The sequence below is a fragment of the Paenibacillus sp. FSL E2-8871 genome, assembly GCF_038000345.1.
In the GTDB taxonomy this organism is placed as follows: Bacteria; Bacillota; Bacilli; order Paenibacillales; family Paenibacillaceae; genus Paenibacillus_AQ.
This window is the reverse complement of record NZ_JBBOBV010000001.1, coordinates 2,941,243-2,998,913: the sequence shown is the minus strand read 5'-3', so window position 1 is coordinate 2,998,913 and position 57,671 is coordinate 2,941,243. Positions and strand designations below refer to the sequence as shown.

The 57,671-nt window shown below is 44.8% G+C and carries 51 protein-coding genes and 1 other annotated feature (2 of these 52 only partly in view); of the genes, 47 read left to right on the top strand and 4 right to left on the bottom strand.

Annotation, left to right across the window (positions count from 1 at the left end):
* From NYE25_RS13745 to thiI, 3 genes are all read left to right on the top strand, one after another.
* Positions 1 to 437, top strand: the 3' portion of a protein-coding gene (locus tag NYE25_RS13745; RefSeq protein ID WP_341146122.1) for a lytic transglycosylase domain-containing protein. 274 nt of this gene lie to the left of the window's left edge; only the last 437 of its 711 coding nucleotides appear in the window; the start codon falls outside the window, past its left edge; it ends in the stop codon at positions 435 to 437.
* A 127-nt stretch (positions 438 to 564) separates the two neighbouring features.
* Positions 565 to 1,716 carry a cysteine desulfurase family protein gene (locus NYE25_RS13740; RefSeq protein ID WP_341146121.1) on the top strand — a complete coding sequence of 384 codons (1,152 nt, stop codon included), beginning with the start codon at positions 565 to 567 and terminating at the stop codon, positions 1,714 to 1,716.
* Between the two features lie 3 nt (positions 1,717 to 1,719).
* Positions 1,720 to 3,006 carry a tRNA uracil 4-sulfurtransferase ThiI gene (thiI, locus tag NYE25_RS13735; RefSeq protein ID WP_341146120.1) on the top strand — a complete coding sequence of 429 codons (1,287 nt, stop codon included), beginning with the start codon at positions 1,720 to 1,722 and terminating at the stop codon, positions 3,004 to 3,006.
* Positions 3,007 to 3,043: 37 nt separating this feature from the next.
* Here the strand turns inward: thiI and NYE25_RS13730 are convergent, their stop codons facing one another.
* The gene (locus NYE25_RS13730) at positions 3,044 to 3,736 is read right to left on the bottom strand and encodes a TerC family protein (protein WP_042190906.1); all 693 of its coding nucleotides are present in this window, start codon (positions 3,734 to 3,736) and stop codon (positions 3,044 to 3,046) included.
* Positions 3,737 to 3,908: 172 nt separating this feature from the next.
* Here NYE25_RS13730 and NYE25_RS13725 point away from each other — a divergent pair, with 172 nt between their 5' ends.
* From NYE25_RS13725 to NYE25_RS13700, 6 genes are all read left to right on the top strand, one after another.
* A complete protein-coding gene (locus NYE25_RS13725; RefSeq protein WP_076284774.1) occupies positions 3,909 to 4,568 on the top strand; it encodes a TerC family protein in 660 nt (219 codons plus the stop codon).
* A gap of 269 nt (positions 4,569 to 4,837) precedes the next feature.
* Positions 4,838 to 5,347 (top strand): hypothetical protein, encoded by a 510-nt coding sequence (locus tag NYE25_RS13720; RefSeq protein WP_042190902.1) that lies wholly within the window; start codon positions 4,838 to 4,840, stop codon positions 5,345 to 5,347.
* Between the two features lie 206 nt (positions 5,348 to 5,553).
* Positions 5,554 to 7,395 carry a translational GTPase TypA gene (typA, locus tag NYE25_RS13715; protein ID WP_042190900.1) on the top strand — a complete coding sequence of 614 codons (1,842 nt, stop codon included), beginning with the start codon at positions 5,554 to 5,556 and terminating at the stop codon, positions 7,393 to 7,395.
* A gap of 125 nt (positions 7,396 to 7,520) precedes the next feature.
* Entirely contained in the window at positions 7,521 to 7,817 is a 297-nt protein-coding gene (locus tag NYE25_RS13710; protein ID WP_042190898.1) for a YlaH-like family protein, read from the top strand.
* An 83-nt stretch (positions 7,818 to 7,900) separates the two neighbouring features.
* Positions 7,901 to 8,998 (top strand): LCP family protein, encoded by a 1,098-nt coding sequence (locus tag NYE25_RS13705; protein ID WP_042190896.1) that lies wholly within the window; start codon positions 7,901 to 7,903, stop codon positions 8,996 to 8,998.
* 101 nt (positions 8,999 to 9,099) lie between these two features.
* Entirely contained in the window at positions 9,100 to 9,552 is a 453-nt protein-coding gene (locus NYE25_RS13700) for a pyridoxamine 5'-phosphate oxidase family protein (protein WP_076299659.1), read from the top strand.
* Between the two features lie 29 nt (positions 9,553 to 9,581).
* On the opposite strand, the gene NYE25_RS13695 is transcribed toward NYE25_RS13700, so the two are convergent.
* Complete coding sequence (locus NYE25_RS13695; protein WP_076299658.1) at positions 9,582 to 10,157, bottom strand: YhcN/YlaJ family sporulation lipoprotein; 576 nt, start codon at positions 10,155 to 10,157, stop codon at positions 9,582 to 9,584.
* Positions 10,158 to 10,262: 105 nt separating this feature from the next.
* Between NYE25_RS13695 and NYE25_RS13690 the strand changes: the two genes are divergently transcribed.
* Together NYE25_RS13690 and NYE25_RS13685 are read left to right on the top strand one after the other, a co-directional pair.
* Entirely contained in the window at positions 10,263 to 11,594 is a 1,332-nt protein-coding gene (locus NYE25_RS13690; protein WP_042190890.1) for a PhoH family protein, read from the top strand.
* A 390-nt stretch (positions 11,595 to 11,984) separates the two neighbouring features.
* The gene (locus NYE25_RS13685) at positions 11,985 to 13,211 is read left to right on the top strand and encodes an extracellular solute-binding protein (RefSeq protein ID WP_076299657.1); all 1,227 of its coding nucleotides are present in this window, start codon (positions 11,985 to 11,987) and stop codon (positions 13,209 to 13,211) included.
* Here the strand turns inward: NYE25_RS13685 and NYE25_RS13680 are convergent.
* Positions 13,203 to 14,330 (bottom strand): coiled-coil domain-containing protein, encoded by a 1,128-nt coding sequence (locus NYE25_RS13680; RefSeq protein ID WP_256716314.1) that lies wholly within the window; start codon positions 14,328 to 14,330, stop codon positions 13,203 to 13,205. The two genes, NYE25_RS13685 and NYE25_RS13680, sit on opposite strands and share 9 nt — an antisense overlap.
* A 327-nt stretch (positions 14,331 to 14,657) precedes the next feature.
* Complete coding sequence (locus NYE25_RS13675) at positions 14,658 to 14,894, bottom strand: DUF2626 family protein (protein ID WP_042130273.1); 237 nt, start codon at positions 14,892 to 14,894, stop codon at positions 14,658 to 14,660.
* A 345-nt stretch (positions 14,895 to 15,239) separates the two neighbouring features.
* On the opposite strand from NYE25_RS13675, the gene NYE25_RS13670 reads away from it, so the two are divergent.
* From NYE25_RS13670 to ileS, 36 genes are all read left to right on the top strand, one after another.
* The gene (locus NYE25_RS13670; RefSeq protein WP_042130271.1) at positions 15,240 to 15,890 is read left to right on the top strand and encodes an RsfA family transcriptional regulator; all 651 of its coding nucleotides are present in this window, start codon (positions 15,240 to 15,242) and stop codon (positions 15,888 to 15,890) included.
* A gap of 164 nt (positions 15,891 to 16,054) precedes the next feature.
* The gene (locus NYE25_RS13665; RefSeq protein WP_341146119.1) at positions 16,055 to 17,011 is read left to right on the top strand and encodes a ketopantoate reductase family protein; all 957 of its coding nucleotides are present in this window, start codon (positions 16,055 to 16,057) and stop codon (positions 17,009 to 17,011) included.
* A gap of 27 nt (positions 17,012 to 17,038) precedes the next feature.
* A complete protein-coding gene (locus tag NYE25_RS13660; RefSeq protein ID WP_042190883.1) occupies positions 17,039 to 17,425 on the top strand; it encodes a DUF3397 domain-containing protein in 387 nt (128 codons plus the stop codon).
* A 151-nt stretch (positions 17,426 to 17,576) separates the two neighbouring features.
* A complete protein-coding gene (locus tag NYE25_RS13655; protein WP_076284769.1) occupies positions 17,577 to 19,286 on the top strand; it encodes a peptide ABC transporter substrate-binding protein in 1,710 nt (569 codons plus the stop codon).
* A gap of 222 nt (positions 19,287 to 19,508) precedes the next feature.
* Entirely contained in the window at positions 19,509 to 20,441 is a 933-nt protein-coding gene (locus tag NYE25_RS13650; RefSeq protein ID WP_076284768.1) for an ABC transporter permease, read from the top strand.
* A gap of 33 nt (positions 20,442 to 20,474) precedes the next feature.
* Entirely contained in the window at positions 20,475 to 21,389 is a 915-nt protein-coding gene (locus NYE25_RS13645; RefSeq protein WP_042194363.1) for an ABC transporter permease, read from the top strand.
* A gap of 11 nt (positions 21,390 to 21,400) precedes the next feature.
* Entirely contained in the window at positions 21,401 to 22,396 is a 996-nt protein-coding gene (locus tag NYE25_RS13640; RefSeq protein ID WP_042190876.1) for an ABC transporter ATP-binding protein, read from the top strand.
* A complete protein-coding gene (locus tag NYE25_RS13635; RefSeq protein WP_042190873.1) occupies positions 22,393 to 23,313 on the top strand; it encodes an ABC transporter ATP-binding protein in 921 nt (306 codons plus the stop codon). Before NYE25_RS13640 ends, NYE25_RS13635 begins: the two co-directional genes overlap by 4 nt.
* A gap of 231 nt (positions 23,314 to 23,544) precedes the next feature.
* Positions 23,545 to 25,176: a bacillithiol biosynthesis cysteine-adding enzyme BshC gene (gene bshC / locus NYE25_RS13630; RefSeq protein WP_076284767.1), complete on the top strand. Its 1,632-nt coding sequence runs from the start codon at positions 23,545 to 23,547 to the stop codon at positions 25,174 to 25,176.
* Positions 25,177 to 25,362: 186 nt separating this feature from the next.
* The gene (locus tag NYE25_RS13625) at positions 25,363 to 26,634 is read left to right on the top strand and encodes an adenosylhomocysteinase (protein ID WP_179085783.1); all 1,272 of its coding nucleotides are present in this window, start codon (positions 25,363 to 25,365) and stop codon (positions 26,632 to 26,634) included.
* Positions 26,635 to 26,998: 364 nt separating this feature from the next.
* The gene (gene mraZ / locus NYE25_RS13620) at positions 26,999 to 27,436 is read left to right on the top strand and encodes a division/cell wall cluster transcriptional repressor MraZ (protein ID WP_036683674.1); all 438 of its coding nucleotides are present in this window, start codon (positions 26,999 to 27,001) and stop codon (positions 27,434 to 27,436) included.
* A 36-nt stretch (positions 27,437 to 27,472) separates the two neighbouring features.
* Positions 27,473 to 28,426 (top strand): 16S rRNA (cytosine(1402)-N(4))-methyltransferase RsmH, encoded by a 954-nt coding sequence (rsmH, locus tag NYE25_RS13615; protein ID WP_042190866.1) that lies wholly within the window; start codon positions 27,473 to 27,475, stop codon positions 28,424 to 28,426.
* Between the two features lie 23 nt (positions 28,427 to 28,449).
* The gene (locus NYE25_RS13610; protein WP_076284765.1) at positions 28,450 to 28,842 is read left to right on the top strand and encodes a septum formation initiator family protein; all 393 of its coding nucleotides are present in this window, start codon (positions 28,450 to 28,452) and stop codon (positions 28,840 to 28,842) included.
* A gap of 45 nt (positions 28,843 to 28,887) precedes the next feature.
* Entirely contained in the window at positions 28,888 to 31,119 is a 2,232-nt protein-coding gene (locus NYE25_RS13605; RefSeq protein WP_076299655.1) for a penicillin-binding transpeptidase domain-containing protein, read from the top strand.
* A gap of 80 nt (positions 31,120 to 31,199) precedes the next feature.
* Positions 31,200 to 33,125: a stage V sporulation protein D gene (locus tag NYE25_RS13600; protein WP_339797945.1), complete on the top strand. Its 1,926-nt coding sequence runs from the start codon at positions 31,200 to 31,202 to the stop codon at positions 33,123 to 33,125.
* A gap of 55 nt (positions 33,126 to 33,180) precedes the next feature.
* Positions 33,181 to 34,668, top strand: coding sequence for a UDP-N-acetylmuramoyl-L-alanyl-D-glutamate--2,6-diaminopimelate ligase (locus NYE25_RS13595; protein ID WP_339243128.1), 1,488 nt, complete (start codon positions 33,181 to 33,183; stop codon positions 34,666 to 34,668).
* Entirely contained in the window at positions 34,668 to 36,071 is a 1,404-nt protein-coding gene (locus NYE25_RS13590) for a UDP-N-acetylmuramoyl-tripeptide--D-alanyl-D-alanine ligase (RefSeq protein ID WP_341060295.1), read from the top strand. Before NYE25_RS13595 ends, NYE25_RS13590 begins: the two co-directional genes overlap by 1 nt.
* Positions 36,072 to 36,092: 21 nt before the next feature.
* Entirely contained in the window at positions 36,093 to 37,058 is a 966-nt protein-coding gene (gene mraY / locus NYE25_RS13585) for a phospho-N-acetylmuramoyl-pentapeptide-transferase (RefSeq protein ID WP_042190854.1), read from the top strand.
* Positions 37,059 to 37,061: 3 nt separating this feature from the next.
* On the top strand, positions 37,062 to 38,483 hold the full coding sequence (gene murD / locus NYE25_RS13580; protein WP_341146118.1) for a UDP-N-acetylmuramoyl-L-alanine--D-glutamate ligase: 1,422 nt from the start codon (positions 37,062 to 37,064) through the stop codon (positions 38,481 to 38,483).
* A gap of 54 nt (positions 38,484 to 38,537) precedes the next feature.
* The gene (gene spoVE, locus NYE25_RS13575; protein WP_042130238.1) at positions 38,538 to 39,635 is read left to right on the top strand and encodes a stage V sporulation protein E; all 1,098 of its coding nucleotides are present in this window, start codon (positions 38,538 to 38,540) and stop codon (positions 39,633 to 39,635) included.
* A gap of 5 nt (positions 39,636 to 39,640) precedes the next feature.
* Positions 39,641 to 40,753, top strand: a complete 1,113-nt coding sequence (murG, locus tag NYE25_RS13570; protein WP_042190850.1) for an undecaprenyldiphospho-muramoylpentapeptide beta-N-acetylglucosaminyltransferase — start codon at positions 39,641 to 39,643, stop codon at positions 40,751 to 40,753.
* Between the two features lie 308 nt (positions 40,754 to 41,061).
* Complete coding sequence (gene murA / locus NYE25_RS13565; protein ID WP_042190848.1) at positions 41,062 to 42,345, top strand: UDP-N-acetylglucosamine 1-carboxyvinyltransferase; 1,284 nt, start codon at positions 41,062 to 41,064, stop codon at positions 42,343 to 42,345.
* A 63-nt stretch (positions 42,346 to 42,408) separates the two neighbouring features.
* Positions 42,409 to 43,179: a cell division protein FtsQ/DivIB gene (locus tag NYE25_RS13560; RefSeq protein WP_042190846.1), complete on the top strand. Its 771-nt coding sequence runs from the start codon at positions 42,409 to 42,411 to the stop codon at positions 43,177 to 43,179.
* A 344-nt stretch (positions 43,180 to 43,523) separates the two neighbouring features.
* On the top strand, positions 43,524 to 44,786 hold the full coding sequence (gene ftsA / locus NYE25_RS13555) for a cell division protein FtsA (protein ID WP_042190844.1): 1,263 nt from the start codon (positions 43,524 to 43,526) through the stop codon (positions 44,784 to 44,786).
* 61 nt (positions 44,787 to 44,847) lie between these two features.
* A complete protein-coding gene (gene ftsZ, locus NYE25_RS13550; protein ID WP_042130228.1) occupies positions 44,848 to 45,969 on the top strand; it encodes a cell division protein FtsZ in 1,122 nt (373 codons plus the stop codon).
* Between the two features lie 634 nt (positions 45,970 to 46,603).
* The gene (gene spoIIGA / locus NYE25_RS13545) at positions 46,604 to 47,551 is read left to right on the top strand and encodes a sigma-E processing peptidase SpoIIGA (RefSeq protein WP_042194361.1); all 948 of its coding nucleotides are present in this window, start codon (positions 46,604 to 46,606) and stop codon (positions 47,549 to 47,551) included.
* A 91-nt stretch (positions 47,552 to 47,642) separates the two neighbouring features.
* On the top strand, positions 47,643 to 48,365 hold the full coding sequence (gene sigE / locus NYE25_RS13540) for an RNA polymerase sporulation sigma factor SigE (RefSeq protein WP_028530613.1): 723 nt from the start codon (positions 47,643 to 47,645) through the stop codon (positions 48,363 to 48,365).
* Between the two features lie 78 nt (positions 48,366 to 48,443).
* On the top strand, positions 48,444 to 49,226 hold the full coding sequence (sigG, locus tag NYE25_RS13535) for an RNA polymerase sporulation sigma factor SigG (RefSeq protein ID WP_036683631.1): 783 nt from the start codon (positions 48,444 to 48,446) through the stop codon (positions 49,224 to 49,226).
* Between the two features lie 209 nt (positions 49,227 to 49,435).
* Positions 49,436 to 49,780, top strand: coding sequence for a YlmC/YmxH family sporulation protein (locus NYE25_RS13530; protein WP_076284758.1), 345 nt, complete (start codon positions 49,436 to 49,438; stop codon positions 49,778 to 49,780).
* Positions 49,781 to 49,913: 133 nt separating this feature from the next.
* Entirely contained in the window at positions 49,914 to 50,771 is an 858-nt protein-coding gene (pgeF, locus tag NYE25_RS13525; protein ID WP_340972166.1) for a peptidoglycan editing factor PgeF, read from the top strand.
* 3 nt (positions 50,772 to 50,774) lie between these two features.
* Positions 50,775 to 51,461, top strand: coding sequence for a YggS family pyridoxal phosphate-dependent enzyme (locus tag NYE25_RS13520; protein WP_341146117.1), 687 nt, complete (start codon positions 50,775 to 50,777; stop codon positions 51,459 to 51,461).
* 11 nt (positions 51,462 to 51,472) lie between these two features.
* Positions 51,473 to 51,913, top strand: a complete 441-nt coding sequence (locus NYE25_RS13515; RefSeq protein ID WP_042190833.1) for a cell division protein SepF — start codon at positions 51,473 to 51,475, stop codon at positions 51,911 to 51,913.
* Between the two features lie 34 nt (positions 51,914 to 51,947).
* Positions 51,948 to 52,187, top strand: a complete 240-nt coding sequence (locus tag NYE25_RS13510) for a YggT family protein (protein WP_042194359.1) — start codon at positions 51,948 to 51,950, stop codon at positions 52,185 to 52,187.
* A gap of 9 nt (positions 52,188 to 52,196) precedes the next feature.
* Positions 52,197 to 52,979: a YlmH family RNA-binding protein gene (locus tag NYE25_RS13505; RefSeq protein WP_042190831.1), complete on the top strand. Its 783-nt coding sequence runs from the start codon at positions 52,197 to 52,199 to the stop codon at positions 52,977 to 52,979.
* Positions 52,980 to 53,206: 227 nt separating this feature from the next.
* Positions 53,207 to 53,719, top strand: a complete 513-nt coding sequence (locus tag NYE25_RS13500) for a DivIVA domain-containing protein (RefSeq protein WP_042130215.1) — start codon at positions 53,207 to 53,209, stop codon at positions 53,717 to 53,719.
* A gap of 241 nt (positions 53,720 to 53,960) precedes the next feature.
* Positions 53,961 to 54,235 (top strand) — a binding site (T-box leader).
* Positions 54,236 to 54,609: 374 nt separating this feature from the next.
* On the top strand, positions 54,610 to 57,671 hold the 5' portion of the coding sequence (gene ileS, locus NYE25_RS13495; RefSeq protein ID WP_341146116.1) for an isoleucine--tRNA ligase. The gene runs 31 nt beyond the window's last position; 3,062 of the gene's 3,093 nt are visible here — the first part of the coding sequence; the start codon lies at positions 54,610 to 54,612; its stop codon lies beyond the right edge, outside the window.

Here is a 57,671-nt window from a genome sequence, read left to right as displayed (position 1 = left end):
GGGAAATAACGGATACTAAACCAACAAGCTATGATGATCTGATTCAAACGGCGAGTGCTAAGTACGGGGTGCCAGTCGATTTGATAAAAGCTGTGATTGATACAGAATCTTCCTTTAATCCAAACGTTGTCTCTTCGGCTGGTGCTAAAGGATTAATGCAATTAATGGATGGAACAGCGCGTGGGTTAGGGGTTTCTGATTCATTCAATCCTGCTCAAAATATTGATGGTGGTGTACGCTATCTGTCTTATCAATTGAAACGCTTTGAGGGACAGGAAAAGATGGCATTAGCGGCTTACAATGCAGGGCCTGCAAGGGTAATTAACCTTGGGGTAAGCAATGATCAGGAATTATTGGAGAAACTTACACTGCTCCCTAAAGAGACGCAGTCTTATCTCACTAAAATAGAACGCGCTCGCGCGGAATACGCTGTATAATAAAAAGGATCAAACGGGTATTTCCCTTAAACCACATGCTGGTATTTGGGATCACCGTTTGATCCTTTTTCGAAATTTAAAAAAGAATGATTCTGTACTTTAAAGAAGTAAAGGAGACAATCGATATATGCTTTACTGGGATTATGCCGCCGCCACACCACCCTATGAAGACGTGGTGAAGACGATGGAACAAATTATGAAGCTGCATTATGCTAACCCGTCCTCCTTACACCGCGCCGGTAGTGAAGCGGCAAAGCTGATCAGGCGTTCACGAGAAGTATGTGCAGCTGCGTTATCTGTACAACCAAAGGAGATCCTATTTACATCTGGGGCTACGGAGAGTAACAATTTAGCCATTAAAGGTGCTGCTTTGCAATATCAATCAAGAGGACGTCATCTGATAACTACAGAAATAGAGCATCCCTCTGTGTATGAAAGTTGTCTGCAGCTGCAACAAAATGGCTGGGAGATTACTTTTGTAGCGCCTGACAGCACTGGAATGATTGATCCAGAGCGAGTGGCTGCTGCAGTACGGCGTGATACCGTACTCGTAAGTGTGATGCATGTAAATAATGAAATTGGAACAGTACAGCCGCTGATGGAGATTGGCAGGCTGATTAAATCCGTAAATCCACGAACCTTATTTCATGTGGATGGCGTTCAGGGATATGGTAAGCTTGCTGTTGACCTCAAAGGATGGAAAGCGGATCTTTACAGCTTGTCTCCTCACAAAATTCGAGGTCCTCGCGGAGCGGGGCTTCTCTATATTAAAGAAGGAATTCAACTGTTCCCCTTACTTTCAGGTGGTTCTCATGAAGAGGGACTACGTGCTGGAACTGAGAATGTACCTGCAATTGTTGCTTCTTCCAAAGCCGTGCGGATGGGTGTTGAGCAGCGCGAAACCTTCTATGCCCGATTGCTCCCACTTCGGGATCGGCTGTTACGCTTCTTGCACAGCGTTCCTGAATTTGTTATAAACAGCAGAGAGGATGGAGCCCCTCATATTGTGCATTTCTCATACCCTGGCATGAAAGGGGAAGTGTTCGCCCGTAAGCTGGAGGAACTAGGGATGGCTGTTTCTACTCGATCGGCTTGCTCCTCCCGACTGGCAGAACCTAGTCGTGTTCTATTATCTATGGGGAAAGATGTCTCTGTAGCTTCAGGAGGCATCCGCATCAGTTTCGGTGATAGTCACACTGAAGAAGATGTCGCAGCGCTTGAGAAAGCACTAATTACTGCGGTACGAGCTTTAAAGATTGCTGAAGGAGGTATGAAGTAACTAATGAGTGTGATGAATCAAGAATCTGCTAAAGGCAGTGCCAATAGTATTGATTATGCCGATATGCTGCTTTTGCGTTTCGGGGAGTTTACATTAAAGGGCAAAAACCGTGCCAGATTTGAGAAAACGGTACTACGTCATGTGAAAGAAATGATTAAGCCATATCCAAAGGTGGTTCTAACCAAAGAATTTGGAAGAATTTACGTGGAACTGAATGGAGAAACTGCTGCCCCATTGGTAGAAGCATTGAAGAATGTATTCGGAATCGCTTCTGTCAGTCCGGTAAAGGTGGCCAAGTCAGATCTCGAGGATATTGTGGCTGTCAGCCGTCATTTTTTGGAGATCATCGCACCTGCACTGGGAACTACATTTAAAGTTAATGCACGCCGGGTGTGGAAAGAGTTCCCATATGGCTCCATGGAGATGAATAAGCTAGTCTCGACACCACTGCTGCAAGGCTATTCCGGACTTACTGTGGATGTAAAGTCACCTCAATTGGAGCTGAAAGTCGAAATTCGTCAAGGTCATACTTTTATATTTTGTGAAAATATTGCTGGTGTTGGTGGATTTCCGCTTGGTACGAATGGAAAAGCGATGTTATTGCTGTCCGGAGGCATTGATAGTCCTGTAGCCGGTTGGTCATCCATGCGTCGTGGACTCGAAGTGGAGTGCGTACATTTCTATAGCTATCCTTATACGAGTGAGCTTGCCCGGCAAAAGGTGGTTGATCTTACGCGGGTATTGTCACGATATGCGGGAGTCATCAAGCTACACTTAGTACCTTTTACAGAGGTGCAGACATCTTTTACCGGAATAGGTCAGGATAATCTGATTATTACGTTGATGCGTCGAGCTATGCTGAGAATTACTACACAGCTTGCTGAACGTGAGGGTGCCCTCGCGATCGTAACCGGTGAAAGTCTTGGACAGGTTGCTAGCCAGACGTTACCAAGTATGAATGTGATCGGTCGTGCGACAGAACTTCCTCTTTTACGTCCGCTGGTAATGATGGACAAAAGTGATATTGTAGAGCTGTCTAAGAATATCGGCACCTATGACCTGTCAATTCTTCCTTATGAGGATTGCTGTACATTATTTGTACCTAAATCACCTACAACGAATCCGAATTTACGGATTGTAGATAAGATTGAAGCTACGCTCCCAGGTTACTCTGCATTACTGGACGCAGCGATTCAAGCCACGGAGACCGTGCTGATCACTCCGTATGGAGATGAGAAGCCTAAAGATGTAGTAAGTGCTCAGGCTGGATTACAGGAAGAATGGTTCTAATATTATAAACAAAAGGCTGTCTCATTCGTAGCAACATCTACGGTTGAGGCAGCTTTTTTGAATTATTATGGCTTGATTGGCGTCTCCAGTGTCCTCCAATTAAGATGCCAACAATGATCACAAATATAAACAGAGCTCTCAATAGTGGATGCTGCTCAAAAAATGGGGATAGCTGCTGCTCATCTGTAATCATGCTTGAGGCTGTAAACCCTAGGACTGCTGAGCCAATATAAATAATCCATGGATATTTGTTGATTAATTTAATAAAGAGAGTGCTTCCCCAGACCACAATTGGAACGCTGATTAACAGTCCTATGACAACTAGAGAGATATTGTGCTTAGCGACTCCCGCAATGGCGATGACATTATCCAGCCCCATCGCAGCATCGGCTAGAATGATTGTACCCACAGCGGCCCCTAAGCTTTGACCAGCCTTGATATTCGTTGAATTGTTCTCATCTGTTAACAGCTTATAGGCAATTAGAATAAGTAAAATCCCGCCTGCCAGCAGTAACCAAGGGATTTTTAATAACCATACGACCAGAACCGTTGCGAAAATCCGTAATACGACGGCACCTGCTGTTCCAAGCACAATTGCTTTTTTTTGAGTGCTGTTCGGCAAATTACGCGCAGCAAGTCCGATGACTATGGCATTGTCTCCCGCCAGAATGAGATCTAGAAAAATAATATTGAGCAGTGATAATACAAACTCCCATATGGATGTATTCAAGGCATAGTCACCCCTAAAGTTAGTTAAGATGAGCACGAAGATATGCTTAGTTTTGTATACGCAAAAAAAGGGGCATACATGCTTTCATCCTCAAAAAAAGTTGGACAGGAAGCATAGCTTGTCACTTCCGAACATACATGTAGTTACATGTGATTCGGGGAGGTAAAAGCGAATGGAATCATTATTGCTCCTTGGTGAAATATTGATGATCAATCTTGTGCTGAGTGGAGATAATGCTATGGTCATTGCGATGGCCAGTAAGGACCTTCCGGAGAAGCACCGGAAGATTGCGGTATGGTGGGGAGCTGCGGGAGCTGTTATTCTGCGCTGCTTGCTAACTTTTGCTGCGGTATTACTGTTGAAAATCCCTTATATCCAGGCTGGAGGAGGAATTCTGCTGCTATGGATTGCGTTCAAGCTGCTGCTGGAAGAAGAGGAGGACCTTAGAGTCGCGGAAACATCCTCCGTATGGAAATCCATCCGAACGATTCTCGTGGCTGATTTTATTATGAGTCTTGATAATGTCCTGGCAATTGCCGGTCTAGCCAAAGGGGATTTGGCTTTAATTGTCATCGGGATTGCGCTCAGCATTCCGATTGTAGTATGGGGAAGTGGCCTCATTGTGGGGTGGCTGCATAGATTTCCGATACTCGTATTTATCGGCGCTTATATTTTAGCCTTTACAGCAGGTGATATGATGCTTCAGGATGCAAAATTAGGGACAATGCTCTCCTTTTTGCTCCCATCCACGCATTCCATACTGCCGATCGCTTTAGGAATATTAGTAGTTGTTACTGGAGCAATTAAACGAAGAACAACATCAGTAGGTTAATAAATTGCAATAAAAGGCAATACTACAAGGACATCTCCATAAATTGGAATCGTCCTTTTTTGACGTATCAGAAAGTATATATTTGGGGCCCCCGCAAAGTACCTGAGTACGCATCGAAGCAAAGCGCCACTTTGTGGGGATATTTTGCATGGTCAGTGATGGCATTTTGTGTATGTTTCAGATAATATATGAATAAGAATCCTGTCGTTTTCTGGGTATGAGACGGCAAGGTAATGAGGTAGACGTGAATTTGAAGGGATGGGTGAAGGATGTCTTCCAAGAATGACATGAGACTAGGTATATTCATTGTAGCTGCGGGCGTCTTGATTTTATTCGGTAAGCTGGGGGTCTTCGGATTTTTGGGACGAGCCCTTTGGCCGCTAGTGATTTTACTTCCAGGATTGGTTCTACATATGTTATTTTTTAGCCGCCGCGCTTCGGCAACAGTATTGATTCCCGCGGGAATATTAACGGTATATGGTTTATTGTTTGGTCTTTGCAATATATGGGGATGGGGGCTTATGAAATATTTATGGCCTGTGCTTCTGCTCGGCATTGCCGTAGGTCTGTATGAATATTCCATAAATTCTCCAAGACGGTCAGGGGGACTATCTGCAATTGCTGTAATACTAGGCGTTCTAAGCATAGCGCTTTGTATTTTCAGTCTTATGGGTACGGGTGTGATCTATCTAATTGGTATTGTATTCATCGTGGCAGGAATTTGGCTGATTACAGGTCGGGGTAGAACTCGTGGCCGAAATAGATGGTATCGAAGTTAATTAATGTTGGATCTTGTGAAAAAAAACGGAATTTGCCAACTGTTTTTTTCATAAAAAGACTTGCTTTTCATAGTGCTTTCACTATAATATTAATGTTATGTTGAAGCGTCGGCTTTCTGCCTGGCGCTTCTTTTGTGAGACTGCCGTGACATGCTAAGAATTTTAACAGTTTTAATTTGATAAATGAGAGGATTTGGATACAAATCATGCATTCAAGAAAAGATATTCGCAACATTGCGATCATTGCCCACGTTGACCATGGCAAAACAACACTCGTCGATCAGCTTCTTCAGCAATCGGGGATCTTCAGCGCACACGAACACGTACAAGAACGCGCTATGGACTCTAACGATATCGAGCGGGAACGCGGAATTACAATCCTAGCTAAAAATACAGCAATTACTTATAAAGAGTTTTTGATCAATATTGTGGATACACCTGGACACGCTGACTTCGGTGGCGAAGTAGAACGGATTATGAAAATGGTTGACGGTGTATTGCTGGTTGTTGATGCTTATGAAGGCTGCATGCCGCAAACGAAATTCGTTCTGCGTAAAGCATTGGAACAAAAACTTACACCGATCGTTGTCGTGAACAAGATTGACCGTCCAGCTGCTCGACCTAAGGAAGTTATTGATGAAGTGCTCGATTTGTTCATCGAACTTGAAGCAAATGACGAACAATTGGAATTCCCGGTTGTCTATGCATCTGCTCTTAATGGTACATCAAGCATGGTTCCTGAGAAGCAAGATGAGACAATGCTTTCACTTTACGAAACAATCGTTGAGCATATCCCAGCTCCAACTGAAAGTGTAGAAGACCCGCTTCAATTCCTCGTAACGTTGATGGATTATAACGAATACTTGGGTCGTATTGCTATTGGCCGTGTAAACCGCGGTGTGATCAAACAAGGTCAATCTGTAACTGTAATTATGCGTGACGGTAAGAGTAAAACCGCACGTATTGAGAAATTGTTCGGCTTCCAAGGTTTAAAACGTATTGAAACAGAAGAAGCGGGCGCAGGGGATATCGTTGCTATCGCAGGGATCAAGGACATTAACATTGGTGAGACCATTGCTGATCCAGCGAATCCAGAAGCACTGCCTGTTCTTAAGATCGACGAGCCTACGATGCAAATGACTTTCCTTGTGAATAACAGTCCTTTTGCTGGTAAAGAAGGTAAATGGGTAACTTCCCGTAAACTGCGTGAGCGTCTCTTTAAAGAACTTGAGACAGATGTGAGTTTGCGTGTGGATGAAACGGATAGTCCTGATGCATTTATCGTTTCTGGACGCGGTGAGCTTCACCTTGGTATTCTGATCGAGAATATGCGTCGTGAAGGTTATGAAATGCAAGTTTCTAAACCACAAGTAATCATTAAAGAAATCGATGGTGTTAAATCGGAGCCACTTGAGCGTCTTATGATTGACATTCCTGAAGAAAGCATGGGCTCTGTTATGGAAAGTCTGGGCACTCGCAAAGCCGAAATGGTCAACATGATTAACAACGGTACGGGTCAAGTACGTCTGGAGTTCCTGATTCCTGCACGTGGTTTGATTGGTTACAACACTTACTTCTTGACTTTGACACGTGGTTACGGTGTTATGAACCATGCTTTTGACAGCTATGCTCCACTGGTTGCTGGTCAAGTTGGCGGACGTCATCAAGGTGTGCTTGTAGCCAGTGAGACTGGATCAACAACACAATATGGAATAGTGGGCGTTGAGGATCGTGGTATTCTCTTCTTGGATGCAGGTACAGAAATTTATGAAGGTATGATCGTAGGCGAGCATACCCGTGATAACGATATTATCGTTAACATCTGTAGAGAAAAAGCACTTACCAACATGCGTACCTCAGGTAAGGACGATACTGTAAAAATGAAGACACCACGTACCTTCTCTTTGGAAGGCGCACTTGAATATTTGAATGATGATGAATATTGTGAAATCACACCTAAATCCATTCGCTTGCGCAAAAAGATTCTGAACAAAGGCGAACGCGAACGTGTAGAGAAGCAACGTAAAATGGCACAAGCAAACGCGTAAGATCAGCTTATTATAGTAAAGAGCCGTCGGAGGTTTAACTTTCGGCGGTTTTTTTTATAACAAAAACTTCCCTTACTGATGATATAATGTAAACGTATCTTAAATTTGGGAGGAGTGCGGTATCTATGCAAGTCTGGTTTGCTGAGCATCCAATCGTCGCTTATATTGTTATTTTTATATTGCTTACATTTGTGTATAATCAGGTATTTCGTGTGAATCAAAAGTTATCGATTGGCAAAGAGATTATGCTGTACATAATGATGGCAATCGGCTCCGGCATGCTCCTCATTTTTCAACATGATAAGCTACCGATCATTCAGTGTCTGCTGGTCGCCGTCGGATTAATGCTGATGGTACGGATACGTTATATCGTAGAAGCTCGACAGAAGAGAAAGGCTGCAGCTGCAGCAAAAAGACAGTAATCGAAACTTTTACTGCTTATGCAACGTCTATTTAAGTGTAGCAATTTTAATTCCAAATGAAATGAAGAGGACTTTATTCTACTATGAGTACACGAAACAGCAGTTTACCTCCACGAGCAAGTGGTCAACAACCGAATAATAGAAAACAGCCTGTGAAGGGTGCTCCTAAGAAAAAAAAGAAGAAACCGCAAAAGAGAGGCTTTTTTGGCAGATTAGTTAGAATCCTGTTAACCTTACTCATTATTGCGATTCTTGGCGTATTGGGCTACGGGGGCTATCTGTATTGGAAACTTGAAAATGGGGTCTTTAATGCAGGTAGTAAAGGAACGGTTGCCCCAGGACATTCGGCTACAGAAAAACCACTGACGATGCTTATCCTGGGTACGGATAATAGACCAAAACATCAATCTAGATTGACAGATGTTATTATGGTTGCAGCGCTTAATCCTAAGACGAAATCAGCAACCATTGTCTCTCTTCCACGCGATACCTTAGTTGAGCTCAATGGATACAAGCAAACGAAGATTAACGAATTCTATGCTCGCTTTAAGGGGAAAGAAGATTCTTCTGGCATTTTGGCAGAAGATGAGATGAAGACAATGATGGGCAAATATCTAGATATTGACGTAGATTATACAACGATTCTGGATTTTCAAGGCTTCCGCGATGTGGTGGACGAGCTTGGTGGAGTCAAAGTCAACATTAGCGATAATATGTGTTATACAGACAGCGTTGACGGTACGAATATCAATTTGAAAAAAGGTCCGGCGGAGCTTGATGGAGATAAAGCGCTAGATTATGTGCGATACCGTAAATCTAATTGCAAGCCTAAGACTAAGGGTTCAGATGATTTTGATCGGAACAAACGTCAGAATGAGGTCCTTCATTCACTGGTGGATCAGATGCAATCGCTTGGTGGAGTATTAAAAATAGGCAAGGTACTTGACGCAGTGGATAGTAATATGAAGACTGATATCGAAAATTCGCAGATTAAAGATATGATTGCGACTTATTGGAAGATTTCCAAAGATGATATCGAATTCAAGCCCGTGACTGGAACGTGGCGAAGTCCGTATGTATATATTAATGATGAGGAGCTTGAGGCTGCCAAGAAAAGCTTGCAGGATCGATTAGCAGGAGTTTCTGCTAATTCCACTTCAGAATCCACTGAGGCGCCTTAAAGTCCTTAATAACACTTCGCCCTAAAATTGAATGCAAGTTTCAGCCTGTGCTATAATATAATAAATTGAATGAATTTACGCCGCATAGGGGGCCAGTACTTATGTCCGAAGCCGTTGCTCAGCTGAACGAAACCTTGTTATCGATGCTGCAATCGGAAACTTTTGTTCTTCTCAACACAGTTGATGCGGAATCAGGAGGTCCAACGTCCACGGCCATTTCGTGGATTTATGCAGTTAGTCCTAGTACTGTGCGTCTGGCTGTAGATCATCGTTCCAGACTCGTGAACAACATGAAGGTCAACCCGTTAGTAACCGTCACTGTGTTCGGTGAGGGTACTGTCTATGCTATTAACGGCAGTGCCGTTGTAAAGCAGGATCCACTTCAGGATGTACCTTTCAAGATGTGCTGCTTTGATGTTGAAATTATGGCGGTGCGTAACGCGCTTTTTTATGGAGCGCAGCTTGAATCCGCCCCAAGATATGCAAAGGTTTATGATGGACGTGCCGCTGAGAAGCTGGACGGACAAGTATTTGCTGCCATGAAAAAAGCCTAGTGAGAATATCACTGGGCTTTTTTTGTCCTCTACTGTGCATTTTTAATCGGCTTAGTATCTTCTGGCAGCTGCGGCATGATTCGACCGATGATATCAGCCAGTTCGGATGAGAATCCGGAAATTGGATGTCCCTGCGAGATATGACGGCTCATGTCCGCTAAGCGGCTGGAGAGATCCATATCGGCAGTGACAAGTGCACGTACACTTCTCGGGTCTTTGCGGATAGCTTCCGCTACAGAATATTTAATGCTTCCAACACGTGATCGGTCTAGAGAACCTTCTACGTCAAGACCTACAATGGCTACCTTGTTCATGACTACACAGTGTGCACCATTCACACCAGGAACTCTTTTGGCCAACTGTTCAAAATGGTCCTTAAGTGCAATTTCACTTTCGCCCTTAACACTGACGGTGTGACCAGCTTTTGAGGTGGCCTTAGGATTAGTTGCATCATCGTTGGCCAATTGCCGAACCTCATGGTTTCCCGTACCCTTTACAGCATTCGCAGATTGTTTATTCTGAGGAGAGGGTGATGTCTTTTTATTAGCGATACCGCAGCTTGTCAATAGCAGCAGTACCAGCAACAGACACATTGATTTTCTCATATGTGATTACTCCTTTCAGCCAAGATCGTTTCTGTACCTTATCTTTTCCCTTGGCGGAAAGAGTTATGTATGATCAATCAAACCAGGCGCTGTGGAGGGGATAATATGAACAAGATATTTGTGCTAGATACCAACGTGCTTTTGCACGACCCCAATTCGATTTTCTCTTTCAAGGAGCATGAGGTGGTTATTCCGGCGGTTGTGCTGGAAGAAATCGACTCCAAAAAGCGCAACGCTGACGAAATCGGTCGAAATGCCCGCACGGTTTCCCGATTGCTCGATGGACTTCGTGAGCTAGGTCATTTGCATAGTGGTGTGGAGCTGGAGCATGGAGGCAAGCTGAAGGTAGAACTTAACCATCGCAGTTTTGTGAAGGTACAGGAAATGTTTGGTGAGGTATCTAACGACAATCGGATTTTGGCTGTAGCTCTCAACTATTTAATCGAAGAGAAAGAGAAGCCTGATCCGCGTCCCGTAGTGCTTGTGAGTAAGGATGTGCTGGTCCGTATTAAAGCGGATGTGCTAGGAATTACGCCAGAGGATTACTTGTCAGATCGCACTGGAGATTTAAATGAACTTTACACTGGTTACCAATCTCTGCAGGTACATCCGGCATTGATTGATGAATATTACAGTCACCGCTCTTTAACGGTTAAACAGCTCGGGTTGTCGTATCCGTTGTACCCTCATGAATTTGTGATCCTCAAGGATGAGATAGGCACGGGCAAATCAGCTCTTCTCAAAGTGAATAGTGATGCGACCCGTCTGGAGCCGCTTTATCTGGGCAATGATTCAGTTTGGGGGATCAGCGCCCGAAATGCTCAGCAACGAATGGCATTGGAGCTGCTTCTCAATGATGAAATCCCGCTTGTAACCATTACGGGTAAGGCTGGTACAGGGAAGACATTATTGGCGCTTGCTGCCGGACTATTCAAAGTTGAAGATGAGCATAAATACAAAAAACTGCTTATTGCTCGTCCAGTAGTTCCTATGGGTAAAGACATTGGTTATTTACCCGGAGAGAAGGATGAGAAGCTCAGACCCTGGATGCAGCCTATTTATGATAATCTTGAGTTTCTGTTCGACACCAAAAAAGCTGGCGATATCGATAAAATCTTAATGGGCTTAGGCAGCATACAGGTAGAAGCCTTAACTTATATTCGTGGCCGTTCAATCCCTGCGCAGTTCATTATTATTGATGAAGCTCAGAACCTTTCCCGTCATGAGGTGAAGACAATCGTCTCCAGAGCGGGTGAAGGAAGTAAAGTGATTCTTATGGGTGATCCGGAGCAAATCGATCATCCGTATCTGGATGCTGCGAGTAACGGACTTAGTTATATTGTTGAGAAGTTTAAGCAGCAAGGGATTAGCGGACATATTACTTTGGAAAAAGGCGAGCGTTCCCGCCTAGCCCAATTGGCAGCGGATCTTCTCTAACCTATTCCTATCTTCAATCTCAGCCGGGAGAAGCATAACTCCCGGCTTTTTCCTGCCCGCCCAGAAACGGCGGAGGAATTTAGTAGGCTATGATACATAAATGGAGAGCGATTAGCGGAGGGAGAGGAATTGTTCTGGAGAAGCGACAGCGCTCGCCTTTGTCTTCAGATTTATACCGATAAGATATATAATCAATAAATCTGGGGACAACAGCGATCGGAAGAATAATCCGCACACGGAGCGCCCTTCGCACACCAAAGAATTATGCACGAATAAACTCCTCCGTCGTTTCCCCTATATAATAGAAAGAGAACGTTTTCACATTCTAAAGACAAGCAGCGGAGGGTTTGGTAAAATAGGGGTGACGAATCATGGGGAAGGTGGGGAATTGTGCTGAAACGCAAAAATTATTGGCTGCTTTTTGCAATTTTACTACTATCGCTGACAAGCTTGTCACCCAGTATGGAATTGAGTACCAATAACGACCCACATCCTATGAAAAAACCACAAAGTCAGTCGACAAACCCCTCTTCAGGGGAAGAGGGAACTATAGATAGCCTGCGCATAACAGTATCGTTAAATAGTGAGGAATTCAATGAACTGGAGCTTTTAAGCAATCGTTATACTTTAGAAAGTGGAGTAAAGGTAATATTAAGAAATATTGATAGCGAGGATGCAGACGAAGTTTTGAAGCGTGATCTAACCATCGGGGATAGCCCGGATATCGTTATGGCGGATGGACGAAGTATTCTCGACTGGGCTACACGTGGATATTTATTGCCGGTGGATGTGTATCAGAGCATTCCGGGAACTGCACCGTTAACTCAGTTAATCCCATGGATGCAATGGAACGGATATAATTGGGGAGTGCCGCTGGATATCGACCCTTATGTACTTGTTTATTCACCACAGCGTCTTGCGGAACTGGGATTCACTACCTTACCAAGAAGTCTGGAACAGTGGAACACATTGCTTCAAAATGTGCTTAAAGAGCAAGGAAAATATTTGCTCGCAATGGATACACGTAATCCATATGGATTGTCCGCTGTTATGGAGAGTATGAACAGCAGCTTGCTATCGGATAACCAAGAAGTGATAAATTGGACTCAGAATGCTCGCAGTTATTTTTACCTTACCAGTCGATATAACAAAGATGTTTGGGATATGATTCAGAGCGGAAGCGTTGCTGTTGCAGCTCTACCGCTATCTGAGTGGAAAAAACATGGGAATTCGTCTTTAGTTGCTGAAGCACCACTGACCGCAAGTAACGGGAGAGGACTTGAATCTTATTACAGCCGTTCCTTTGCACTTCCAGCTCAATCCCCAAATCCAAAGGAAGCCGTGAATTGGCTGACGTTTATCACTTCTGAGGATTCTCAAATGGATTGGCTGGAGAACACGGGAAGCCTGCCTGCGCTGGATGTCCTATATCGTTCAGAGCATGATTTCAAATATAGGCTTCCTTTTGGAGTCGAATTATTACTGACAGAAGAAACCGCCCTGGAGGTCGAATTCCAAGGCGGCTGGAGTAAGATTGTTGAAGCAGTATCCTTACTGCTTACAGGAAAAATGGATGCGGCCGGGTACAAAGATTTCATCAAGGAAGGCTTAGAATGAGATAGAAAGTTTAACTTGGAGGACGCCTTCTTTACTATCTACTTCTGTGGCGCGGAGGAAAGAAACGATTTTTCCAGGGTAAAAGCCTAAATCAAATTCCTCCTCAAGTGTTCTTCTAGTGGTATCAGGTAATTCGAGACCATTAAATACAACATGATCTACTTGGAATATAAGTCCGTTGATGGGTTCTTCCTGTATGATGTAGTGACCGGTTAATGAAAGGGCTAAAGCTCCACTTTTTCCTGTGGCAGTAATCGTTCCGTCATTAAAATGAAATGCGAAATCGTTAAATAGCTTATTCTGGGACTGAAGGAATTCGTTTAAATCCTCTTCCTTCAGATTCAGAACATAAGTCATCCCCTTACGAGTAAGAACTCCCTCTCGATTCTGGACAAACTGCGGTAATTTATTCATTGCGGAAGACAATGCTTTGAAGTAGGTCTTTACCTCGCGCAAACCAATATTCTCCCAATATAATGTGAATTCTTGAAGTAGAGCGCTCATATTATCAGGATCACTACTGTCTTTAATCCCGCCTTCAATTTCTTTATTGAGCGCGGCTACCCGAATTTTCTGTTCCTCCAGAGCGGTTCGCAGCTGTGCAAGATCCTTCGAGCTGCGCTGTGCAGTCTGGAGGGTCTTCTTTAGATTCTTATATTGGTCCTCGTATTGTGTGAGAATGTTGCGGTCATTTCCGATAATAATTTCATAATAATCAAATAGTGCCAGAAATCTGCTAATGCTCTTCGCGGATAGAAATGCGGTCAAGAGACCGTCTCTATCCCCCATATAATAAGAACGAAGGACCGCGCCTGCACGCTCTTGTTGGTTTGCGATGGCAGATTTTTTCTGGATAGCTTGCTCTTCTAGGTAATCTACCTTTTCTTCAAGCGCTTTTTGTTCAGCTGTAATCTTGATGATCTCCCGTTCGATTTCTGCGGAAGATAAGGTCTGCTCCAGAAGTTTACGGGTTTCTTCATTATCTGGTATAGAGGAATTGAAAAAAGAACCGCTAGGATCGGCAGACAGGTACATCGTAGATTGTAACGGAAACAATGTACAGCAGAAGAGAATTAGTATGGTTGCCATCATGCGGCTTTGGGCATTGCGGGAGCGCACCACACCACCACCTTTTTTTGAAATTTAAGATAAAAATTTATCTGTTTCACTCCATAAATCATCCTTCTATTTCTCGTAGAAACGGAAACTGTCTGTAAAAGACGGCAAAACCGGTTCTTCCTGAATGGATATATGTATGTACTAATAATATGTTTAACCCTTCTAAAATAGCATACATACAAAAAATCCCCACAAAGTGAGGCTATCCTTCAATGCGTACACAGGTATTTGAGGGACCTCATATATAATATATTAACTGATAAACAAAAAAACGGAAGTGATCCTTATTAGATAAGGACCTCATCCGCTTCAAGAGAGCACTGCAATTTATAGTGGAAGACCCATTTGAAAGATCGTCCAATAGCTGAAACCGGTGAAAGTCAAAATCATGTATGCCCAGAAAAGTAGGACATAAGTTTTTTCAGTAAACTTCAAATAACCGAGAATTACGAAAAAAGCGGTTTGCAAAAAGAAAAGCAAGGCCATTTCTGTCAGACCTCCGGCGAAAGCCATCAATCCAATAGCCAATGTAAAAAAACCTAATACCCGAAACATGCGGTCCAAGAGAGAGTCCCCCTTCCAGTATGTATCTCACGAATATTCCTTCGACTTATTATACCCGTTCAGTAAAAATGTGTAAACGAATTCATTGAAAAAAATACACTAATCTTGAAAAAATGTGATTTTTATAATTGACTGAAGTGATTAGTGCTTGAAAAAAGAGAATTTATTACTTAAAGCGTATGATGTGGGCAGATAATGGAAATACAATTTAGTATCAAATAGATTCTATGAACTCTATGAGAAGCATAGAAATGGAGTAAGCAGCTTTTATCCCTATTCACTACCCGGCAGAGCTGTCGGTTATGGAGATGGTTATTTCAAGATGTTGTTAGGAGGTTTGGTTGGATGACAGCCGTTAGACAGGATGCTTGGAGTGCAGAAGATGATCTAATACTGGCAGAAGTAACCTTGCGCCACATTCGGGAGGGCAGTACACAACTTGCTGCTTTTGAAGAAGTGGGTGAGAAAATCGGCAGAACGTCGGCTGCTTGCGGATTCCGCTGGAACAGCTGTGTTCGAAAAAGCTATGAAGGTGCAATTGGAATCGCTAAAGGCCAACGTCAAAAGAGAAGTTACCTGAAAAAGCAACCGTCGGTAAGAGGAGCGCAGGTAGCGGGTCTGATTCTCGGGGATACCGATGAGGAATTCGGACGAGGCGAAGGATTAAGTGAAAACACATTATCCATTGATGCGGTTATACGTTTCCTGAGACAATGGAAAGGTACGATCCAGGAGGCAGGACGCCAGCTGAAAATGCTGGAGAGAGATTTGCGCGAGAAGGAAGATGAATTAACAGAATTAAGATCTGAGAATGAGCGGTTGTCAAAAGAGGTTAATCTTGCTCAAAGTGACTACCGGGTAGTCAATGATGATTACAAAGCTTTAATTCAGATTATGGATCGTGCGCGTAGGCTAGCTTTCTTAAACGAAGAAGAAGAAGAAATGAAGACTCGTTTCAAAATGGATGGGAACGGAAATTTAGAACGTATTGAATAAAAGATAGGCAAACTAAAACACCCGTAAGTGGTTCGCTTTATTAGCGCCATTTGCGGGCGTTTTGGTTTTGTATTGTCATTTATGGAGGACGACAACGGCGGTTCTTCTTGGTATATTAAGGCTATACTTAGAAAAATTGCGCTTGAGATCAACAGGAGGATCAGATGAAAATCGATATAATCGGTGCGGGTTCACTTGGGCTGCTTTTGGCAGGGAGGCTGACCCAGTCCGGGAATGAAGTGAGATTGTGGTGTCGAGGGGTAGAGCAGTACCGGAAATTAAAAGATGAGGGCTTAACTGTGAGCTATGAGGATGGGCGCGATCCAATTTCGATTTCGGGGGATCGATTTGTGTCCGCACCAATAGAGGGATTTGCAGATGCCTATCTCCGTGAGCCCAGTGATTGGATCATAGTAACGGTTAAACAGGACATACTACATAATGTTTTACCTGAATTTCTAGCCCCTCTTAGGGAACAACAGGTACACATCATTTGTTTTCAAAATGGCATTGGACATATGGAGATGCTCAGTAACTTGCTGCCGAAAGCAAATTTATATGCTGCCGTAACAACAGAAGCTGCGAAGCGAAAGTCTTTAACTGAGGTCATTCATGCAGGTGCGGGGGAGGTATGGATAGGGAAATGGAGCTTAAAGAATGGACAAGCCCATAGTATACATACTGATTTACAAGTGAATTATTTAATAGAAGTTCTCATTATGGCAGGATTCTCAGCCTTTTTGTCGAATGAAGTGGATACCATGATTTACCGGAAGCTCCTAATCAATGCCGTTATTAATCCGCTCACAGCGATTTGGCGTATTCCAAATGGTGAACTGCTTGCTTCAGAAGAGCGCCTGCAGTTAATGAGAGAACTTTTTAGAGAAGCTACTATGGTATATGATGCCTGCGGAATTACTTATGATCATGATGCGTGGGATAACATCCTTAAAGTGTGCAGGACAACGGCTGGCAATACTTCGTCCATGCTGGCAGATGTTCTAGCTTCAAGAAGCACAGAAATTCATTGGATCAATGGAAGTCTTGTAGAAATGGCAGAACGCACTGGAACATTGGTTCCTTTACATCGCTTGATCTGCCAATTAGTTGAGGGAATATAGGTATGATCTCGGAGGAGAGGTGAAGCTATGGGATTGCTGATGAATTCGGTCGGTACTTTAAGTTTGATTCCAATAATACCGTTTTTAATTGTTTATTTCATTGGAAGAGGCTTAAAAAAAGATAAAAAGAAAACTTTTATGCTCGCTATGGACGTGACTACATTTTTTTTATTATTATCGGTCTCCGCATTATTTAACAACTTGTTTAATAACGGTTTTGGGTTTTATCTTATACTACTTATTGTATTAATATCCACTGGATTGATTGGAGGCGCTCAGAATCGACTGAAAGGAAAAGTAGATGGGAAGCGGTTATTTCGGGCAGTTTGGAGACTTTCCTTCTTTTTTATGAGCGTCGGATATTTATTATTTATGTTTGTAGGGCTAATTAAGTACATATCACAAGCGATGTAATGTTCCACTGCTCCGGTGAAGCGGCAACGTCACAAAAGTTTAAAGTTTTAATAAAAAAAGAATTTTCTGAAAACATACCACTAGATTTTTTTGACCACTGGTTGTATAATCATAAACCATATACCACATTCTATTTAGGGGGAACTGCTAGATGAAGAAGAGTAAAAGTCTATTGCTAATGCTTGCATTAGTACTTGTTATCGGCACAGTGCTTGCTGGCTGCGGCGGAAACAACGCGAACAGCGGCAATAAAGGTAACGCTGGTAACACTGGTAACACGGCAACTGGTAATGCGGCTACAGAAGAGAAATTGGCTGCGGACCAAACATTGAGAATCAACCTAAGCTCTGAGCCTCCGACATTTGATCCAGGATTGGCACAAGATAGCCAAGCTAACACAGTCCTGAAGACTATGTATGAAGGTTTGACTCGCATGAATGATGAATCTGGTCAAGCTGAACCAGGTGTTGCTGAAAGCTGGGACATTTCTGCTGACGGTCTGGTATATACTTTCAAACTCCGTGATTCACAATGGAGCAACGGCGATCCTGTAACAACAGAAGACTTCGTTCGCGCTTGGAAACGCGTGCTCGATCCTGCTGCTGCATCTGCAGCGCCTTACGCTTATCAATTGTACTACATCAAAAACGCTCAAAAGTATTACAACAAAGAAATTACAGATTTCAGTCAAGTTGGTGTCAAAGCGGTTGATGAGAAAACTCTAGAAGTTACTCTTGAAGCCCCAACTCCATACTTCCTTGGATTGCTTTCCTTCTATACTTATTACCCAATTCACAAATCCACTGAGGGTAATGCTAAATGGGCAACAAGTAAAGACAGTATGATCGTTAACGGTGCTTTCACTCTTACTGAGTGGACTACTGGACAAACGCTTGTTGTATCTAAAAATGATAAATATTGGGATAAAGATGCCATTAAACTTAGCAAAATCGACTTCTCCCTTGTAAACAGCGGTGCAACTGAACTACTCAGCTACAAGAATGGTGAATACGATCGTGCCGGTGGACCAACTGGTGAAATTCCATCAGAACAAATTCCAATCGTGCAAAAAGAACTTCCAAAAGAATTCAGCCGTAAAGGTATTGCTTCCGTATACTACTACGAATTCAATATCACTGAAAAACCTTTCACAAACGCTAAAATCCGTAAAGCTCTTGCAATGTCCATTAACCGTCAAGCTTTGATTGACAATGTAGTACAAGGTGGACAATTCCCAGCATTCGGTTATGTACCTCCGGGTATCGCTGGTGCTGATGGTGAATACCGTACAGCAGTTAAAGATAACTACTTCACTGAAGATCTAGAACAAGCTAAAACTTTGCTTGCTGAAGGTCTGAAAGAAGAAGGTATGGATAAACTGCCTACATTCTCTTTGACTTACAACACAAGTGAAGGTCACAAGAAAATCGCTTTGGCGATTGCTGATATGTGGAAAAACAATCTTGGTATCGACGTACAAACCGTTAACCAAGAGTGGGCTGTATTTATTGAAAACCGTCAAAACCTGAACTACCAAGTTGCACGTGCTGGTTGGACTGCGGATTACAATGATCCAATGACTTTCCTTGATATGTGGGTAACAGGTGGCGGTAACAATGATACTGGTTACGCTAACCCTGAGTATGACAAATTGATCAGCGAAGCTAAAGCAAGTACTGACTTGAAAGTACGTCAAGACAAGTTTGCTGCAGCTGAGAAATTGCTCATCGAGCAAGATCAAGTTTTGATTCCTTTGTACTACTACACTAACAACTCCCTGACTAAAGAGTACCTCAAAGGTGTTACTCTTGACTTCAGTGGTGCAATTGACTTGACTCGTGGATACTTGCTTGAGCACTAAGATTTAGCTCATGTAATTTAAACAGAATAGTTAGTTGACTGAAGTAACACAATACTTCGGGATATATATGTGGAACTCCATATATATCCCTTTTTTTTGTATTTCCGTCTATTTGTTATTTATTGTTATTTATAACATATTTAGAAAATGGACAAAAATCCGTTTTTTTCATAAAATCAATATAATGCTCTCAAAAAATTTGTCGGAGGAGGTGTGATGGGGATGGTTCGTTATGTCGCAAATAAATTCTTCTATATGTTGGTTTCATTATTTGTACTGATTTCAGCAACTTTTTTCTTGATGAAAGCTATTCCAGGGGATCCGTTTACTTCTGAGAAAAAAGTACCGCCAGAAATTAAAGCGCGTTTGATGGAGCAATATGGTCTGGACAAGCCGCTCTCTCATCAGTATTTTAAGTATTTAGGTGATATTGTCCAAGGTGATCTGGGTGTATCCATGAAACGCCTGAATCAAGATGTATCACATTTGATCGGTCAAACCTTTTCAGCGTCGCTGAAGCTGGGACTCGTCGCAATTGTTGTGGCGGTTATTGTTGGGGTTCTTCTCGGCATGTTAGCGGCACTCTATCACAGAAAGTTTCTTGACAGCGCCGCGATGGTGTTGGCAGTTCTGGGGATTGCGGTTCCGAGCTTTGTAGTCGCGTCATTATTACAGTATGTGTTCGCTTTCAAATTGGGTTGGGTACCGGTTTCAGGTTTTAAAGGGCCAATCTATTATTTCCTACCTGTAGCAGCGCTCTCGGCGCAACCAATAGCATTTATAGCTCGGTTGACCCGTTCAAGTATGCTTGAAGTTCTGAATGCGGATTATATCAAAACGGCTAAGGCTAAGGGATTAAGCTGGATGGCAATTCTGAGCCGCCATGTACTTCGTAATGGTATCCTGCCAGTTGTTACTTACATGGGTCCTATGACAGCTAACATCGTAACTGGTTCGGTTGTTATCGAGCAGATCTTTGGTGTTGGGGGTATTGGTAAACAGTTCGTGGAAGCGATTGGTGTCCGTGACTATACCGTTATTATGGGGATAACCATTTTCTATGGTGTACTACTCATGGTGGCCCGTTTCATTACTGATATTGCTTATGTATTGATTGACCCACGTATGAAATTAAGTGGAGGAAAGGAGGGCTAAAGAGTGGCATCTGATAATAACTTGTTAAAGAACATGAATCTAAAACCGGAAGACTTTCAAAAAGTCGGTGTAGATGAAAAAGAAGCCGAGGTAATTCAGCGGGAGAGTCTCTCTGCCTGGAAAGATTCTTGGCAACGGTTGCGTCAAAACAAAATGGCGATGACCGCGCTTGGGATTCTAGGCTTGATCGTGCTTGCAGCGATTATCGCTCCTTTATTCTCGAAATATAACTATTACTCCAATGACTTGATGAATACCAATAAGCCCCCTTCCTCCGATCACTGGTTTGGAACGGATGATCTTGGACGTGATATTTTCGTTCGTACTTGGTACGGCGCACGGATCTCCTTGATCGTTGGTCTAGCTGCGGCAGCCATCGACTTGTTTATCGGTGTTATCTATGGAGGTATTATGGGCTTCTTCGGCGGCCGTGTAGATAATATCATGAACAAATTCTCTGAAATTTTGTACTCCATTCCTTATCTGCTTGTTGTAATTTTGCTTTTGGTTGTGCTTGAACCAAGTCTTGGTACCATCATCCTGGCCTTAACCATCACGGGTTGGATTACGATGTCGTGGATTGTACGCGGTGAAATTATGCAGCTTAAGAATCGCGAGTTCGTATTGGCTTCTCGTTCCATGGGTGCAGGTTCTGCGAGACTGTTGTTCAAACACCTTCTGCCGAACGCAGTGGGTCCGATTATTGTAACGATTACACTTTCTGTACCAAATGCAATTTTTGCTGAGGCTTTCCTAAGCTTCTTGGGTCTTGGTGTACAAGCTCCTATCGCTTCACTTGGATCTATGATTAACGATTCACTCACCGGTTGGTTGTACTATCCATGGCGCTTCCTGTTCCCTGCCATTCTGATCAGTTTAACCATGCTTTCTTTCAACATTTTCGGTGATGGTCTTCGTGACGCGCTTGATCCTAAGCTGAAAAAATAGGAGGGTTATGGATGGAACCTATTTTACAAGTCAAAGATTTGCATGTTTCGTTTTTTGTTAAAGGCGGAGAAGTGCAAGCTGTCCGTGGTATGAATTTTGAAATTGGCAAAGGTGAAACGGTTGCCATCGTCGGCGAGTCCGGCAGCGGTAAGAGTGTAACTGCACAATCGATTATGCGGTTGATCCCTTCCCCACCCTCTAAAGTGAAAAAGGGAGAAATTATTTTCCAAGGACAAAATCTGCTAGACAAAAGCATGAAAGAAATGGAATCCATTCGCGGTAAAGATATTGGCATGATTTTTCAAGACCCGATGACTTCTTTGAACCCAACCATCAAAGTGGGCAAACAGATCACTGAAGTTTTGATTAAACATCAGAAAATGTCAGCGGCCGAAGCGAAAAAGCAAGGTATTGAGATGCTCAAATTAGTTGGCATCACAAATGCTGAGGCTCGCTTTAACCAATATCCCCACGAGTTTTCAGGCGGTATGCGCCAGCGTGTAATGATTGCAATCGCGCTAGCCTGCCGTCCGGCTTTACTCATAGCGGACGAGCCTACAACGGCTCTTGACGTAACCATTCAGGCGCAGATCATGGAAGTTATGAGAGAGATGCAGCAAAAACTAGGTACCTCCATCATTTTGATTACCCATGATCTTGGCGTCGTTGCCGGTATGTGTGATCGGGTTATTGTAATGTATGCAGGTGAAGTTGTGGAGACCGGAACAAGATGGGAAATCTTTAAGAATCCACAGCATCCATATACCAAAGGTCTGCTGCGCTCGATGCCGCGTCTGGACCAAAAGAAGGGCGAGCCGCTCATTCCGATCATCGGCACACCGCCAGATCTGATCAAGCCGCCGATCGGCTGTCCGTTCACCGCGCGTTGCAATGAAGCAATGCATGTTTGCGAACAAATCGATCCCGGCGCCACAGAATTCAGCGAAACGCATATGGCGCGTTGCTGGAATCTGCATTCGATGGCCAAGGAGGTGCAGTACTCTTGAGTAAGAACCTAATAGAGGTAGAAGGTCTTAAGAAATATTTTAATGTAGGTCAAGGCAAGGTTCTTAAGGCTGTTGATAATATTAACTTCTCCATCCGTGAGGGCGAGACGCTTGGAATGGTAGGGGAATCCGGTTGTGGTAAGACTACTGCTGGACGTACAATTCTTCGCTTGTATGAGCCAACTGCCGGAAGTGTGAAATATAATGGTACAGACATTTATAAATTGCCTTCTAACAAAATGAAAGCAATGCGCCGTGACATGCAGATGATTTTCCAAGATCCGTACGCATCACTTAACCCGCGTTTTACGGTTTCTGATATCATCGGCGAGGCACTGGACATTCACGGAATGGCTGGCAGTCGTGCAGAACGTAAAAAACGGATCGAAGAGCTGCTCGATATGGTTGGTCTTAACCATGATCACGCTACTCGTTATCCGCATGAATTCTCTGGTGGACAACGCCAACGTATTGGGATTGCCCGTTCGTTAGCGGTAAATCCTAAGTTCATCGTTTGTGATGAGCCGATTTCCGCGCTTGACGTATCCATTCAGGCTCAGGTCGTAAACTTGCTTAAAGAATTGCAAGATCGTCTGGGATTGACTTATCTTTTCATCGCGCATGATCTGTCCATGGTTAAACATATCAGTGATCGCGTAGCAGTTATGTATTTGGGTAAAATGGTAGAATTGGCGGAAAGTGAAGAGCTTTATGCAAATCCTATCCACCCTTATACCAAATCTCTCTTGTCAGCTATTCCAATTCCGGATCCGGAAATTGAAGTGAACAAGAAACGTATTCACTTGCATGATGAGCTTGGTAGTCCTATTTATTCTGCTAACGAAAAGAGCAATGATAGTGACTTTGAATTAGTAGAAGTATCCAAAGGACACTGGGTAAGCAAAAAATTTGCTTAAATCTATAGCGAGTATTAGACAGGCGGGAGCGTTATGCTCTCGCCTCTTGTATGTAGTGGGGATATTTAATAATCATTTTAATGGATAAGAAAATAAAACGGCTGCTCTTGCATTGCTTTTTTGCAGGTATGTAATTCTTTTGACGCGGCCCCTGACTTTGGATACAATCATATAGAGTTTACGAACTTGGATTTACATATAACTGCTCAGTAGAACTGGAGGCACTAGCAAATGAATATTGTTAAGGAACCGCTCCCGGGTGGATCTGCACTCGCGCGCGACTATATAGAAAATTTTGAGAAGGTTAGTCATTTGTATGGTGGGGATTTCCGAAGCAAAGAGAGTCGAAGCATTCGGGCAGAATGGCTGGATCGTAGTGATGGTCTCCGTGCAGACCGGACACAAGTTGCTGCATGTCTACGGCAATATAATGAAAAGCATAATTCACATGATGCGGTGATGTCTTCACTGGCACTTTTAGAACAGCCGGGAACGTTAGTGGTTACTGGCGGACAGCAAAGCGGATTATTTACAGGACCACTACTTGTAGTATATAAAGCAATGACAACCATTATGGCGGCAAAAGAAGCAGCAGAACAGCTCGGTCGGCCTGTAGTCCCATTATTCTGGATTGCAGGAGAGGATCATGACTGGGATGAAGTGAATCATACGTATGTATTGAATCGTACGCAAGAGATTACAAAGATTAAGATAGAGAAATCAGAGGAGAAACGATCCTCGGTGAGTAATATTCGTGTAGAAGATGAAAGCTGGCAGCAAGTAGTGGAACAGCTGGATGCGCTACTTCAAGATAGTGACTTTAAACCGCAAATTATGGAATTTATTCGATCTTCTTCGTTTAGAGCAGATAGTATGACGGATGCTTTTGCCAAGCTGATGGGTTCTTTATTTGGTAAATTTGGTCTGATCCTGCTCGATTCTGCTGATCCTAACCTTCGTAAGTTAGAAGAGCCTTTCTTTACTTCGCTAATTATGCAGAATGATGCACTGGAAACAGCGTACATGAATTCTGCTTCTGATATCGTGAACGCTGGGTATGAGCTTCAAGCTGACGTTACGGCAGGCAATGCCAACCTCTTTTATATACATGAAGGTGTACGATTATTGCTTCATAAGAAAGATGGCGTTTTTGCCGATCGCAAGGGCCAGGTATCGTTCACCCGGGATGAACTACTGGAGGAAGTGAAGGTTCATCCGGAACTATTCAGTAACAACGTGCTGACACGTCCGCTTATGCAGGATTATGTGTTGCCGGTTCTAGCAACGGTGCTAGGTCAAGGTGAGATTGCTTATTGGGCCATTCCGCATCGTGCGTTTGAGATCATTGGGGGACAAATGCCCCTGATCATCCCGCGAATGTCTTTCACAGTGGTGGAAGGTACGCTTCATAAGCATATGGATAAATATCAACTAAGCTTTGAGGACGTAAGACAGGGACTAGATCGTAAAAGACATGAGTGGTTGGCTGCACAGGATGAGCTGGGGATTGAACAACGTTTCGAAGAAACTAAAGCTACTTTCTCCGCCATGTACGAACCACTGATTGAGCAGCTTGGAACCATTCAGGCAGGTCTGCTAAAACTAGGGAATAACAATAAAGATAAGATTTTAGATCAGATCACTTTTTTACAAGCGAAAGCCCAAGATGCAATGGCAAAACAGAATGAAGCTGCAATCCGTCAATGGGAGCGAATCGAGCTGTCGTTAATGCCACTGGGTAAACTGCAAGAAAGAGTGTACAATATCATGTATTACTTGAACCGCTACGGACTTCCATGGTTAGATGAGCTGATGGCTATTGAACCGGATTATAGTGGGACGCATCGTATCATTTATATGTAGAGAAGTATTGCTCCATAAAACAAGGAAGTAACGCTCACAAAACTTGGATTATGCTTACGAAGCGAGTTTTACTGCGAAGTAAAACATAGAAGTATCGCTCCATAAAACAAAGCGTATGCTTACGAAGCAAGTTTTGTACGAAGTAGATTCAATGTAGTAACGCTCACAAAACTTTTAGGAGGTTTCATTATGAGTTCATCAAAACAAAATAGTATCGTGGCTGATATGTCACTCGCACCCGAAGGTCATTTGAAAATCGACTGGGTTCGTCAACATATGCCGGTATTGAACCGTATCCGTGAGCAGTTCGAAGCTGAACAGCCATTCAAAGGACTAAAAGTATCTATTACACTTCATTTGGAAGCTAAAACCGCTTATCTGGCGAAGGTAGTCAAAGCAGGCGGTGCAGAAGTAACCATTACTGGATCGAATCCACTGTCTACACAGGATGATGTATGTGCGGCGCTTGTAGAGGACGGAATTACCGTATTTGCTAAATACAACCCGTCACCTGAAGAGTTCAAAGCCCTTAATATCAAGGCGCTGGAAAGCAAACCGGATTTGATTATTGATGATGGTGGGGATTTTGCTACATTGCTGCATTCGGAGCGTCCTGATCTAATGGAGAATATTCGTGGGGGTGCTGAAGAAACAACAACCGGCATCATTCGTCTAAAAGCTCTTCAAAAGCAAGGTGTGTTGAAGTTCCCAATGGTCGCAGTAAATGATGCTTATTGCAAATATTTGTTTGATAACCGCTATGGCACAGGCCAATCCGCATGGGATGGAATTATTCGAACAACCAACCTGATCGTTGCGGGCAAAACCGTAGTTGTTGTCGGATACGGCTGGTGCGGTAAAGGTGTTGCTATGCGTGCCAAAGGTTTGGGCGCAAAAGTGGTTGTCACAGAAGTGGATGCTATTAAAGCCGTTGAAGCACATATGGACGGTTTCGAAGTTATGCCTATGCTGGAAGCTGCTAAGGTTGGTGATTTCTTCGTTACAGTAACTGGTAATCGTTATGTCATTCGCGGTGAACATTATGATGTGATGAAGGATGGCGCAATTATGTGCAATGCAGGTCATTTCGACGTTGAAGTGAATAAGCCTGAATTGTCTGAAAGATCCGTATCTCAGCGTACTGTTCGCAAAAATATCGAAGAGTACCAGCTTCACGACGGACGTAAACTATATCTGCTTGCAGAAGGCAGACTTGTAAATCTGGGTGCTGCGGATGGACACCCTGCCGAAATTATGGATACGACCTTTGCGCTACAAGCGCTGTCGTTGAAATATGTAAATGATAATTATAAGAGCATCGGCGTAAAAGTTGAGAATGTTCCTTACGAGCTGGATGAGCAGGTAGCACGCTACAAGCTGCAAAGTCTGGGCATTAACATTGATAGTCTGACTCCAGCACAAGTGGATTATTTGGACAGCTGGAATCTGAACGATTAATTACGGAACGCACAACAATAAAGTATATTAACCAAGTGTACCTTGAACTGAAGCAACTTTTGTAAAATATAAGAGAGTATAAGTTTTACGCTATACATTATCCTTATATTTCTCGCTTAAACGCTTCGGCGTCCTTATAAGGACACCGAAGACGTTTATGCTTGAAAAGCCATGCAGCGGACAAGATTCCGATTGTATGGCTTTTTTCTGTGGCGAAATGTTTTTTGGGTAACGATCCATCTGATTTAGCAAAAAATTCCTTTCACCAGAAAAAGGTTTTTGATTTTTAATGGCGAATCTATTATGCTTAAGTGGTGAAAAGTGGGGTAAAGTGGGGATTCGGGGATTAGGGGTGGGAAAAAGGATGTTCATGGGAGAGTATCAACACAGCATTGACGACAAAGGCCGAATTATTATTCCGGCTAAACTCCGTGAATTGCTTGGAACCTCCTTTGTGACGACCCGTGGTCTAGACTCCTGTTTATTTGTTTATCCCATGGAAGAATGGGCAATCATGGAACAAAAGCTAAAAAGCCTTTCACTGATGAAATCAGATGCCCGTGCATTCAGTCGCTTTTTTTTCTCAGGCGCAACAGAATGTGTATGGGATAAACAGGGAAGGGTAAATCTGCCGGCCAATTTAAGGCAGTATGCCAAACTGGACAAAGACTGTGTTATTCTGGGCGTTTCGAACCGGGTGGAAATCTGGAACAAAGAGCTATGGGAGCAGTACTTCGAACAGTCCGAGGAATCGTTCAACGAAATTGCCGAAAAATTGGTGGATTTCAATTTTGATCTATAAAACACAATATCGAATACTGTCCTGGAGGGATGCAGCTTGTTTCACCACATCACGGTGCTTAAAGAAGAAGCGACAGAAGGGCTGCACATCAAAAAAGACGGAATCTATGTAGATTGCACTCTCGGTGGAGCAGGCCACAGCGCACTAATTGCTTCCAAACTTAGCGGCGAAGGCCGATTAATCTGTTTGGATCAAGATGATTGGGCTCTGGAGAACGCAAAAGAAAGACTAGCTGAATACGGAGACAAGGTTGTACTCATTAAGACCAATTTCCGTGATCTGGAGAGTGTACTTAAGGATGTGCCCTTTGTACCACAAAAAGATGGCATTCCCCAAGTGGATGGGGTCCTCTTTGATCTTGGCGTATCCTCTCCCCAGTTTGATGAGGGAGAACGCGGATTTAGTTACAATCATGATGCTCCGCTGGACATGCGAATGGATCAGACGGCGCTATTAACGGCTGCTGATATTGTGAATACGTGGTCTGAGCAGGAGATTGCCCGTGTGCTTTTCCAATATGGAGAAGAGAAGTTCTCGCGGAGAATTGCTAAGAAAATTGTAGACAGAAGAGAAGAAAGTCCTGTGGAGACCACAGGAGAATTAGCTGAGCTTATCAAGGAAGGTATTCCGGCGGCTGCACGAAGAACGGGAGGACACCCCGCTAAACGTAGCTTTCAAGGTTTACGGATTGCTGTAAACGACGAGTTGGGTGCTTTTGAAGAAGGATTACATAGCGCAGTACGTTGCCTTGCACCAGAAGGTAGAGTATCCGTTATCACTTTTCATTCACTCGAGGACCGAATTTGCAAGCAAATACTAAGCAGCTATTTAAGCAGATGTACATGCCCGCCTGACTTTCCGTTTTGTGTATGTGGCGCGAAAGGCACGCTTAAGTTAATCAACCGCAAACCGCTTGTGCCTTCTGAAGAAGAGCTTGAGCTTAATACTCGAGCCCGTTCAGCTAAGCTGCGCATTGCAGAAAAATTGTAATTGACGATAAAGGAGAGTCAGAGATGGCCTATACCCGCGGCAATTTAGCAGTTCAGCCCAAAAGAAAAGAAGAGGTAAACCCCCTTTACCGCGAGAAGACAAAAGTAGTTACCAAACGAAGAGTACTTCCGCTGCAAGAGAAACTTTTGTATATGCTGACGCTAGGAGTATGCGTTTTGGTGGCTATCACCCTGATTTCACGTTACGTTCATATTTATGATTTGAACTTGCAGGCCCAGAAATTAGATAAGGATATAGCGACTGCTAAGAAGCAAATTTCCACGTTTGAGATGGAGAAGCAGAACTTGGAGCAGAAGGTTGCCCAAAAGGCAAAGGATCTTGGATACGTAGCACCGGATGAAAATGCTACAATCTTTATTCCGGCGAATCCGATATCGACAGAAGGCGATAATTAGTGAGCGATTGGCAAGATCGCAATAAAAAAATTGTGAGGTTCGCTTATGGTAAAGAGAATAAAACTTCGCACGCTGTTTATAGGAGGGTGTATTACCCTCTTTTTTCTTGTTTTGATAGCTAGAGTGTTCTGGATTCAAGTAATGGAGGGCTCAGAATGGCAAGAAAAGGCTGCTACACTTTGGGCGCACACTTCGACTATCAAAGCAGAGCGAGGAACGATTTCTGACCGTAATGGGAGTGTGCTCGCAAGTGATGTCCCTGCTTATACTGTGGTTGTAAACCCGGCAGTCATTGCTGAAAAGGGAATTGGTGATGAGGTCGTCAAGGGATTGCATGAGCTACTCGGCAAGCCAGAAGATGAGCTGCGGAAACTGGTTGAAGCGAAAGACGAGAACGGTAAATACCTCAAGAATCGTGAGGTTCGTAACGAAGGCTGGAAGATCGATCAGGAACTTGCGGATAAGGTGAAAGAATTTTATGTAGCCCTAGGTAAAGAGCATAAAATTCAAGAGACTGGGATTGGTCTTGTTAGAGAGCAGAAACGATATTACCCTAAGGGTTCGCTTGCTGCGCATATATTAGGCTATACAGATCGAGATGGCAAGGCGATTATGGGTCTGGAAAAATCCCTGGATGAACAGCTTAAGGGAGCCGATGGCAAGCTGCTTTATCAAAGTGACGGTCAAGGGGTTAAGCTGCCGGATTCAAAAGATACCTATAAACCTGTAGTAAATGGAAGTAATTTCAAGCTTACAATCGACAGTACAATCCAGCAATATATACAAGCGGCCATGGAAAAGGCATATGCGCAATATAAGCCGAAAAGTATGAGTGTCATTGCTGCTGATCCGAATACGATGGAGATTTTGGGGATGGCGAATATGCCTACCTTTGATCCTAATAAATATATGGATACGGGTGCTGATGCAGCGGGTTTCTACAATCATGCTATCAAATCAACTTATGAGCCCGGTTCGACCTTCAAAATTGTAACACTTGCTGCAGCTGTAGAAGAGAAGCTTTTTGATCCCGTAGCTACATTTCTGTCAGGATCTATCAGAATTAAGGGATACAGTAAGGCATTACATGATATTAATCGTGCCGGCTGGGGGCAAATCAGTTTCCTGGAAGGTGTGAAGCGGTCTAGTAACGTTCTTTTTGTAAAACTTTATGAAATGCTCGGACAAGATAGACTTTTACAGTATATTGATGATTTTGGCTTTAATGGGAAGACAGGAATCGATTTGCCAGGGGAAGCCAGTGGGGTCGTTAACCCTAACCTTGGACGTCCTATCGAAATTGCTACACTTGCATATGGGCATGGTAAAGTGCTAGTTACCCCGCTTCAACAATTGGTTGCTGTATCTGCTATCGCCAATGGTGGGAAACTGATGACTCCATATGTGGTAAAAGAGGTTACGGACCCAAACACCGGTGACACTAAGGTTACTCAGCCTAGTGTAGTGCGTCAGGTGATTGATGAGGCAAGCGCCAAGAAAACCGGTGAATACTTGGAGCAGGTAGTTGCCGACCAAGTCAAAGGTACAGGACGCAACGCTCACATAGAAGGTTACCGTGTCGCAGGTAAGACAGGAACGGCTATCAAGGTTGAAGGTAAGGACTACGTGAAGTCCAAAGTACTGGTCTCCTTTATTGGTTATGCGCCTGTGAATGATCCAAAGATCGCTGTTATTGTTATTATTGATGAACCGAACGTTGAGGTTGGCGGCGGTAAAGCTGCAGCTCCTGTATTTAAAGAAATCGTATCTCAGTCTCTGCAATACATGGGAGTTCCAAAGTTAGCGACTGAAACTAGCGATAAGGATAGTAAAAAAACAGTTGAATCTGAAGCGCCTGTGCTCCGGACCACACCTGATCTGATGGGCAAAACGATGAAAGAAGCAAGAGAGACACTTCTGGATCAAGGATTTGATTTTGAAGTGGTCGGTGAAGAAGCTTCTGTGGAAACCCAATATCCAGAGGCTGGAACGAAGCTTGCTCAAGGACAGCGTATATACCTATTAAGCAAGCAAGGGGACAAGCCTACCATTCCAAAATTACAAGGAGAGTCGCTGCGTGATGCGCTTGAGATTCTAACACTTCTAAAAGTGGAGATTGCGGTAGAAGGCGAAGGATATGTCTCGGAACAGATTGAAGGAACAAAGAACGGCAAAACATTGGTTACTTTGAAGCTGAAACCATTAAATGATAAGAGTGAAGAGGATCCTACAACTTCGACTGCTGATGAGGGTACGGAATCGGAGAGTGGGCCATAGGCTTGTTCTAACCCCTGTTTGTCCCGAATAGTCATGAAGATAAGAGCTCATGTCTATAGGTGAAAGCGGGGGAGAACGGAATGAAAGTTTCGAAGGTCGTAACACGGCGGAGAATGTTGTGGACGCTGCTGGGACTGGCAGTGTTATTCGGTTCGCTGGTCGTGCGTCTTGGCTTTGTGCAATTATCCCAAGGCGAGAAATTAAGTGACAAGGTAGAAGATTCCTTGCGCCGCAATATTCCTTTTACAGCCAAGCGTGGTGAAATTTTGGATCGTGAAGGTATACCGCTGGCCTATAATATCAGTACGCCTACGGTTTATGCGGTGCCTGTGCAGGTGAAGGAGAAGCAAAAGACAGCGCAGCAATTGGCGCCTCTGCTTGGGATGACCGAGGAGAAGCTGATGAGCTTGCTGACTAAAAAATCAATGTCGGTGAAACTACAGCCCGGCGGCCGCAAAATTACGATGGAACTTGCCGCGAGCATCCGTGATTTGCAGTTGCCGGGCATCGTTGTCGCTGAGGATAGCAAAAGATATTATCCGTACGGCGATCTTGCCGCGCATATACTAGGCTTTACAGGTATTGATAACCAAGGAATTACCGGGGTCGAGAACATATACGATAATTTACTTAAAGGAATAGCAGGCAATATTTCGTATTTGTCTGACGCAGGTGGAAGACTCATGCCTGGATCATCGGAGAAATATTCTGCCCCTCAGGATGGACTTAATCTGCAATTGACGATTGATAAACAGATTCAATCCATTATGGAACGTGAGCTGGATCAAGCTATGGTAAAATATCAGGCGCAGGGTGCTTGGGCTATAGCGATGAATCCGAAGAATGGTGAAATTCTGGCCATGGCTAGTAGACCGGGTTATGAACCGGGTTTATATAAGGAATATGATCCGCAGATCTATAATCGGAATTTGCCCATTTGGATGACCTACGAGCCTGGTTCGACGTTCAAAATCATCACACTTGCTGCAGCACTGCAAGAAGGTAAGGTAGACCTGCAAAATGATCATTTCTATGATCCTGGGTTTATCGAAGTGGCGGGTGCGAAGCTGCGCTGTTGGAAAAAAGGCGGCCATGGCAGCCAAACCTTCCTTCAGGTGGTTGAGAACTCCTGTAACCCTGGTTTTGTTGCTCTTGGGCAACGGCTGGGCAAAGAAACCCTCTTCAAATATATTCGTGATTTTGGTTTCGGCAGCAAAACAGGAATTGATCTAAACGGAGAATCTAATGGGATTCTGTTCAAGCTTAGTCAAGTTGGTCCGGTGGAGCTTTCGACTACGGCCTTCGGCCAAGGGGTCTCGGTTACACCTATCCAGCAGATTGCTGCGGTATCCGCGGCTATCAATGGTGGCAATCTCTATAAACCACATGTAACAAAATCATGGGTTAATCCGGAAACGGGAGAGACTGTATCAGAGGTGAAGCCTGAGCTTGTGCGGCAGGTCATTTCGGAGGAGACATCCAAGAAGGTGCGGGCAGCACTTGAGAGCGTGGTTGCCAAAGGCACGGGACGGCCGGCTTTTATCGACGGCTATCGTGTAGGTGGCAAGACGGGTACTGCACAGAAGGTTATAAATGGACGTTATTCTCCGACAGAGCACATTGTTTCTTTTATTGGCTTTGCGCCGGCGGATGATCCGCAGATCGTTGTCTACACTGCAGTGGATAATCCGAAAGGGATTCAATTTGGGGGTGTAGTTGCAGCTCCAATCGTGCAAAATATTTTGGAAGACTCGCTGCACTATATGAAGGTTCCTGAGCGCAGTGATCAGCTTCCAAAAACTTATAAGTATGGTGAAACTCCGATTGTGACCGTGCCTGACCTTACAGGTGCAACCGTACAAGATATCTATGAGGATTTAAATATGAATTTTAATCTGGCGCGTTCAGGCTCTGGCAATACGGTCATCAATCAGGCTCCGAAAGCTGGGGCAAGAGTAGAACAGGGCTCAACCATCAGGATTTATATGGGAGCTTCTAGTGAATAATGATAAAGGTATAAGGGTTCAGTTTGTATCCGAAAATGTAGAGTGAGGGATTACTATGAAAGTTAATGAATTATCTGCTTGTCTTGCCACTTCGCGTCTATATGGGGACGGGGAGGTGGAGATTACTGATCTTCAGACGGATTCCCGCCGTGTAAGTCCGGGTGATCTGTTTATCTGTTTACCGGGTCACACTGTAGATGGACATAAATTTGCGCCGCAAGCCGTAGCCTCTGGAGCATCTGCTATCGTATGTGAGCATAAGCTAGAGCTTGATATCCCACAGATCGTTGTGGATGACTGCCGTTTTGCGATGTCTGTCATGTCGAATGCATTCTTTGGCTCACCTAGCAGCCGAATGAGAATGATCGGGGTTACGGGTACAAACGGGAAGACAACTACGACTTATCTTATTGAGCGAATTATGCAAGACCAGAATATGAAGACGGGTCTGATTGGGACCATTCAAATGCGCTATGACGGCAAAAGCTACCCTATGTCAGGGACCACTCCAGAATCGCTAGATCTGCAGCGCTCGCTTCATGATATGGCCTCCAAAGGTGTGGAATGTTGCGTCATGGAAGTCTCCTCCCATGCGCTTCAGCAAGGACGTGTGAAGGGTGCGGACTTCCGTACAGCAATATTTACGAACTTAACCCAGGATCATCTGGATTATCATCATACAATGGAGGAGTATCGGGCGGTTAAAGGTCTATTCTTCTCTAGACTAGGAAATGTGATCTCTCCTTGGAAAGAAGAACGCAAATATGCGGTGCTTAATGCTGATGATGAGGCGAGCCACTATTTTGCAACCCAAACTGCAGCGGAAGTGATTACATATGGCATTGATAACAACGCTAATGTCCGAGCTTCGCAAATCTCGATCACTGCAAAAGGAACTTTTTTCCATGTAGATACGTTTAAGGGTGAGACGGACATTTCGCTTCGTATGGTTGGTAAGTTCAATGTCTATAATGCACTTGCGGCGATTACGGCAGCGTTGTTGGAGGATGTGTCACTGTCAGATATCAAGACTAGTCTTGAGGCGATTGATGGGGTAGCTGGACGGGTAGAGTCAGTAGATGAGGGGCAAGAATATGCCGTTATCGTTGACTATGCACATACACCAGACGGGCTGGAAAATGTATTAAGAACGGTCTGCGAATTTGCTACAGGTAAAGTGCTTACTGTGTTTGGCTGCGGAGGAGACAGAGACCGCACGAAACGTCCTTTAATGGGTAAGATAGCTGCAAAATATAGCGACATGATATTCGTAACCTCTGACAACCCTCGGACGGAGGACCCTGGGCTAATTCTGAAGGATATAGAAGCAGGACTAGTAGAGGATGGAGTCACCTCTGACCGGTATCATATGATTGTTGATCGCCGAGAAGCAATTGGGAAGGCTATTGAAATGGCAAGCTCTGGCGATGTAGTATTGATTGCGGGGAAAGGTCATGAGACCTATCAACTGATTGGCGGAGTGGTTCACGATTTTGATGACCGCATCGTCGCTAAAGAAGTTATAAGGGGTCGAAGCTATTGATTACAAGAACACTGGGACAAATTGCTGTGATGTGCGCAGGGGAACTTCCTGCTGCCGAAGCTATGAATATACCACTTACGGGCGTCGTTACTGACTCCCGTAAGATAACTACAGGTTGCCTGTTTGTTCCTCTAACGGGAGACAAATTTGACGGTCATCATTATGCAGCTACAGCTATGGCTGCTGGTGCTGCAGGGACCTTATGGCAGCGTGATAAAGGTCCTGCGCCTGAGGGTGGCGGAGTCATAATTGTTGAAGATACGCTAGAGGCGCTTCAGAAGCTGTCCGCTGCGTATTTAAATGAGGTCGCTCCGAAGGTTGTCGCAGTTACGGGCAGTAATGGCAAAACAACGACAAAAGATATCATTATGGCCTTGCTCGAAACGCAGTACAAGGTGCACAAGACAGAAGGAAACTTCAATAATCATATTGGTCTTCCGCTCACGATTCTATCCATGGCTGAGGATACAGAGATTGCAGTGCTTGAAATGGGTATGAGCTCGCGGGGAGAAATTGCTCTGCTGGCTTCTTTGGCTGCACCAGATGTTGCAGTCATTACTAATGTAGGTGAGTCACATCTGCTGCAACTGGGATCCCGCAAAGAAATCGCCCGTGCCAAGCTGGAAATAGTTGAAGGGCTAAAGCCAGATGGACTGCTAATTTATAACGGTGATGAACCGCTGCTGACTGAGGTAATGCAAGAGTCCACTTTTGAGGCTCCGGAGGGGATGGTGTCCTTCCGTTTCGGCCTGAACGGAGATAATGATGATTATCCGACTGGGATGATGTCCCATAGTGGTGGTATGACGTTTACGTCAAGCCTTCATAAGGAACATGCTTTTACATTACCGCTGCCAGGCCAGCATAACGTTGTTAACGCGTTGGCTGCACTAGCGGTTGCTCGCCATTTTGGAATTACAGAACAAAATGTAGAGAATGGGTTAAGTAATCTTAAGTTGACGGGCATGCGGATTGAAGTGATTCGGACTTCTTCCGGGCTTACACTTTTGAATGATGCTTATAATGCCAGTCCGACTTCTATGAAGGCGGCCATTGATGTGCTTCAAACTATGAAATGCAGTGGCAAAAAAATCGCAGTACTGGGGGACATGCTGGAACTTGGGCCGGATGAGATACAGTTTCATAAAGAAATTGGCTACTACCTAGACCCCGCAGTGACTGATTTTGTATATACCTATGGTCCATTGTCAGTCCATATTGCAGAAGCTGCAAAGGAAAGATTCGGAAACGAGCGTGTGCTGGCTTTTACGGATAAGTCAGAATTAACAGCCGTCCTTATCGAGAAAAGCAGCTCCAAGGATATTGTACTATTCAAAGGATCTAGAGGGATGAGGCTTGAGGAAGTGCTTCAGAGCCTTAATAAAGAGATTAAAGAGACCTAAAAAAATGGAGGGGGTGCACCCATGGATTATCAACTATTGTTATTGACTATTGCTGTTTCCTTTATCCTTGCGGTCATTGCCGCTCCGCTCTTCATTCCGCTACTGCGCAGGATGAAATTCGGACAGCAGGTGCGAGATGACGGACCGCAATCCCATTTAAAGAAAGCGGGAACGCCGACGATGGGCGGTATCGTAATCATCGTGGCTTTTACATTGGCTTATCTGAAATTTTCCGTGGTGAATAACGATTTCTACGTACTACTAGTGGCTACGCTTGGTTTTGGACTGATCGGATTTTTGGATGATTATATCAAAATCGTATTCAAGCGTTCTTTGGGCCTTACGGCGCGTCAAAAATTGTTCGGGCAGCTGTTGGTAGGTGCTGTGATGTGCGGTCTGCTGATTTCTGCAGGACATAGCACAAGTATCAGCGTTCCGGGTACTGATTTCAGCTTTGACTGGGGCGGCTTTTTCTACTATCCATTCATTATTATTATGATGATGGCAGTAACGAATGCTGTTAACTTTACCGATGGAGTAGATGGTCTGCTGTCTGGTGTAAGTGCTATTGCTTTGGCAGCTTATGCTGTTGTAGCGATGCAGGCTACGTCAATTGCAGCTGGCGTGTGTGCAGCGGCAATGATCGGGGCCGTTCTTGGATTTCTGGTCTTTAATGCCCATCCGGCTAAGGTGTTCATGGGAGATACCGGTTCATTTGGTATTGGCGGTGCGATAGGTGCGATTGCCATTGTCACAAAGAGCGAACTGCTGTTTTTAATTATTGGCGGTGTGTTTGTGGTGGAAATGTTATCTGTCGTGATACAGGTAGTTTCTTTCAAAACCCGTGGCAAACGTGTATTCAGAATGAGCCCGATTCACCATCATTTTGAACTTGGTGGCTGGTCGGAATGGCGTGTGGTAATTTCGTTCTGGGCGGTAAGCTTGATATTAGCCGCTGTTGGACTATTTATTAGCAAGGGGTTGTAGCGAATGAAACATCCAGATATGTATCATGGTGAAGAAGTTGTGGTTCTTGGGCTCGCAAAAAGCGGTGTCCAGGTTGCTAAAGTGCTGCATGATCGAGGCGCTGTAGTTACGGTGAACGATAAAAAGGAAAGAGATCAAAGTCCCGAAGCTTCCGAATTGGAATCTTTGGGAATTTGTGTTATAAGCGGTGGGCATCCGGATGGACTGATTCATGAAGGTGTAAGTCTGGTCATTAAGAATCCAGGCATTCCTTATTCTGCGCCTCCTGTGCAAAAGGCTCTTGAGCTTGGCATTGAAGTAGTTACAGAGGTAGAGGTTGCTTACCGTCTTTGTGCAGCACCGATGATTGGCATCACGGGATCCAATGGCAAGACGACAACGACGACCTGGGTAGGTCAAATGCTGGACGCTGCAGGTAAGAATCCGATTGTTGCAGGTAACATTGGCACGCCTCTCTGTGAGGCTGCGCAAGAAGCTACAGAGGATAACTGGATGGTGGTCGAACTCAGCAGCTTCCAGCTCAAAGGTACGGAGACTTTCCGCCCCAAAATAGGTTGTTTGTTGAATATTGCGGAGACCCACCTGGATTATCATGGGAGCATGAAGGATTATGTCGATTCCAAAGCAAAGCTGTTCGCCAATCAAGTAGATACGGATACGGCTGTGCTGAACTGGGACGATCCTTTTTGCCGGGAGCTTGTGCCGTATATGAAAGCTACTATTCTTCCGTTCTCTATGTCCGAGGAGCTCACTCATGGTGTGTTTGTTAGCCCATCCTATATTACGGGTCAAGATGACGATCTGAAGCGCCTTATCATCTATCGCGAATCTGCAGACCGAGAAACAATCATTGCTGATGTAGATTCCATTAGCATTCCGGGACGGTTCAATGTGGGAAATGCACTGGCTGCATGTGGAATTGCCATTGCTGCTGGAGCGGACCCCTCTTTATTGGGTGAAGTGCTTGCTTCATTTCGCGGTGTGGAGCACCGGCTGGAGTATGTGGCTGATAAGGCTGGAGCCACTTATTATAATAACTCCAAAGCAACAAACTCCAAAGCGACGATTATGGCATTAACGTCCTTTGAGCGCCCTGTAGTGCTGATCGCTGGTGGATTAGACCGTGGTTCCGATTATTTGGAACTGCTGCCTGTCCTGAGCGGACGTGTTAAAGCGCTAGTGGCGTTAGGGGAAACTAAGGACAAGCTAACGAATGTAGCGCAGCTTGCAGGATTAAAGCAGATTATCTCCGTCGATAATGGGGAGAGTGCCGCTGCCGTGCTTGAGCAAGCTGTGCAGGAAGCTTCCGCTCTGGCGGAAGAAGGAGATATCGTTCTTTTGTCTCCTGCCTGTGCAAGTTGGGATATGTTTACATCCTATGAAGAGCGCGGGCGTATTTTTAAAGAGGCGGTGCATAACCTTTAAGTAGGGGGGTGGATAAGCCCCATCCCTACTACGGATGCAAGAGGTGTGCTCCTGATGAACAAAACTCGTCATGCTCCCGATATTTGGTTGCTGATTCCTATTCTATCTTTGCTGGTGATCGGCATGGTGATGGTGTACAGCGCCGGGTCCGTTCTGGGCTTCCGCAATTATGGAGATTCGTTTTACTTTGTAAAAAGACAGCTTTTGTTTGCAGGACTAGGATTAGTCGCAATGTTCGTTACGGCGAATACCGATTACAGGGTGCTGAAAAAGCTGGCTAAGCCGGCACTTCTGATCTGCTTTTTCTTACTTGTTATTGTGCTTATCCCTGGTATTGGTGTAGTACGCGGGGGAGCGCGCAGCTGGCTAGGAATTAGCTCCTTCGGGATCCAGCCTTCCGAATTCATGAAGATGGGGATGATTCTATTCTTAGCCAATTGGCTAGGAAAAGAGGAATACGACATCACTTCCTTCACACGCGGCTTGCTCCCACCACTTGCGCTCATTGGGTCAGCCTTCGCGCTGATCATGCTCCAGCCGGATTTGGGTACAGGTACCGTCATGTTTGGTGCAGCCTTGATGATGGTCTTCACAGCAGGGGCTAGAATGAAGCATTTACTTTCACTTGGAGTAGCTGGTGCGGCAGGGTTTGTTGCTTTGATTGCAGCAGCGCCTTACCGGTTGCAGCGGATTACCGCTTTTCTTGATCCTTGGTCCGACCCCCTTGGTGCAGGCTACCAGATCATTCAGTCGTTATATGCGATCGGTCCTGGTGGGCTCGGTGGCCTTGGATTAGGAATGAGTCGGCAGAAGTACAGCTATGTACCTGAGCCACAAACAGATTTTATTTTTTCTATATTGGCCGAGGAGCTGGGGTTTATCGGTGGTTTGGCTGTGTTGATCCTATTTCTTATTCTAATCTGGCGCGGGATGAAGGTGGCGATGAGTCTACCTGACCGTTTTGGAAGCTATCTGGCCGTTGGCATCGTCTGTATGGTGGCTGTGCAAGTCATTATTAATATTGGTGTTGTTATTGGTCTAATGCCTGTAACGGGCATCACGCTTCCTCTGATTAGCTATGGCGGATCTTCACTTACACTGATGCTAACATCCCTTGGCATTCTATTGAACTTATCCCGTTTTGCGAGGTGAAAGAGATGCGTATCGTATTAAGCGGCGGAGGCACGGGTGGACATATCTATCCTGCGGTCGCTGTTGCTAGGCAAATGGAGTTGGAAGATAGCAAATCTACCTTCCTGTATATTGGTGGAACGCGTGGCTTAGAGAGCAAGCTTGTTCCTCAAGAGAATATCCCTTTCAAATCTATTGACATCACTGGTTTTCGGCGCAAGCTATCCATAGACAATGTCAAGACCGTGATGCGTTTCTTGAAGGGTGTTAAGGCGTCCAAAGAAATGTTAAGAGAATTCAAACCAGATGTTGTGATTGGAACAGGCGGTTATGTGTGTGGTCCAGTCGTTTATGCTGCATCCCGGTTGGGCATCCCTACTTTGATCCATGAACAAAATGCCATACCAGGTCTAACTAATCGCTTTCTGAGTCGGTATGCGAGTACAGTTGCCGTAAGCTTTGAAGGAACAGAGTCCTCTTTTCCGGGCAGCAAAAATGTGATCTATACTGGCAATCCACGTGCCACAACAGTTACTACAGCAAGTCCGCAACGTGGATTCGCATCGCTGGGGATTTCGGATGGCAGTACTGTTGTTTTGGTGGTTGGTGGCAGTCAGGGAGCTAAGGCTATTAATAGAGCCATGATTGAAATGGCCCCTAAAGTGGGTAAGGGTAATGGTGTTCATTATGTGTATGTTACAGGTGAACCTTATTTCGAAGAGACTCGGGCGGAATTGCGTCAAAAGCTGGGTAGCATACCAAACTGGTTGCATGTCCTTCCTTACGTTCATAATATGCCAGAGGTGTTGGCTTGTACCTCCTTGATCGTTAATCGGGCGGGAGCCTCTTTTCTCGCTGAGATTACAGCGCTGGGTATTCCCTCTGTACTCATTCCATCTCCTAATGTGACGAATAACCATCAGGAGGCGAATGCAAGACAGTTGGAACGTGAAGGTGCTGCTGTGGTGCTGCTTGAGAAAGATTTAAACGGCACGGCACTATATGAGGCGGTTCAAAAAATCATCGGAACTGAAGCCGTGCGTGAGCAGATGTCCGTGGCCTCCAAACGACTCGGCAAAAGAGATTCTGCAGCAGTAATCACAAGCGAGCTCCGAAGACTTGCGGGTAAGAAGTCTTAAGATATCATCGTTTTCCATACGGATTTTCCTTATTGGCAGCTCTCTGTCACACACTTGGAGGAACGAACATAGGATAATCCTATAATCGTGACAATCACCCAGGACACTTCCAAACCTGAGATGTAGTGCAGGATATTCTTGAAATATAAGAAAGTATAAGTTTCACGTTATACATTATCCTTATATTTCTCGCTTAAACGCTTATCGTCCTTCTAAAGGACGCCGAAGACGTTTATACTTGTACATTTCATATGAGCTTGTAACGGAAGTGTTTGTGGTGGGTGAGCGGTAATCTCGGAGGTGATACATTGGACAAATTGGTGATTGAGGGTGGAAGTCCCCTGTCAGGCACCATTCGTATCCATGGAGCAAAAAATGCGGCGCTGCCGATTCTAGCGGCAAGCCTGCTGGCCGAAGGAGTTCACTCACTGCATAATGTGCCGAAGCTGCTGGACATCGAGACTATGCTAGACATCCTAGATCGGCTGGGCTGCAGGTGCGTGCATCAAGAGGATACGGTGACGATAGATACGTCTGCCGTCGGGACATCTCATATCCCTGAGGATTTAATGCGGCAGATGAGATCTTCCATTTTTCTAATGGGACCGCTGTTATCCAGATTTGGAGAGGTAACGATCTATCAGCCTGGGGGCTGTGCGATCGGAGAGCGTAAAATCGATCTTCATCTACAGGGACTTAAGGCGTTAGGGGCGGAGATCGAGGAGAGCAACGGAAGAATATTCTGTCGGGGTTCTAAGCTTATAGGGAGTGATATTCATCTCGACTATCCAAGTGTAGGAGCAACGGAGAATATTATGATGGCTGCCGCAAAGGCAGAGGGAACAACAACAATATCGGGGGCAGCGAGAGAGCCGGAGATACAGGACCTACAGCAGTTTCTAAATAGCATGGGTGCTCAGATTATCGGTGCAGGTACGGACACCATTACAATTCAAGGGGTGAAAAACCTATATCCCTGTACGTATGAGGTGATACCTGATCGGATTGTGGCTGGAACCGTAATGATTGCTGCGGCAGCTACACGAGGGAATGTGACTTTGACACATGCCAATGCGGGGCATCTGACTTCGCTTATTCATGTGCTCAAGCGGGCTGGTGTTCAAATCACAGTGTGCAATGATATAATTAATATCAGTTGTATGGGGCGTCCACGTGCTGTTGAGAGAATTGTGACTTCTCCTTATCCTTCTTTCCCAACCGATCTGCAATCTCAGGTCATGGTGCTGTTGTCTCTCGCTGATGGTTTCAGTGTAATCAAGGAGACGGTGTTTGAGGGACGATTCAAGCATGTTGAAGAAATGGCGCGGATGGGCGCTGATATTTCTATTGATTTGAATCGTGCGTTTATTCGCGGCGTTCAGAGATTGTATGGTGCTACTGTGGAAGCTACTGACTTGCGTGCGGGTGCGGCTCTGGTTATTGCTGGGCTTGCTGCACAAGGGACTACAGTCGTTGAGCAAGCACACCATATTGACCGCGGGTATGATGGAATAGAGAAGCTGTTTCAGAAGCTTGGCGCGCGCATAAGCCGCAAGGTACCCGTACCGGATCCACTTGATTTGGCCAATTAAAGCTCCCTGTCTCCTTCAGTTCTACCAAGGAAGGAGACAGGGCCTTATTACGGAGATATGAGAATGACAACAACCCGATTACCTCTTCTTAAAGAGGACAAGCCTAAGAAAAAAATGAGCCGTAAGATTACGGCGATCCTGCTGCTACTGTTCACTGCGCTTCTTGCTGTGATTTTTTTCAGATCGTCTATTAGTCACATTACAGTGATAGATTTTCAGGGAAGCAAGTATTCTACTAGTGAGGAATTACTCTCGCAAAGTGGAATTCATATAGGTGGACAATTCTTTGCCGTTTCTACGAAGTCTGTGGAACAATCTCTGCTGGAGCTTAAGACAGTTAAGGCTGTGGCCGTAAAGAAGGATTTCCCCGGGGTAATCACAGTGAAGATTGAAGAATTCCCTGCGGTGGCCTATGAATTGGAACAGGGTGGCATCTTGAAGGCGATTCTGTCGAGTGGAGCAGCGGTGACTGTTAATGAGACTGGTATTGCTGTAGAGAAACCTATATTAACCAACTGGGATCCAGCTGATCCTAATAAGGCTATCCTATGCCAAACGCTTGGAAGCATTTCTAATGAATTGACAAGTGATATCTCTGAGATTGTTCCCTCGCCAACCTTGTCATTTCCGGATCGTATCAAGCTCTATACTAGATCCCGTTTCGAGGTGATCACTTCCATCTCTTTATTGAAGAGCAAAGTGTCATACTTGAATCAGGTAATAGAGACAAAGGAGCCTGGACTTATCACGATGCTTGAAGCTGACTCGTATGTTCCTTTTCAGGTCGAAAGTGAGGAGCAAAAGGGCGATGAGCAAAAAGATGTGCAAGAGTAGAGTAGAGGTAAATAGTCCCTACTAATAGAGTTCAAAAAATGCTACAATCGGAGTTACGGGCAAGAAGCTATATCCCTCTTTTTTCTTCGATTTTTTTGAAATATAATCTTATATATGGTTAGTAATAACCGAATAGGTATATATTTCTTGTGATAATTATCATTCTTATAAAAAATTATGAGTAACTAATCACATTTAGGGATGTTGGAATATTATTCCGTTCAAAAAATTTGTAGAAAAAAGAGGGAAAGGGTTAGGTATGTTGAATATGTACAGAGAAGTTTCCCGGGACCGGGAAAAGGTTATGCAAATTATTTCGATTATAACAGGAGGTGCCATAGGACTTGAGCAACAATGACATCATTGTTAGTTTGGACATCGGTACATCCAAAGTTCGGGCAATAATTGGGGAAGTTACCAATGGAACCTTTAATATTATTGGCGTTGGATCTGCTGATTCGGAAGGAATACGTAAAGGCGCGATTGTAGATATCGACCAAACTGTGCAATCGATCAAAAGTGCTATAGATCATGCAGAGCAAATGGTGGGTATTCAAATATCAGAAGTTTATGTAGGCATTTCCGGTAATCATATTGGCCTGCAATCCAGCCACGGTGTCGTGGCCGTTCAGAATGAGGATCGTGAAATCGGTGAGGATGATATCGATCGCGTTATTAAAGCTGCGGAAGTCATCGCTATGCCTCCGGAGCGAGAAGTGATTGATGTTGTTCCTAAACAATTTATCGTCGATGGTCTCGAAGGTATTCAGGACCCGCGCGGGATGATTGGTGTTCGTCTAGAAGTGGACGCAACCATCATTACGGGTGCTAAGACGCCAATACATAATCTACTACGATGTGTTGAGAAATCAGGGCTGAAAGTGAAGGATCTTGTGCTGATGTCTCTTGGTGCTGGTGGATTGGCGCTGTCCAAAGACGAGAAATCGATGGGATCTGTTCTGGTTGATATCGGGGCCGGGTCGACAACGATAGCCATATACGAAGAAAGTTCCCTTTGTGCAACCTCTACGATTCCGATCGGCGGAGAATTTGTAACTAATGACATTGCATACGGACTACGTACACTTACTGATCAAGCGGAGAAAGTAAAGCTAAAGTATGGTTGCGCATGGATTGACGATGCAGCCTCTGACGTTGTCTTCAAGGTGCTGCGCATTGGCAGTAATGTAGAGAAGGAATTTAACCAAGAGGATTTAGCGGCAATTATCGAACCACGGGTGCAAGAAATCTTCCATCTGATTAAACAGGAAGTGAAACGGCTTGGTTACAGTGAACTACCTGGAGGTTATATATTAACGGGTGGAACTGTTTCGATGCCTGGCGTATTAAAGGCGGCTCAGACTGAACTGGCTGCATCTGTACGCATCGCTGTACCGGATTATATCGGTGTACGGGACCCTGGGTTTACCGGAGGTGTTGGTATCCTGCATAATGTTGTCCGTAGCTTCCGTGGAAGAAGCAGTGGTGGAAGCAGCAACAAAAAGACGGTCAACCGGAGTAAGCAGAACGCCACTCCAAATCAGGAAACGGTTCAGAAGACCGGGTTTGTCGAGCGTCTAAAGAACATGTTCAGCGAGTTTATATAAGTGTAAGTCCAGATATACTTGGACCGGCCATCCAAGCACATTGAGGGGGAGATGGAACAATATGTTAGAATTTGATTTTGAAATGGAGAGCTTGGCGCAAATAAAAGTCATCGGCGTAGGCGGCGGAGGTAGTAATGCTGTCAACCGGATGATTGAAAATGGCGTTCAGGGTGTAGAATTTATTACGGTTAATACAGACGCCCAAGCGTTGCATATGGCCAAATCGGAGCACAAGCTGCAAATCGGGGACAAGCTGACCCGCGGGTTGGGTGCAGGAGCTAATCCTGAAGTCGGTAAGAAAGCAGCGGAAGAATCCCGTGACTTGATCTCTAATACCCTTAAGGGCGCAGATATGGTGTTTGTTACTGCAGGGATGGGTGGCGGTACAGGAACAGGTGCAGCACCAGTTATAGCTGAGATTGCTAGAGAGTGTGGAGCCTTGACTGTGGGGGTAGTTACTCGCCCGTTCACTTTTGAAGGAAGAAAACGTTATAACCAGGCAATGCTTGGAATCGAAGCTTTGAAAGAAAAGGTCGACACGCTAATCGTCATTCCAAATGACCGTTTGCTTGAGATCGTTGATAAGAAAACACCGATGTTGGAAGCTTTCCGTGAAGCAGATAATGTTCTCCGGCAGGCTGTTCAAGGTATCTCTGACCTAATTAAGGTTCCTGGTCTGATTAACCTTGACTTTGCGGATGTAAAGACGATCATGACAGAGCGCGGTTCAGCGCTTATGGGTATTGGTATTGCAAATGGTGAGAACCGTGCGTCTGAAGCAGCACGTAAAGCCATCATGAGCCCACTCTTGGAAACGTCTATTGAAGGCGCCCGCGGCGTAATCATGAACATTACGGGAGGATCCAACCTCTCTCTATATGAAGTTAATGAAGCGGCTGAGATCGTTACATCCGCCTCTGATCCTGAAGTGAATATGATCTTTGGTGCGATTATTGATGAAGGCCTGAAGGATGATATCAAAGTAACAGTAATTGCTACTGGCTTTGAACATAAACCATCGCCTGAAACTCCAGGACGTCGTCCGGTCTCGACGAATAACGAGCCTGCGGCAGCACCGGATAAGAGTTCAGCTAATTTACGTCCTTTCGGCAATCAGAGTTCTTCTGACCAGCTCGATATTCCGACGTTCCTTCGTAATCGTACTCGGGGCAACAACGACTAATTAAATAGAATCAAGATTATACGAGAACACCGTATCGCTTAGCTGATTAGCTATAGCGGTACGGTGTTTTTTTGCGTAAATGTAATAAGGATCAAGCAAGACTATGAACGGCACTGTGTAGCTCCAAGGGGGTGATGGTTGACTAGGTAGTTACAGTAGGTGGTAACTGGTAGTCGGAGAGCGGCAACCATTAACCATCAAATAATCCTGCAAAAATACAGTAATTAATAATAAGTAGATGGTTGAAGCGATGATTCCTGCGAATCTGCAGTAATTCCTGCGCCAAATAAAGATTTCTAGCCAAAAGTGAGGATAATCCTGTATATTTGCAGTTTTTGGACTTCATAAAGCGGAGTTTTGCACAAAAAGTTGTATATTTGCAGGATTCCTCTATTCCATTAAATGATCCAGCGAATGATGGAGCGAATGACGCAGTGAATAAAAGATATAAGAAATTCCATAAAGAAGGAATAAATCCCCACGCGCTATAACTCGACAAAAAAACCGTAAGAATGCCCCCCAAGTTTAGACAGACTTTGAATGCGAGACTTTCTATACTAATCATATCGTCCAAAAACAGAGCCTGATCCAATTTGGCTAGAGGATAGATTCCGCCATTAAGCAGGTGAATGCACTGGTTGTTTATATTGACTTGATATTCGCCGCCAATCTAGTGATCGACGGAATTCTTTTGTGGCTGACAGGCTGGATGGTTAAGCTGAGAATCTCATGGTGGCGTTTAATCCTCTCAGCTCTCGTTGGCGCACTGTATGTAGTGATGATGTTTGTACCGGAGCTGTCTTTCATGTATACCTTCCTTATCAAGTTTGGATTGTCGGTGGTTATGTTATGGATTGCCTTTGGTTTTGGGAGTCTGCAAAGCTACCTTCGCACTATGGGAGCTTTCTATATTATCAATTTTGCAGCCGCAGGTGGAATTGTCGGTATTCACTATTTGCTGCAGAGCTCCAGCGACATTTGGAATGGTATTATGTTCACTGCTTCAGGAGGGCATGCCTACGGCTTAAAGATCGGCTTTTGGTTTGTCATTGCAGTATTCCCCCTGGTGTTAATCTGCTTCAAGGCAGTGCATTCTTCACGAATCAGAAGGGAGCAGCTTGAAACCTATATCGGTGAGGTGGTTGTTGAAATTGATGGTGTAAGTGTTTCCTGTCCTGGCCTGTTAGACACAGGTAATCGTCTCTGTGATCCTTTGACCCGCATACCGGTGATGGTGATGGAATCGACGCTCTGGGAGGGGCATCTGCCTGCTGCATGGAAAGGGAGACTCACTCAGGATGGTGCGGACAGACTTTTGCTAGAAACGGACGGGCAGTCGTTTGCTTGGCAGGATAGGATGCGACTAGTACCTTACAGGGGGATTAACCGAGGGGCATCATTTATGCTCGCACTGAAGCCAGACCTTGTGACGATAAAGCTCGGTGAAGATATCTTTTATAGTAAAAGAGTCTTAATTGGGCTGGATGGCGGGACACTCTCAGGAGATGGAGCCTATCGGGCGGTCATACATCCGGATTTAACTCAAAAAGAGAGCGCCACTGATGCAGCACTACCTTCCTAATCTTTAAAGCTAGCTGAACCAAACTTCTGATGGCTGAAAGCGGGAATTAAAAGCTTCATACGCTAACCGTGTACTTCTTGGAGGAGGAACAATAATGGTCAAATGGAAAATTGCTCTGCAGCTGCAATATTACCGCATGCTGTTTCTACTGGGGCTGAAGAGTCAGGAAATCTATTATATCGGCGGGAGCGAGGCTCTACCTCCACCGCTGACACGGGAAGAAGAAGAGTATCTGCTTCAGCGGCTATCTAGCGGCGATGCTGCTGTTCGTGCGATGCTGATTGAGCGTAACCTGCGCCTCGTAGTGTATATCGCTCGTAAATTTGAGAATACCGGAATCAATATTGAAGACCTGGTTTCGATAGGGGCTATCGGATTAATTAAGGCGGTTAACACTTTTGATCCCGAGAAAAAAATAAAACTAGCAACATATGCATCACGTTGCATAGAGAATGAAATTTTGATGTATTTGCGGCGTAATAGCAAGACACGGAGTGAGGTTTCTTTTGATGAGCCTCTTAATATCGATTGGGATGGTAATGAGTTGCTGCTCTCAGATGTTTTAGGGACGGAAAATGATACCATCTATCGGAACATTGAAGAACAGGTCGATCGCAAGCTGCTGCAAAAGGCGCTGGAAAAGCTGAGCGAACGGGAAAGACTCATTATGGAGCTGCGTTTCGGACTGCGTGGGGGCGAAGAAAAGACGCAAAAAGATGTGGCGGATCTGCTCGGCATTTCCCAATCTTACATCTCTCGTCTGGAGAAACGAATTATTAAGCGGCTGCGTAAGGAGTTTAACAAGATGGTGTAAGGTGAAATTAGCAAGGAATAAAATGGCCAACCCGGGAGATAATGTACAGTAATGTTTCTCCTTGGGAGGTAAATCATCATGACCCGAAATAAAGTCGAGATTTGCGGTGTGGATACTGCTAAGCTGCCTGTTCTAACGAATGTGGAAATGCGGCAACTGTTCACTTCGCTGCAGCAGCAGGGCGAGCGATCCGCCAGAGAGAAATTGGTAAATGGTAATCTTAGGCTCGTTCTAAGTGTTATCCAGAGGTTCAATAATAGGGGAGAATTTGTTGACGATTTGTTCCAGGTGGGCTGCATCGGTCTGATGAAAGCCATCGATAATTTCGATTTATCACAAAACGTTAAGTTCTCCACATATGCGGTTCCGATGATTATTGGTGAGATCCGCCGTTACTTGCGTGATAACAATCCGATTCGAGTATCGCGTTCACTCAGAGACATTGCTTATAAGGCGCTGCAGGTACGCGATAGTCTGACCAATCAGAATTCGCGGGAACCGACGATATTCGAAATCTCTGAAGCACTTGGCGTACCGAAGGAAGATGTAGTCTTTGCCCTTGATGCTATTCAGGATCCAGTGTCCTTATTCGAACCGATCTATCATGACGGTGGCGATCCTATTTATGTAATGGACCAGATTAGCGATGATAAGAATAAGGATGTGTCGTGGATCGAAGAAATCGCCTTACGTGAAGCGATGCGTAAGTTAGGTCAAAGGGAGAAACGAATTTTATCCATGCGGTTTTTCGAAGGGAAAACACAGATGGAGGTCGCAGATGAGATTGGTATCTCACAGGCACAAGTCTCACGTCTAGAGAAATCTGCGATTCAGCAAATGCAAAAGCATGTGAAGTCTTAAATCGTCTGAAATGAGGAGATATCCAGAATCCGTGATAAGGATTTTGGGTGATCTCCTCTTTTTACTGTTTCAGGAATTATATTGAGCCCCCGCAAAGTACCTTGGTAAGCATCTAAGCATAGCCTCACTTTGTGGGGATATTTCATGCATGTGGCCAAGCTTTCATAACATATATTGGACTATAGGTCTGATTGTACAGGGGTGGTGAGATGAACGAGGATTATTTAGGATCAGCCAAAAAAATGAAAATCTCTGATTTTCAGACTAAGGACGTTATTAACATTGTGGACGGCAAGCGGCTGGGCCAAATCAGTGACTTAGAGCTTGATTTACGCCGAGGTGTCATTGATGCAATCGTAATTCCCGGATACACTCGGTTTATGGGGTTGTTCGGAGGCGGAACCGATCTGATTATTCCATGGCGAAATATTGTCAAAATCGGGTCTGATGTAGTGCTTGTGAAGATTGAAGAATCAAGAATGCCTCAAGGGCAGGACGAACGAGAAACGATGTATTTGGAACGAGGGGACCGAGGCGAACGGCGCACTTATTAATTAGGTGCGTTTTTTGTTTTTTATAAAATGATTCGAAATGGCATGGCTTAAAAGTTAGTAAATTTGATGTTCTAGCTTAAGCGGCATTTTGTAGGGGTATTTACATGTGGTACACTAAGGCGGAGGTGAGGATATGGAACCGTTTGTGCAGGGGAAGGAAACACTTATGCTGCTCCATCTGGAGCCTTGGCGTGTGAAGCATAAAGAAATTACAGCAGGTTTTACGGGTAGACAGGGAGGGGCTAGCAAAAAGCCTTATGACAGCCTGAATTGTGCATTTCATGTTGGGGATGCTCCGGAAGATGTCTTAACGAATCGTAGGGCGCTTGCGAAAGCTCTTGATTTCAAACCTGAAGCTTGGACCTGTGGAGAACAAACCCATGGAGCAGAAATAGCAGTGGTAAGGGAAGCCGATCGTGGGCGGGGTCAAAAGGATAGAACCTCGGCATTTCAGGCAACCGATGGTTTGCTTACGGATGTACCGGGAGTTTTTCTGACTTCTTTTTATGCGGATTGTGTACCCCTTTATTTTTATGATCCTGTGCACCAAGTCGTCGGTCTTGCCCATGCTGGCTGGAAGGGAACTGTGGCCCAGATTGCAGCCGCTATGGTGAGTAAAATGGAGACCATTTACGGAAGCCATGCGCAGGACATTATTGCAGCGATCGGACCATCCATTGGTGACTGCTGTTATGAGGTGGACGATTATGTGATGGAGCATGTTCATCGACTGGAAGGTGATCTGAGTAAACCAACAGAAACAGCCAGTACTGTGGAGCTGTACAGAACATCTGACACAGATGAGAACAAATACATGCTAAACTTGAAAGAAATGAATCGACGCATTATGATTAAAGCAGGAATATTGCCGACTCATATCGAATGTACATCTTGGTGTACAAGCTGTAATCAAGATTTGTTCTTTTCTTATCGTAAAGAAGATGGGGTTACAGGCAGGATGACGAGCTGGATCGGAATAAAGGAGAGTTGAAAGTTGGCTTTAACACTGCAGGAGAGAATTGCTGAGGTAGAGGAACGTGTAGTACGTGCCTGCGCGGCAAGCGGCCGGGATCGAAATGACGTCAAGGTAATTGCAGTGACGAAATATGTTTCTCTGGAAATGGTGTCCTCCGTATTGGAGGCAGGCCTGGAGCATATTGCCGAGAGTCGCTGGCAGGATGCTGAGCACAAATGGAAGGTTTTAGGGGACCAAGGGACATGGCATTTTATCGGGCATTTGCAGACCAATAAGGTTAAAGACGTTATTGGCAAGTTTCAATATATACACTCTTTGGACCGGATATCTCTGGCGCAAGAATTACACAAAAAGGCGATTGCCGCAGATCAAGAAGTGAATGTCTTTCTTCAAGTAAACATCTCTGGAGAAGATACGAAATTTGGTCTGTCGCCTGAGGCGGTACCTGGATTTTTGCGTGAAATTGCTAGTTTAGATCGTGTAAAAGTAATTGGACTAATGACGATGGCACCTTTAGAAGGTGATCCGGAGCTTACCCGCCCTGTATTTCGCGGACTTCGTGAGCTGCGCGATGAGCTCAATCAACTTGCTTTGACACCTGAACCGATTACGGAGCTATCAATGGGAATGTCGAATGATTTTGAAGTGGCGATACAGGAAGGAGCCACCTGGGTACGCCTAGGTACGGTGTTAGTAGGCCATTAGGAGGGATCGTGATGAGCGTTATGAACCGATTTATGAGTTTTTTGGGCTTGCAGGAGGAAGAAGAAGTTGTGGAGCGGGAGCAAATCCACGAAGAGGATGAGTATGAGCCAGCCCCTGTCGAAACCCGCAAAAATCAAAGGGGCAACGTTGTCAGTATCCATTCGCAGAAGAATGTAAAAGTTGTACTTTATGAGCCACGTTCGTACGATGAGGCTCAGGAAATTGCGGACCATCTCCGTTCTCACCGGACGGTAGTGATCAATCTTCAGCGTGTCCGTAATGATCAGGCAATGAGAATTATTGATTTTTTAAGTGGAACCGTTTATGCCCTTGGGGGAGGAATCTCTAAAATTGGGGGCAATATATTTATGTGCACGCCAGATACCGTTGAAATTCAAGGTGCCATTACGGAAATCCTAGGTGACGATCCAGACTATAACAGAATGAGGTGAATGAGCTTTGCCCCAAATTGATTACATTATTGATATGCTGTTTAATATTTATTTTTACATGATTATTTTCTACGTACTGATGTCGTGGTTACCAAACGTTCGTGAGAACTTTATCGGAGAACTGCTGAGCAAGCTTGTTGAGCCGTATTTGACACCATTTCGTCGATTTATTCCGCCACTCTTTGGTACGCTTGATATTTCCCCGATCATTGCACTATTCGTCTTGGAATTTGCGGCAGGTGGACTCAAATCCATTCTGCACTTAATTTTTTAGGCAGAAGTGATGAAGACAGAAGTTTACGGGCATTTTCATCCCGATGAAAGACAATTTGTGGACAAGGCTTGGGAATGGGTTACCCATGCTGGAGAATATCATGAGACGAAACTGACCGAATTTCTAGATCCGCGCCAAGGATTTATTCTGCAAAGTCTCGTCAATCGACATCCAGATGTTATCGTTAGATGGGAAGGCGGCCACCCTGAGGCAGAGCGGAAGCGAGCACTCATTGCGCCTGATTACCGTGATCTGGATCATGAGGACATGGAGCTGAGCGTTCTTGCGATAACCTCTGGTGAGCAAAAGTTTCTGGCGTTAGAGCATGGGGACTACATGGGCTCTATTCTGGGTCTTGGAGTAAAACGTGGAAAAATCGGTGATATTCATGTTCTGGACGATGGTTGTCATGTGGTAGTAGCTGCAGATATTGCAGATTATTTAGACATGAATTTAACTGGAGTACACCGAATACAGGTGAGCACGGAGGTATTGCCACTTTCTGCCTTGCGTAATAGTGAGGTGAAGCTGGAAATGATGGATTTGACTGTAGCGTCCCTACGATTGGATGGCATAGCCGCAGATGTAACACGGCTTAGTCGAAGCAAAATTCTTGCTCCCATCAAGGCTGGGCGCGTTCGGGTAAATTGGAAAGTGGAAGAAGACCCTTCCTGCGGACTTAAAGATGGTGACATGGTATCTATTCAAGGATTTGGTCGATTCAAGGTTCTAGAGGTTGGTAGTTTGACGAAAAAGGGCCGATACCGTGTTCAGGTTGGTAAATTTGTGTGAATCCCTTGCAGGAATCCGGCTTTACTTGTCGAAATTGATTATTTCGAGGGAATCAAACATTTTTAAAGCAGGACGCCGATATTTTATAAAAGAGGCGAACCATGAATGGCAGTTGGAACGTCGATACATCCTCTGCCTTTACTTGAAGTACAGTCTTTCTTCTTTGTCTGCTGCGCAGGTATGGTTCAGAGACTTAGAAGGTCCGAAATTTCTAGGAGGTGCACAGCATGCCATTAACACCGCTCGATATACATAACAAGGAGTTCTCTCGGAGACTTCGCGGTTATGATGAGGACGAGGTCAACGAATTTCTGGATCAAGTAATTAAGGATTACGAAAGTGTCATCCGTGAGAACAAAGAGCTGCAGAATCAGCTTTTGTCCATTCAAGAGCGTTTAGATCATTTTGTGAATATTGAAGAGAGTTTATCGAAAACGATCTTAGTCGCTCAGGAAGCGGCGGATGATGTGAAGAACAACTCCAAGAAGGAATCGCAGCTCATTATCAAGGAAGCGGAAAAGAACGCGGATCGGATTATTAACGAAGCGTTATCCAAATCCCGTAAGGTTGCTATTGAGACTGAAGAATTGCGTAAGCAAGCTTCAATCTATCGCACTCGTTTCCGCACATTGGTGGAAGCACAGCTCGAGCTGTTGTCACAAGATGACTGGAATGCCTTGGAGAGTCGTGAGGCAAGCGAGAACGTAACTTTTAAGGATGATGTTCTACATCGTATCTAATGCATTATGATGAATGAATGCTGCTTGAATTTATAGGGGGGAATTCCCTCTAATTTATAATTTCATGCTATAATCGGCTAAATAGAGGGAGTTATTCCCTCTATTTTTATTTTTCGCTAAAATCGATCATAATAAAGTATTCCGCCTGCACAGGTATACTCCTAATTGCGGATTTGGCTAGCGGTTGTTGACATTTAGACTTAAAAAGTCTATAAATAGAACATATCTGTATAATGTTTATATGTATTCGATGACGGGACAAGTACGACAAGGTAACGTTCTCCAGAGAGTCGGCGATTGCTGAGAGCCGATTGTTCGAACCCTGCCGGAAGATCTTCCCCTAGAAGTTAAGCTGAAGCGTTGATCGTGCGTAAGCTTAGCCGTCCGCCGGACGTTACACCGGACCTGTGCATGAGATTTACGCGCAGGACTGAGATTGTGCTGAATACACTCCCCTTAAGGATGTGCTCATGCGCAGAATTAGGGTGGTATCGCGAGCGTTGTCTCGCCCCTTTGGGGGTGAGATGACGCTTATTTTGTTGTTCCGGGGTGGCCATCCCCCTAAATCCCCCTTTCTAAGGGGGACCCCAAAGGGCTGCCGCCCTCTGGACACCCGCAATGTAAAGCCTCGTGCAAACGGGTACGGTGGTGGAAGCGAACGGACTCATGTGGCTGAAGGAGCGGCCCTTCTTAGGCTCCCCTGGCGGGTTCGCCTGCGGGGCCTTCATTGCTAGGGCAGACCGACGTTTCACTCGCCGCTCCATGTGGCACCCCGAGCCAGTGCTGCCCTGCGGGATTGCGGCTCGGGTACCGAAGGCAAGAGCTGAATCAGACTGCCCAAGGATCGAAAAGAGCTTTACAGACTAAACCATGAAAGGATTGACCATCACATGCAAAAAGTAGATGTCAAAGAAAAAGCACGGGCAAGAGATGTCCGCATATTGAAGAAATGGAGCGACGAAAATACGTTCCGTAAATCGATGGAGAATCGTGAAGGACGTCCGAACTATGTATTTTACGAAGGTCCTCCAACAGCGAACGGTGCACCGCATATCGGGCACGTACTGGGCCGTGTAATCAAGGATTTCATCGGTCGTTACCAAACGATGAAAGGTTACCGCGTGGTACGTAAAGCGGGCTGGGATACACACGGTTTGCCAGTAGAACTAGGCGTACAAAAGAAGCTTGGCATCTCCGGCAAACAAGAGATCGAGGAATATGGCGTAGAAAAATTCATTCAGGAATGTAAAGACAGCGTCTTCGGTTATGAGAAGCAATGGCGCGAGTTTACAGAGGGTATCGGATACTGGACGGATCTAGATAATCCTTACGTAACTTTGGATAACACGTATATCGAGAGCGTGTGGAACATCTTGGCTACTGTGCATGACAAAGGGTTGCTCTACCGCGGACACCGTGTTAGTCCTTACTGCCCAAGCTGTCAGACTACCCTAAGCTCCCATGAAGTAGCCCAAGGCTACAAGACCGTCAAGGATCTCAGTGCGACTGCAAAGTTCAAACTGGATGACAGTGGAGACTACGTACTAGCTTGGACGACTACACCTTGGACGCTGCCAGCACATATGGCGTTAGCCATGAACCCTGACATGGATTATGTACGTGTACAACAAGAAGACGGTATCTACATTGTTGCCAAAAATTTGGTGGAGGAAGTAATGAAAGGCGAGCACACAGTCCTTTCTACACATAAAGGTTCCGAGTTTATCGGCAAAACCTACGCTCCTCCATTCGGATACATCAAGGCAGAGAAAAGCAATGTCATCGTAGGTGCTTCCTTCGTTACAGATTCCAGTGGTACAGGGATCGTACACATGGCACCAGCGCATGGTGAAGATGACTACAAGACTTGCCGCGAGAACGGCATCAGCTTCGTGAACGTGGTTGATAATTCCGGTAAGTATACGGATGTAGTATCTGATTTTGCTGGACGCTTCGTGAAAGATTGCGATTTGGATATCGTTAAAGCTTTGTCTGAAAAAGGACTGCTTTACGGCAAAGAAAAATACGAGCACAGCTATCCGTTCTGCTGGCGTTGTGATACACCACTCTTGTACTACGCAACAGACAGCTGGTTCATCAACACTACAGCGATCAAAGATCAGCTGATTGCTAACAACAACAGTGTAGATTGGTATCCTGATCATGTACGTGAAGGCCGTTTCGGGAAGTTCCTGGATGAACTGGTGGATTGGAATATCAGCCGTAATCGTTACTGGGGCACACCGCTTAATGTTTGGGTATGTCAAGAAACGGGCAAAGAGTTCGCTCCACACAGCATTGAAGAACTGAGAGCGATGGCGATTGGCGATGTACCTGAGGATATCGAGCTGCATAAGCCTTTTGTAGATAAGATCAAGCTACGCAGTCCTTTCAGCGAAGGCGCAGAGATGGTTCGCACACCAGAAGTTATCGATGTTTGGTTCGATAGTGGTTCGATGCCATTTGCGCAAAGTCATTATCCATTTGAGAACGAGGATAAGCTGAATGATCAATATCCAGCGGATATGATCTGTGAAGGGATCGACCAGACACGTGGATGGTTTTACAGCTTACTAGCTGTATCTACCTTGTTTAAAGGTAAAGCTCCATATAAAGCTGTTATTGCTCACGGTCATATCCTTGATGAGAATGGTCAAAAAATGTCCAAATCAAAAGGCAATGTTATTGATCCTTGGGATATCATGAACGATTACGGCACGGATGCTTTCCGTTGGGCGATTCTATCCGATAGTGCACCGTGGAATAACAAACGTTTCTCTCGTGGCCTTGTAGGGGAAACCAAATCGAAAGTTGTAGATACACTGGTGAATACGCATGCGTTCTTGACGCTTTATGCCGGCATCGATGGTTATGATCCTGCTGATCATCCTTTTAAAGTATCGGAACATAAGCTGGACCGCTGGATTTTGTCCCGTCTGAACAGCTTGATTCTTTTGGTAGACAAAGGACTTGCAGTAAATGACTTCGTGAATACATCCAAAGGCATTGAGAACTTTATAGATGAGCTGAGCAACTGGTATATCCGTCGTTCCCGTGACCGTTTCTGGGGGAGTGGTCTAGGTGAAGATAAGCTGGATGCTTACCGTACACTGACCCATGTGCTTTTGAAGACAGCGTCTTTGATGGCTCCATTTACACCGATGTTGTCTGAAGATATCTTCACGAACCTTGGCGGCGGAGAAAGTGTGCATTTAGCAGATTATCCGGTTGCTGATGAGAGCTTGATCGATAAAGAGCTGGAAGAGGATATGGAAAGTGCGAGACAAATCGTTGAGCTGGCGCGTAATGTGCGTAACGAAACAGGCATTAAGAATCGTCAACCGCTGTCTGAGCTGATCGTTTCGATGAACCGTGACTTCCATTTGGCTGAGTATGAAGAGATCATCAAAGACGAGATCAACATCAAGAACATCGTGCTAGAGACTAGCGATAGTGGATTTGTTGACTTCACACTCAAGCTGAATCTTAAAGTTGCCGGTAAAAAATACGGTAAAAACGTCGGCTTCCTGCAAGGCTTCCTAAAAGCTTTGGACAGTGACTCTACCCGCAAAGCGGTGCAAGATGGCTCAATCGCGATTGCGACGCCAGAGGGAGAAGAGCTGGTGATCACTTCTGAAGAGCTACTCGTTGAAAAAGAAGCTAAAGCAGGTTTCGCCGCAGCTTCCGGATATGGAATTACGGTTGCGCTCAATACCGAAATCACACCTGAGCTTGAACAAGAAGGCTGGGTTCGTGAGATCATTCGTGCGGTTCAAGATTACCGTAAACGTTTGGATCTGCCGATCGAGAAACGGATCGCACTCACGCTGAGTGTAGACGAAGAGCTTAAAGCAGCAGTTACAGCCTTTGAGAATGTATTGCGAGACAATGTACTTGTGACTACGGTTGATTTTGGCGGAGAACACGCTTTTGAAACGGTAGATGTCGGTGG

Excerpts from the sequence above, each read along its gene's own strand:
- NYE25_RS13740 (WP_341146121.1), top strand. The coding sequence starts at position 565 with ATGCTTTACTGGGATTATGCCGCCGCCACACCACCCTATGAAGACGTG.
- thiI (WP_341146120.1), top strand. The coding sequence starts at position 1,720 with ATGAGTGTGATGAATCAAGAATCTGCTAAAGGCAGTGCCAATAGTATT.
- NYE25_RS13725 (WP_076284774.1), top strand. The coding sequence starts at position 3,909 with ATGGAATCATTATTGCTCCTTGGTGAAATATTGATGATCAATCTTGTG.
- NYE25_RS13720 (WP_042190902.1), top strand. The coding sequence starts at position 4,838 with ATGTCTTCCAAGAATGACATGAGACTAGGTATATTCATTGTAGCTGCG.
- typA (WP_042190900.1), top strand. The coding sequence starts at position 5,554 with ATGCATTCAAGAAAAGATATTCGCAACATTGCGATCATTGCCCACGTT.
- NYE25_RS13710 (WP_042190898.1), top strand. The coding sequence starts at position 7,521 with ATGCAAGTCTGGTTTGCTGAGCATCCAATCGTCGCTTATATTGTTATT.
- NYE25_RS13705 (WP_042190896.1), top strand. The coding sequence starts at position 7,901 with ATGAGTACACGAAACAGCAGTTTACCTCCACGAGCAAGTGGTCAACAA.
- NYE25_RS13700 (WP_076299659.1), top strand. The coding sequence starts at position 9,100 with ATGTCCGAAGCCGTTGCTCAGCTGAACGAAACCTTGTTATCGATGCTG.
- NYE25_RS13695 (WP_076299658.1), bottom strand. The coding sequence starts at position 10,157 with ATGAGAAAATCAATGTGTCTGTTGCTGGTACTGCTGCTATTGACAAGC.
- NYE25_RS13690 (WP_042190890.1), top strand. The coding sequence starts at position 10,263 with ATGAACAAGATATTTGTGCTAGATACCAACGTGCTTTTGCACGACCCC.
- NYE25_RS13670 (WP_042130271.1), top strand. The coding sequence starts at position 15,240 with ATGACAGCCGTTAGACAGGATGCTTGGAGTGCAGAAGATGATCTAATA.
- NYE25_RS13665 (WP_341146119.1), top strand. The coding sequence starts at position 16,055 with ATGAAAATCGATATAATCGGTGCGGGTTCACTTGGGCTGCTTTTGGCA.
- NYE25_RS13660 (WP_042190883.1), top strand. The coding sequence starts at position 17,039 with ATGGGATTGCTGATGAATTCGGTCGGTACTTTAAGTTTGATTCCAATA.
- NYE25_RS13655 (WP_076284769.1), top strand. The coding sequence starts at position 17,577 with ATGAAGAAGAGTAAAAGTCTATTGCTAATGCTTGCATTAGTACTTGTT.
- NYE25_RS13650 (WP_076284768.1), top strand. The coding sequence starts at position 19,509 with ATGGTTCGTTATGTCGCAAATAAATTCTTCTATATGTTGGTTTCATTA.
- NYE25_RS13645 (WP_042194363.1), top strand. The coding sequence starts at position 20,475 with ATGAATCTAAAACCGGAAGACTTTCAAAAAGTCGGTGTAGATGAAAAA.
- NYE25_RS13640 (WP_042190876.1), top strand. The coding sequence starts at position 21,401 with ATGGAACCTATTTTACAAGTCAAAGATTTGCATGTTTCGTTTTTTGTT.
- bshC (WP_076284767.1), top strand. The coding sequence starts at position 23,545 with ATGAATATTGTTAAGGAACCGCTCCCGGGTGGATCTGCACTCGCGCGC.
- mraZ (WP_036683674.1), top strand. The coding sequence starts at position 26,999 with ATGTTCATGGGAGAGTATCAACACAGCATTGACGACAAAGGCCGAATT.
- NYE25_RS13610 (WP_076284765.1), top strand. The coding sequence starts at position 28,450 with ATGGCCTATACCCGCGGCAATTTAGCAGTTCAGCCCAAAAGAAAAGAA.
- NYE25_RS13605 (WP_076299655.1), top strand. The coding sequence starts at position 28,888 with ATGGTAAAGAGAATAAAACTTCGCACGCTGTTTATAGGAGGGTGTATT.
- NYE25_RS13600 (WP_339797945.1), top strand. The coding sequence starts at position 31,200 with ATGAAAGTTTCGAAGGTCGTAACACGGCGGAGAATGTTGTGGACGCTG.
- NYE25_RS13595 (WP_339243128.1), top strand. The coding sequence starts at position 33,181 with ATGAAAGTTAATGAATTATCTGCTTGTCTTGCCACTTCGCGTCTATAT.
- mraY (WP_042190854.1), top strand. The coding sequence starts at position 36,093 with ATGGATTATCAACTATTGTTATTGACTATTGCTGTTTCCTTTATCCTT.
- murD (WP_341146118.1), top strand. The coding sequence starts at position 37,062 with ATGAAACATCCAGATATGTATCATGGTGAAGAAGTTGTGGTTCTTGGG.
- spoVE (WP_042130238.1), top strand. The coding sequence starts at position 38,538 with ATGAACAAAACTCGTCATGCTCCCGATATTTGGTTGCTGATTCCTATT.
- murG (WP_042190850.1), top strand. The coding sequence starts at position 39,641 with ATGCGTATCGTATTAAGCGGCGGAGGCACGGGTGGACATATCTATCCT.
- NYE25_RS13560 (WP_042190846.1), top strand. The coding sequence starts at position 42,409 with ATGACAACAACCCGATTACCTCTTCTTAAAGAGGACAAGCCTAAGAAA.
- ftsZ (WP_042130228.1), top strand. The coding sequence starts at position 44,848 with ATGTTAGAATTTGATTTTGAAATGGAGAGCTTGGCGCAAATAAAAGTC.
- sigG (WP_036683631.1), top strand. The coding sequence starts at position 48,444 with ATGACCCGAAATAAAGTCGAGATTTGCGGTGTGGATACTGCTAAGCTG.
- NYE25_RS13530 (WP_076284758.1), top strand. The coding sequence starts at position 49,436 with ATGAACGAGGATTATTTAGGATCAGCCAAAAAAATGAAAATCTCTGAT.
- pgeF (WP_340972166.1), top strand. The coding sequence starts at position 49,914 with ATGGAACCGTTTGTGCAGGGGAAGGAAACACTTATGCTGCTCCATCTG.
- NYE25_RS13515 (WP_042190833.1), top strand. The coding sequence starts at position 51,473 with ATGAGCGTTATGAACCGATTTATGAGTTTTTTGGGCTTGCAGGAGGAA.
- NYE25_RS13510 (WP_042194359.1), top strand. The coding sequence starts at position 51,948 with ATGCTGTTTAATATTTATTTTTACATGATTATTTTCTACGTACTGATG.
- NYE25_RS13505 (WP_042190831.1), top strand. The coding sequence starts at position 52,197 with ATGAAGACAGAAGTTTACGGGCATTTTCATCCCGATGAAAGACAATTT.
- NYE25_RS13500 (WP_042130215.1), top strand. The coding sequence starts at position 53,207 with ATGCCATTAACACCGCTCGATATACATAACAAGGAGTTCTCTCGGAGA.